This window comes from Profundibacterium mesophilum KAUST100406-0324, assembly GCF_009835145.1.
In the GTDB taxonomy this organism is placed as follows: Bacteria; Pseudomonadota; Alphaproteobacteria; order Rhodobacterales; family Rhodobacteraceae; genus Profundibacterium; species Profundibacterium mesophilum.
The window spans coordinates 1-56792 of record NZ_APKE01000016.1; the positions used below are offsets into that span (position 1 = coordinate 1).

General features: G+C 67.3%; 46 protein-coding genes, 1 tRNA gene, 3 pseudogenes and 1 riboswitch (1 of these 51 running past the window's edge). Of the genes and pseudogenes, 16 read left to right on the forward strand and 34 right to left on the reverse strand.

Going from position 1 to position 56792, the window contains the following annotated elements:
- Together PMES_RS16675 and metZ are read right to left on the reverse strand one after the other, a co-directional pair.
- Positions 1-181 (reverse strand): annotated as a pseudogene (locus PMES_RS16675) (GTP cyclohydrolase FolE2); the annotation flags it as partial.
- Between the two features lie 149 nt (positions 182-330).
- Positions 331-1521 carry an O-succinylhomoserine sulfhydrylase gene (gene metZ / locus PMES_RS07130; RefSeq protein ID WP_159964896.1) on the reverse strand — a complete coding sequence of 397 codons (1191 nt, stop codon included), beginning with the start codon at positions 1519-1521 and terminating at the stop codon, positions 331-333.
- A 47-nt stretch (positions 1522-1568) separates the two neighbouring features.
- A riboswitch (SAM riboswitch) is annotated at positions 1569-1647 on the reverse strand.
- Between the two features lie 105 nt (positions 1648-1752).
- On the opposite strand from metZ, the gene PMES_RS07135 reads away from it, so the two are divergent.
- The gene (locus PMES_RS07135) at positions 1753-2745 is read left to right on the forward strand and encodes a hypothetical protein (RefSeq protein ID WP_159964898.1); all 993 of its coding nucleotides are present in this window, start codon (positions 1753-1755) and stop codon (positions 2743-2745) included.
- Positions 2657-3364 carry a glutathione S-transferase family protein gene (locus PMES_RS07140; protein ID WP_159964900.1) on the forward strand — a complete coding sequence of 236 codons (708 nt, stop codon included), beginning with the start codon at positions 2657-2659 and terminating at the stop codon, positions 3362-3364. The genes PMES_RS07135 and PMES_RS07140 overlap by 89 nt, the downstream gene beginning before the upstream one ends.
- A gap of 3 nt (positions 3365-3367) precedes the next feature.
- Here the strand turns inward: PMES_RS07140 and PMES_RS07145 are convergent, their stop codons facing one another.
- Entirely contained in the window at positions 3368-3964 is a 597-nt protein-coding gene (locus tag PMES_RS07145; RefSeq protein ID WP_159964901.1) for an inner membrane-spanning protein YciB, read from the reverse strand.
- 205 nt (positions 3965-4169) lie between these two features.
- On the opposite strand from PMES_RS07145, the gene PMES_RS07150 reads away from it, so the two are divergent.
- A complete protein-coding gene (locus PMES_RS07150) occupies positions 4170-4667 on the forward strand; it encodes an MgtC/SapB family protein (RefSeq protein WP_159964903.1) in 498 nt (165 codons plus the stop codon).
- 137 nt (positions 4668-4804) lie between these two features.
- Here PMES_RS07150 and ftsY read toward each other — a convergent pair whose 3' ends face one another.
- A complete protein-coding gene (gene ftsY, locus PMES_RS07155) occupies positions 4805-6223 on the reverse strand; it encodes a signal recognition particle-docking protein FtsY (protein WP_159964905.1) in 1419 nt (472 codons plus the stop codon).
- 97 nt (positions 6224-6320) lie between these two features.
- On the opposite strand from ftsY, the gene PMES_RS07160 reads away from it, so the two are divergent.
- Positions 6321-7055 (forward strand): BUD32 family EKC/KEOPS complex subunit, encoded by a 735-nt coding sequence (locus tag PMES_RS07160; protein WP_159964906.1) that lies wholly within the window; start codon positions 6321-6323, stop codon positions 7053-7055.
- A gap of 98 nt (positions 7056-7153) precedes the next feature.
- On the opposite strand, the gene PMES_RS07165 is transcribed toward PMES_RS07160, so the two are convergent.
- Positions 7154-8914 (reverse strand): NAD(P)H-dependent oxidoreductase subunit E, encoded by a 1761-nt coding sequence (locus PMES_RS07165; RefSeq protein WP_159964908.1) that lies wholly within the window; start codon positions 8912-8914, stop codon positions 7154-7156.
- Positions 8915-9164: 250 nt separating this feature from the next.
- Here PMES_RS07165 and PMES_RS07170 point away from each other — a divergent pair, with 250 nt between their 5' ends.
- Positions 9165-10253 carry an alkane 1-monooxygenase gene (locus tag PMES_RS07170; protein WP_236549729.1) on the forward strand — a complete coding sequence of 363 codons (1089 nt, stop codon included), beginning with the start codon at positions 9165-9167 and terminating at the stop codon, positions 10251-10253.
- Positions 10254-10277: 24 nt separating this feature from the next.
- Here the strand turns inward: PMES_RS07170 and xseA are convergent, their stop codons facing one another.
- Positions 10278-11897, reverse strand: coding sequence for an exodeoxyribonuclease VII large subunit (gene xseA / locus PMES_RS07175; RefSeq protein WP_159964909.1), 1620 nt, complete (start codon positions 11895-11897; stop codon positions 10278-10280).
- Positions 11898-12169: 272 nt separating this feature from the next.
- Here xseA and purD point away from each other — a divergent pair, with 272 nt between their 5' ends.
- The gene (gene purD, locus PMES_RS07180) at positions 12170-13468 is read left to right on the forward strand and encodes a phosphoribosylamine--glycine ligase (RefSeq protein WP_159964911.1); all 1299 of its coding nucleotides are present in this window, start codon (positions 12170-12172) and stop codon (positions 13466-13468) included.
- A gap of 71 nt (positions 13469-13539) precedes the next feature.
- On the opposite strand, the gene PMES_RS07185 is transcribed toward purD, so the two are convergent.
- Positions 13540-14247 (reverse strand): FG-GAP repeat domain-containing protein, encoded by a 708-nt coding sequence (locus tag PMES_RS07185; RefSeq protein WP_236549730.1) that lies wholly within the window; start codon positions 14245-14247, stop codon positions 13540-13542.
- Positions 14244-14567: a 2Fe-2S iron-sulfur cluster-binding protein gene (locus PMES_RS07190; protein WP_159964912.1), complete on the reverse strand. Its 324-nt coding sequence runs from the start codon at positions 14565-14567 to the stop codon at positions 14244-14246. Before PMES_RS07190 ends, PMES_RS07185 begins: the two co-directional genes overlap by 4 nt.
- Positions 14568-14708: 141 nt before the next feature.
- Between PMES_RS07190 and PMES_RS07195 the strand changes: the two genes are divergently transcribed.
- The gene (locus PMES_RS07195) at positions 14709-15098 is read left to right on the forward strand and encodes an OB-fold nucleic acid binding domain-containing protein (protein ID WP_236549731.1); all 390 of its coding nucleotides are present in this window, start codon (positions 14709-14711) and stop codon (positions 15096-15098) included.
- An 82-nt stretch (positions 15099-15180) separates the two neighbouring features.
- Positions 15181-15795 carry a peptidoglycan-binding domain-containing protein gene (locus tag PMES_RS07200; RefSeq protein WP_236549732.1) on the forward strand — a complete coding sequence of 205 codons (615 nt, stop codon included), beginning with the start codon at positions 15181-15183 and terminating at the stop codon, positions 15793-15795.
- 67 nt (positions 15796-15862) lie between these two features.
- Here PMES_RS07200 and PMES_RS07205 read toward each other — a convergent pair whose 3' ends face one another.
- The 6 genes from PMES_RS07205 to rpiA all read right to left on the reverse strand — a co-directional run bounded on the left by PMES_RS07205 (position 15863) and on the right by rpiA (position 22443).
- Positions 15863-17398 carry a DegQ family serine endoprotease gene (locus PMES_RS07205; protein ID WP_159964915.1) on the reverse strand — a complete coding sequence of 512 codons (1536 nt, stop codon included), beginning with the start codon at positions 17396-17398 and terminating at the stop codon, positions 15863-15865.
- Between the two features lie 151 nt (positions 17399-17549).
- Positions 17550-17747: a DUF2065 domain-containing protein gene (locus PMES_RS07210; protein WP_159964916.1), complete on the reverse strand. Its 198-nt coding sequence runs from the start codon at positions 17745-17747 to the stop codon at positions 17550-17552.
- Complete coding sequence (gene hflC, locus PMES_RS07215) at positions 17747-18925, reverse strand: protease modulator HflC (protein ID WP_159964918.1); 1179 nt, start codon at positions 18923-18925, stop codon at positions 17747-17749. The genes PMES_RS07210 and hflC overlap by 1 nt, the downstream gene beginning before the upstream one ends.
- Positions 18925-20082, reverse strand: coding sequence for an FtsH protease activity modulator HflK (hflK, locus tag PMES_RS07220; protein ID WP_159964920.1), 1158 nt, complete (start codon positions 20080-20082; stop codon positions 18925-18927). The genes hflC and hflK overlap by 1 nt, the downstream gene beginning before the upstream one ends.
- An 83-nt stretch (positions 20083-20165) precedes the next feature.
- On the reverse strand, positions 20166-21650 hold the full coding sequence (locus tag PMES_RS07225; RefSeq protein WP_159964922.1) for an FAD-dependent oxidoreductase: 1485 nt from the start codon (positions 21648-21650) through the stop codon (positions 20166-20168).
- 4 nt (positions 21651-21654) lie between these two features.
- Positions 21655-22443: a ribose-5-phosphate isomerase RpiA gene (rpiA, locus tag PMES_RS07230; protein ID WP_159964923.1), complete on the reverse strand. Its 789-nt coding sequence runs from the start codon at positions 22441-22443 to the stop codon at positions 21655-21657.
- Positions 22444-22738: 295 nt separating this feature from the next.
- Between rpiA and PMES_RS07235 the strand changes: the two genes are divergently transcribed.
- The 3 genes from PMES_RS07235 (at position 22739) to PMES_RS07245 (ending at position 25840) form a co-directional block, all read left to right on the forward strand.
- Entirely contained in the window at positions 22739-23878 is a 1140-nt protein-coding gene (locus tag PMES_RS07235) for a type III polyketide synthase (RefSeq protein ID WP_159964925.1), read from the forward strand.
- Positions 23878-24369, forward strand: a complete 492-nt coding sequence (locus tag PMES_RS07240; protein WP_159965054.1) for an isoprenylcysteine carboxyl methyltransferase family protein — start codon at positions 23878-23880, stop codon at positions 24367-24369. The genes PMES_RS07235 and PMES_RS07240 overlap by 1 nt, the downstream gene beginning before the upstream one ends.
- Positions 24370-24466: 97 nt before the next feature.
- Positions 24467-25840 (forward strand): L-serine ammonia-lyase, encoded by a 1374-nt coding sequence (locus PMES_RS07245; protein WP_159964926.1) that lies wholly within the window; start codon positions 24467-24469, stop codon positions 25838-25840.
- Here the strand turns inward: PMES_RS07245 and PMES_RS07250 are convergent.
- Positions 25821-26489, reverse strand: a complete 669-nt coding sequence (locus tag PMES_RS07250) for a thiamine diphosphokinase (RefSeq protein ID WP_159964928.1) — start codon at positions 26487-26489, stop codon at positions 25821-25823. The genes PMES_RS07245 and PMES_RS07250 overlap by 20 nt on opposite strands.
- A 227-nt stretch (positions 26490-26716) precedes the next feature.
- Here PMES_RS07250 and PMES_RS07255 point away from each other — a divergent pair, with 227 nt between their 5' ends.
- Positions 26717-28948: a hypothetical protein gene (locus PMES_RS07255; RefSeq protein ID WP_159964930.1), complete on the forward strand. Its 2232-nt coding sequence runs from the start codon at positions 26717-26719 to the stop codon at positions 28946-28948.
- 102 nt (positions 28949-29050) lie between these two features.
- On the opposite strand, the gene PMES_RS07260 is transcribed toward PMES_RS07255, so the two are convergent.
- From PMES_RS07260 to PMES_RS07285, 6 genes are all read right to left on the reverse strand, one after another.
- Entirely contained in the window at positions 29051-29278 is a 228-nt protein-coding gene (locus tag PMES_RS07260; protein WP_159964932.1) for a DUF2842 domain-containing protein, read from the reverse strand.
- Positions 29279-29287: 9 nt separating this feature from the next.
- Positions 29288-30580 (reverse strand): adenylosuccinate synthase, encoded by a 1293-nt coding sequence (locus PMES_RS07265; protein ID WP_159964933.1) that lies wholly within the window; start codon positions 30578-30580, stop codon positions 29288-29290.
- Positions 30581-30685: 105 nt separating this feature from the next.
- Positions 30686-36496: a DUF11 domain-containing protein gene (locus tag PMES_RS07270; protein ID WP_159964935.1), complete on the reverse strand. Its 5811-nt coding sequence runs from the start codon at positions 36494-36496 to the stop codon at positions 30686-30688.
- Positions 36497-36585: 89 nt separating this feature from the next.
- Positions 36586-39264, reverse strand: coding sequence for an NEW3 domain-containing protein (locus tag PMES_RS07275; RefSeq protein ID WP_159964936.1), 2679 nt, complete (start codon positions 39262-39264; stop codon positions 36586-36588).
- Between the two features lie 69 nt (positions 39265-39333).
- Entirely contained in the window at positions 39334-39843 is a 510-nt protein-coding gene (locus PMES_RS07280) for a DUF11 domain-containing protein (protein WP_159964938.1), read from the reverse strand.
- Positions 39844-40120: 277 nt separating this feature from the next.
- Positions 40121-40735 carry a response regulator transcription factor gene (locus PMES_RS07285; protein WP_201288971.1) on the reverse strand — a complete coding sequence of 205 codons (615 nt, stop codon included), beginning with the start codon at positions 40733-40735 and terminating at the stop codon, positions 40121-40123.
- A gap of 218 nt (positions 40736-40953) precedes the next feature.
- Here PMES_RS07285 and PMES_RS07290 point away from each other — a divergent pair, with 218 nt between their 5' ends.
- Positions 40954-41451, forward strand: a complete 498-nt coding sequence (locus PMES_RS07290) for a putative pterin-binding protein (protein WP_159964942.1) — start codon at positions 40954-40956, stop codon at positions 41449-41451.
- 26 nt (positions 41452-41477) lie between these two features.
- Complete coding sequence (locus PMES_RS07295) at positions 41478-44114, forward strand: hybrid sensor histidine kinase/response regulator (protein ID WP_159964944.1); 2637 nt, start codon at positions 41478-41480, stop codon at positions 44112-44114.
- A gap of 90 nt (positions 44115-44204) precedes the next feature.
- Here PMES_RS07295 and PMES_RS07300 read toward each other — a convergent pair whose 3' ends face one another.
- From PMES_RS07300 to PMES_RS07345, 11 genes and pseudogenes are all read right to left on the reverse strand, one after another.
- The gene (locus PMES_RS07300; protein WP_159964946.1) at positions 44205-44549 is read right to left on the reverse strand and encodes a Na+/H+ antiporter subunit G; all 345 of its coding nucleotides are present in this window, start codon (positions 44547-44549) and stop codon (positions 44205-44207) included.
- 7 nt (positions 44550-44556) lie between these two features.
- Complete coding sequence (locus tag PMES_RS07305) at positions 44557-44826, reverse strand: K+/H+ antiporter subunit F (RefSeq protein WP_159964948.1); 270 nt, start codon at positions 44824-44826, stop codon at positions 44557-44559.
- Positions 44823-45314 (reverse strand): Na+/H+ antiporter subunit E, encoded by a 492-nt coding sequence (locus PMES_RS07310; protein WP_159964949.1) that lies wholly within the window; start codon positions 45312-45314, stop codon positions 44823-44825. Before PMES_RS07310 ends, PMES_RS07305 begins: the two co-directional genes overlap by 4 nt.
- 1 nt (position 45315) lies before the next feature.
- Positions 45316-46953, reverse strand: coding sequence for a monovalent cation/H+ antiporter subunit D (locus PMES_RS07315; protein ID WP_159964951.1), 1638 nt, complete (start codon positions 46951-46953; stop codon positions 45316-45318).
- Positions 46953-47324, reverse strand: a complete 372-nt coding sequence (locus PMES_RS07320) for a Na+/H+ antiporter subunit C (RefSeq protein WP_159964953.1) — start codon at positions 47322-47324, stop codon at positions 46953-46955. Before PMES_RS07320 ends, PMES_RS07315 begins: the two co-directional genes overlap by 1 nt.
- A 2-nt stretch (positions 47325-47326) precedes the next feature.
- Positions 47327-50257 (reverse strand): monovalent cation/H+ antiporter subunit A, encoded by a 2931-nt coding sequence (locus PMES_RS07325; protein WP_159964954.1) that lies wholly within the window; start codon positions 50255-50257, stop codon positions 47327-47329.
- 93 nt (positions 50258-50350) lie between these two features.
- Positions 50351-51118: a spermidine synthase gene (locus tag PMES_RS07330; RefSeq protein WP_159964956.1), complete on the reverse strand. Its 768-nt coding sequence runs from the start codon at positions 51116-51118 to the stop codon at positions 50351-50353.
- 822 nt (positions 51119-51940) lie between these two features.
- Positions 51941-52123, reverse strand: a pseudogene (locus PMES_RS16680) (glutathione S-transferase family protein); the annotation flags it as partial.
- 12 nt (positions 52124-52135) lie between these two features.
- Entirely contained in the window at positions 52136-52999 is an 864-nt protein-coding gene (locus PMES_RS07335; RefSeq protein WP_159964958.1) for a VOC family protein, read from the reverse strand.
- Positions 53000-53057: 58 nt separating this feature from the next.
- Positions 53058-53480, reverse strand: coding sequence for a DoxX family protein (locus tag PMES_RS07340; protein WP_159964959.1), 423 nt, complete (start codon positions 53478-53480; stop codon positions 53058-53060).
- On the reverse strand, positions 53477-54082 hold the full coding sequence (locus PMES_RS07345) for an NADPH-dependent F420 reductase (RefSeq protein WP_236549733.1): 606 nt from the start codon (positions 54080-54082) through the stop codon (positions 53477-53479). Before PMES_RS07345 ends, PMES_RS07340 begins: the two co-directional genes overlap by 4 nt.
- A gap of 132 nt (positions 54083-54214) precedes the next feature.
- Here PMES_RS07345 and PMES_RS07350 point away from each other — a divergent pair, with 132 nt between their 5' ends.
- Together PMES_RS07350 and PMES_RS07355 are read left to right on the forward strand one after the other, a co-directional pair.
- Entirely contained in the window at positions 54215-55105 is an 891-nt protein-coding gene (locus PMES_RS07350; protein WP_159964961.1) for a LysR family transcriptional regulator, read from the forward strand.
- A gap of 95 nt (positions 55106-55200) precedes the next feature.
- Positions 55201-55939 (forward strand): annotated as a pseudogene (locus PMES_RS07355) (IS5 family transposase); the annotation flags it as partial.
- Between the two features lie 140 nt (positions 55940-56079).
- On the opposite strand, the gene PMES_RS07360 reads toward PMES_RS07355, so the two are convergent.
- Together PMES_RS07360 and PMES_RS07365 are read right to left on the reverse strand one after the other, a co-directional pair.
- Positions 56080-56156, reverse strand: a tRNA-Arg gene (locus PMES_RS07360).
- A gap of 54 nt (positions 56157-56210) precedes the next feature.
- Positions 56211-56792, reverse strand: partial view of a sensor histidine kinase gene (locus PMES_RS07365; RefSeq protein WP_159964962.1) — the final stretch only. The gene runs 819 nt beyond the window's last position; the window shows 582 of its 1401 coding nt (coding positions 820-1401); its start codon lies beyond the right edge, outside the window; its stop codon occupies positions 56211-56213.

Below are 56792 nucleotides of genomic sequence, written 5' to 3' on the forward strand. Positions count from 1 at the left end.
TCGCGCGGTAGACCGCGTCCGCCGAGAAATCCTCAGGGTAGGCCCGCGCCAGAGCGGGATAGGCAGACCCCGAGGACGGCGGGGGCCCCGAAGGAACGGGAGGCGTGGGGGAGGCCGGCGCCGCCTCCCCGCTCCGGGCCGCGGTATCGATCTTGCGCGTCTTTTCGAGCAGTGCGTTCATGGTCCGGGCCTCCTGACTTGGACCCTCCCCAGATAGGCATGGCGCGCGCTTCTTTCAAAGGCGGCGCCCTGCCCCGATGCCCATGTCCCGCCACTTTCGGCCCGGTGCTTGCAACCCCGTGCCCCCGGGCCGGCGCCGCGCCCCGATGCTCAGTCCTGCGCGACCTTGTCCAGGGCCTGGCGCAGGTCCGCCAGCAGGTCGGCGGCATCCTCGAGCCCGACGCTCAGCCGCACCAGGCCCGGCGCGATGCCAAGCTGCTCCTTCGTCTCCGGCGAGAGGCGCTGATGGGTGGTGGTGGCCGGGTGGGTGATGATCGACTTGGCATCCCCCAGGTTGTTGGAGATCAGCACGATCCGCAGCGCATTGAGGAACCTGAAGGCCGCCTCCTGCCCGCCGGCAATCTCGAAGGACACGACCGTGCCCCCCGCCCCGATCTGCTCCATCGCGATGGCGTGCTGCGCATGGGAGGTGAGGCCGGGATAGATCGTCCGCGTCAGCCGCGCATCCGTGCCGAGCGCCTCGGCGATCGTCTGCGCGGTCGCGGCCTGCGCGCGCACCCGCAGATCGAGCGTCTCCATCCCCTTGAGCATGATCCAGGCGTTGAAGGGCGACATCGCCCCGCCGGTATGCTTGAGATAGGGCTCGACGGTCTTGCGGATGAACTCGTGGGTGCCGAGGATCACCCCGCCCAGCGCCCGCCCTTGCCCGTCGATATGCTTGGTGGCCGAGTAGATCACGACATCCGCGCCGAGCGCGATCGCCTTGGAATAGACGGGCGTGGTGAAGACATTGTCGACGACGACGAGGGCGCCGGCCGCATGTGCAAGCTGCGCCACGGCGCGCAGATCCACGACCTCGAGGGTCGGGTTGGAAACCGATTCGAGAAAGACGGCCCGGGTGTCGGGGCGGATCGCCGCACGCCAGGCGTCCAGATCGGTGCCGTCCACGAACGTCACCTCGACGCCGTAGCGCGTGAGGATCTCCTCGAGGATATAGCGGCAGGACCCGAAGAGCGCCCTTGCGCTGACCACGTGATCGCCCGCCTTCAGCATCGCACTCAGCGCGCCATTGACGGCCGCCATCCCGCTGGCGGTGGCAAAGGCGTCCTCCGCCCCCTCGAGCGCGGCGATGCGTGCCTCGAACATGGCCGTGGTCGGATTGCCGTAGCGGGCATAGATGAACTCGTCGGGGCCGGCCTTCTCGAACCTCGCGGCGGCCTGCTCGGCGCTGTCATAGACGAAGCCCTGGGTCAGGAAGATCGCCTCGCTGACCTCGCCATACTGACTGCGGCGCACGCCCGCATGGACCATCTTCGTGCGATCGCCCCAGTTCTCGTCCATTGCCGTAATCCTTCCAGACAGAGAAAACCCCCACCGCTCAGAGGCGCCGGGGGTTGGCCCTGACCTCTTTAGCGGATTGTTTAACGTGGCCCGCAATCGGGTGATCAAATCGCCACAGCGTCCTCCAATAATGGCGTTGCGCGGGGCGGTCAAGCAGCGCGCGCCCCCGATTTACCATCTTTGCACAACAGCCTCATAGCCTCGGGGAGAGTGATGAGCGGAGGCGCCGACATGCCGTTACTGCGATGCGATTACACCGCTTCGGGCGAGATCGCCGGCTGGCCCGAGGCCTGCCGTGTTGCGGCCCGGAGCCTGTCCAGAAGCCCGATCATCGTGATGACCCACGGGCTGCGCTACAGTCCCGGCGCGGGGCCGCGCTGTCCGCATCGTCGGCTGCTTTCGCTGACGCCCGAGCCGGGCTTCGCACGGGCCTTCTCCTGGCCGCGCGCGCTCGGTGTTCCGCGCCGCAGGCCGCGGCCGGGAGAGCCGGTCTGCATCGCGCTGGGATGGCCGGCGCGCGGCCCATTGTGGCAGGTGGCACGCCGCGCCGACGCCGCGGGGGCGGCTCTCGGCCGTCATCTCGGCGCGCTGGCAGAGGCGGCCGGGCGGCCCGTGCATCTCTTTGCCCATTCGCTGGGCGCCAGGCTCGTGCTCGGCGCCGTCGCGGCGGCCCCGAGCGGGGCGGCCGGACGCGCGATTCTGCTTTCCGCGGCGGCGTTGCGCCGATCGGCGCGCGATGCGCTTGCGGCGGGGAGCGGCACCGGCGGGGGGACCGAGATCGTCAATGTCACGAGCCTCGGCAACCGGCTCTTCGACATGGCGCTCGAGATCGCCTTCGCCGCGCCCGGCCAGAGCCTTGGCCGCGGGCTGGGCCGGGACCATCCGCGCTGGCTCGACCTGCCGATCGACATGCCGGGCACCTGCGCCGCGCTCGACCGGCTCGGTTTCCCGCAGCAGCGGATGAGCCGTCTCGTCTCGCATTGGGGATGCTACCTGCAACCGGGGACATTCGCCCTCTACCGGCACCTTCTGGGCCGCGCCGCACCGCCGCTGGAACCCCTTCGCCGCGCCTTGCGGGACTTGCATGCCGAGCGCGCCCGGCCCAGTCTGGAGGCGAACCCGCAGGAGCCCCGGCATGACTTCGCAGATCGATCTCTATTACTGGCCCACCCCGAATGGCTGGAAAATCTCTATCGCCCTCGAGGAGATGGGTCTGCCCTATGAAACGCATCTGATCGACATTTCCGCGGGGGATCAGTTCGCCCCCACCTTCCTCGCCCTCTCGCCCAATGGCAAGATGCCGGCGATCACCGATCCCGAAGGCCCCGGCGGCACGCCGGTCTCGCTCTTCGAATCGGGGGCGATTTTGCAATATCTCGCCCGCAAGACCGGCCGCTTCACCGGCCGCGGCGAGCGCGGCCGGATGGCGGTCGATCAATGGCTGATGTGGCAGATGGGCGGCCTTGGCCCGATGGCCGGGCAGGCGCACCATTTCCTCAAATACGCGCCACGCATGGACCCCCCGAACGACATTCCCTATGCCAAGGACCGCTACCGCCGCGAGGTCGCGCGCCTTTACGGCGTGCTCGATCTGCAGCTCTCGCGCCACGAGTTCGTGGCCGGCCCCGATTACAGCATCGCCGACATGGCGATCTGGCCCTGGGCATCGCTCTGGGAGGGGCAGCAGCAGACGCTCGAGGACAAGCCGCACATGGCCCGCTGGCTCGATACGCTGGCCGCGCGGCCGGGCGTCGCGGCGGGGCGCGCCCTTTTCGCCGAGAAGCGGCAGGAGACCGCGCCGAGCCGCGCCCAGCAGGCCAACCTCTTCGGCAAGCCCAGCTGAGCGCTATTTCTGCGCCGTTCCATGCTCCCGGAAGAGCTTTCCCTGCACGAGGAAGAAGGCGAAGATCGCGATGGTCAGGCCGAATGTCTTGAAGTTCACCCACGCATCGGTGGACATCGTGCGCCAGATCAACTCGTTGAGCACGGCCAGTCCGAAGAAGAACGCACAGAAGCGGCGGGTCAGGATCATCCAGCCCGCCTGGTCGAGCGGGATCATCTCGTCCATCACGAGGCGCAGGTAGCTCTGTCCGCGCAGCAGGCCGATGCCGAGGATCGCCCCGAAGATCGCATAGATCAGCGTCGGCTTCATCTTGAAGAAACGCTCGTCGTTGAACCAGACGGTCAGGCCCCCGAAGATCACCACCAGCACCAGCGTGACCAGCTGCATCTTCGACACGGAGCCCGTCAACCGCCACAGCAGGAACGTGCTCAGCGCGATGACCGGCACGAAGCCCGCCGTGATCAGGACGAAGCCCGAATACTCGGTCCCCCCGATCAGGAAGCTGCGATCGCGCAGCCACAGATAGGCCACGAAGAACAGCACCACCGGCCCCAGCTCAAGGATCGATTTGGTCAGGGGGGAGATCGATTTCTCGCTCATCAGGCACTCCGTTGCGCGGTTTCGCTCGACAGGCCGGCGGCGCGCATGCCGACTGTCCCGCACCGCGCATAGCGCCGGCGCCGCGTCATGTCGAGCCGGCGGGGGCGCACATGCGGGTGATTGCGGGCCCCGGGACGCTTCGGGACGGGCACTTGCCCGCCTTCCCGCTTTGCGGCAGAAGCCTTCTCCGAAGGGACGCGAGGTTATGCTGGAAATTCTGCTCGACGAGATGCGCGGATCGTTCACCAATGTGCCCCCGGCCGTGGCGGCCGCGCGCCTGACGGCGGCGCTCGTTCTGGGCGGGCTGATCGGCATCGAGCGAGAGCGGCGCGGAAAACCGGCCGGTCTGCGCACCCATATGCTGATTTCGGTGGCCGCGGCCCTCTTCATCATCGTCAGCCAGCAACTCGGCAGCCTGCCCTTCGGCAGCGATGGCGAGATCAGGATCGATCCGCTGCGCCTGATCGAGGCGGTCACCGCCGGCGTCGCCTTCCTGGCGGCGGGGATCATCTTCACCTCCGGCGGCCAGGTGCGCAACATCACGACCGGCGCTTCGATGTGGCTTTCGGGCGCGGTCGGACTGGCCTGCGGCTCGGGGCAGATCCCGCTCGCCTTCATGGCAAGCGTCATCACCGTGGCGATCGTCGGCCTCGTCGGCGCGGCGGAGCGCCGGATGAGCAAGGGCGATCCCGAGGAGGACTGAGCGGGGATGCAGGGCCCCGTGCCCGCGCGGCCGAGATGCGGCGCGCGCTCAGGCGCGAGCGGCTGATCCGGCGCCCGCGCCTGTCCGGTGCCCGTGCCTGTATCCGTGCTCGTGTCCGTGCCCCGGCCGGTGCCCGGTCAACGCGGCACCGAGCCGGTCAGGGCCGCCGCGAATTCCTCCGGCTCGAAGGGTGCGAGATCGTCGATCTGCTCGCCCACCCCGATCGCATGGATCGGCAGGGCGAAACGGTCGGCCAGCGCCACCAGCACGCCGCCACGGGCGGTTCCGTCGAGCTTGGTCATCACGAGCCCCGAGACATCCGCGAGCTTCTGGAAGGTCTCGACCTGGTTCAGGGCGTTCTGTCCGGTCGTCGCATCGAGGACAAGCAGCGTGTTATGCGGCGCGGAGGGATCCTTCTTGCGGATCACGCGCACGATCTTGGCCAGCTCCTCCATCAGGTCGGCACGGTTCTGAAGGCGCCCGGCTGTGTCGATCATCAGCAAGTCCGCACCGTCGGCCTCCGCCCGGCTCATCGCGTCGAAAGCGAGGCTGGCGGGATCGGAGCCCTGCGGCGCGGTCATCACCGGCACCCCGGCCCGATCGCCCCAGACCTGAAGCTGCTCCACCGCGGCCGCGCGGAACGTGTCGCCCGCCGCGATCACCACCGATTTCCCGGCGGCGCGGAACTGGCTGGCCAGCTTGCCGATCGTCGTGGTCTTGCCCGAGCCGTTCACCCCGACGACCAGTACCACCTGCGGGCGCTTGGCATAGAGCGGCATCGGCCGGGCGACGGGCTCCATGATGCGGGCGATCTCCTGCGACAGGAGGCGCTTGATCTCGTCGCTCGAGAGCCGCTTTCCGAACCGTCCCTCGGCCATGTTCGCGGTCACCCGGAGGGCCGTCTCGACGCCCATGTCCGAAGCGATGAGCAACTCCTCGAGCTGTTCGAGCATCTCGTCGTCGAGGATACGGCGCGGCGCGGCGCTTCGCCGGCCGAACATGCGCCCCAGGAGGCCGGGCTCGCCGCGCGCCTCCACATCCGCCTCCTGCCCGCCGCCGGAGGCGGGCGGTTCCGGCAGCTCGATCGGCGCGGGCGCCTGGGACGGGGCATCTGGCCGCGGCACTTCGAGCGGGGGCGAGCCGGCGGGCAATTCCTGCGGCGCGGGAGGCGCGGGGGGCGCCGCGGGATCGGCGAGGGGTCCGGGGGCGCCTGCCGGCCCGGCCGGCTGCGGGTCGTGCGGCTGCGGCGCCTCGGGCGGTGGAGAGGCGGGGGCGGGATCGCGCGGGCCGGGTTGCGGCGCGGGATCGTCGGGCCGTGCCGGGCTGGGCGCGGGCGACGGGAATGGCTCTGGCGCATCGGGCCGTGGTGCATCGGGCTTGGGTGCATCCGGCTCGGGCACATCCGGCTCGGGCGCACCCGAACGGGAAGAGGCCGGCTCCCGGGCCTCCTGCGTGCCTTCCTCCTCCGCGCCATCGGCGACGATCGCGTCCAGCCCATCCTCCAGCTTGGAGGAGGATTTGAAGAGCTTGGTCTTGAGCTTGTTGAAGAATGACATGGCCGGCCCCCTGCTTCACTCCCACCTAGGACAGTTGGAGCGCGGATGGAAGGGAGGCGGGGATTGCGGCAGCGCGCGCGCAACTTATAGTCTCGCCATGACCGATCCCGCCCTGTCCGCCGCGATCCGCGCCGCCCTCGCCGCCAATCCCGCCCGCGTGCAGCGCCTCGAGCACGAGGGGCGCGTGATCTGGATCAAGCGGCCGGAGCGCCTTGCCGGCCTGCGACGCCTTCAAAAGGGCGATCCCGCGCGCGCCTTCGCCGCGGAGATGGCCGGTTTGCGGGCCCTTGCCGCCGCGGGCTGCCCCGTTCCGGATATCCTCGACGCGGGTCCCGCGCATCTCGCGGTGGAGGATGCGGGCCTGTCGCTCGCCGCGATCCTGCGCGAGGGAGAAGGCAGCGCCGCGCGGCGGATCACCGTCCTTGCCGAGGCCGGGCACGCGCTTGCCCGCCTTCACCTCTCGGGTCACAGCCATGGCCGTCCCGCGCCGCGCGATCTGTGCTGGGATGGCAGGCGCATCGTCTTCATCGACCCCGAGCGCTACGCGGCCGCGCGCAACACCCCGGCGGGACATGCCGACGATCTGCTGCTTTTCGCGCTCGGCGCCCATGCGGTCAGCCAGGAGCCACGTCCCGAGATCGACGCCGCGCTCGGCGCCTATCGGCGCGCCGCCGGCCCCGAGCTGTGGTCGGCGGCCTTGGCGCGCGCCGGGCGGCTGCGATGGTTCGACTGGCTCAGTCGCCCGCTGCAGATGCGTCGCCCCGGCAAGGCCAAGGAGTTCAAGGCGATCCCGCTCACCCGTGCCGCCCTCGCGCGCGCCGCGTCCGGTTGAGCCGAGGCACGCGGGACGAGGGCCAGGGCGCGGCGGCCCGAGACGGGCCAGGACGAGACGAGGCGGGGCGAGACGGGGCGGGGCGAGACGGGGCGGCGTCAGCCGTCCTGACCGCGCCGCTCGAGACTTTGGTCGCTGTCATAGCCCGCATCGTCCGGCACATCGCCGCCCGTGCCGACCTCCTGCGCGAAATGCTCCATCACCAGCTTGATGGGATTGGGCGCCGCCTGCCCCAGACCGCAGATCGAGGCATCGGTCATCGCCACGCACAAGTCCTCGAGCAGGTCGCTGTCCCAGCGCTCGGCCTGCATCAGCTTGACCGCCTTCTCGCAGCCCACCCGGCAGGGCGTGCATTGTCCGCAGCTTTCATCCTCGAAGAAGCGCAGCATGTTGAGCGCGGCATCGCGGGCGCTGTCCTGCTCCGACAGGACCACCACGGCCGCCGACCCGATGAAGCTGCCGAGGGGCTGCAGCGTGTCGAAATCGAGCGGCACGTCGTCGATGCTGGCCGGGAGCAGCCCCGAGGACGGTCCGCCCGGCTGGTAGGCCTTGAAGACATGGCCCACGGCCATGCCGCCCGCCGCCTCGATGATATCGGTGATCGTCGAGCCCGCCGGCAAAAGGTAGACGCCCGGCGCCGCCACCCGGCCCGAAACCGAATAACTGCGCAGCCCCTTGCGCCCGTTCTTCTCGGTCGCCGACAGCACCTGCGGCCCCTCGCGGCAGACCCGCGCGACCCAATGCAGCGTCTCGACATTGTGCACCAGCGTGGGACGGTCAAAGATGCCGACCTGTGCCACGTAGGGCGGGCGGTGGCGCGGTATGCCGCGCTTTCCCTCGATGCTCTCGATCATGGCGCTTTCCTCGCCGCAGATATAAGCACCCGCTCCGCGCCGCAGATCGATGTAGCCGGGCGCCACGATGCCGGCCGTCTCCAGGGCGGCGATCTCGCGGCGCAGGATTTCCAGAACGGCGGGATATTCGTCGCGCATGTAGATGAAGCAGGTCTCGGCCTCCACCGCCCATGCGGCGATCAGCATGCCCTCGAGAAAGAGATGCGGCCTGCGTTCGAGGCAGTAGCGGTCCTTGAAGGTGCCCGGCTCGCCCTCGTCGCCGTTCACCGCGAGGTAGCGGGGCCCGGGATTGGCGCGCACGAAGCCCCATTTCTTGCCCGACGGGAAGCCGGCCCCGCCCAGCCCGCGCAGCCCGCTCTCCAGCACCTGCTGCTGCACCGCCTCCCAGTCGCCGCCGCTCCGCAGTTTCCCGAGCGTCTCGTAGCCGCCCCCGGCGGCATAATCGGCATGGGTCTCGTAGCCTGGTAGATGCGCATGGGTGTCGCCCGCGGCGATCGCGGCCTCGACCTTCTGCACCGTCGCATGGTCGATATGGTTATGCCCGATCTCGAGCACCGGCGCGGTGTCGCAGCGCCCCATGCAGGGCGCGCGCAGCACCCGCACCTGCGCCGGGTCGAGCCCGTCCTCGAGCGCGGCCTTCAGCGTCTGCGCCCCGGCCAGCTCGCAGCTGAGCGAATCGCAGACCCGGATGGTCAGGGCGGGCGGCGGCGTCTCGCCCTCGCGCACCACGTCGAAATGCGCGTAGAAGCTGGCAACCTCGTAGACTTCGGCCTGGCTCAGCGACAGCTCGTGGGCCAGCGCCCGAAGATGCGCCGCCGAAAGGTGGCCGAACCTGTCCTGGACCAGGTGCAGATACTCGATCAGCAGGTCCTTGCGGCGCGGACGATCGGCGAGAAGATCGCGGATCCGTGCCCAGGCCTCGTCGTCGAGCTGGCGTCCCTTGGGAGTCGCACGCCCCTTGCCCTTGCCCGATTTCCAGACCTCCTTGCCATCGTCGAGCGCCATCTACGTCTCCTCCTGCCGCGATCATGTGCCTGTCTGGAACCAGACTAGAGGCTGCGGCGCGCCGGGCCACGCGGAAAACGGACCGGCACGACTTATGTATCGGTCCCATCATCGCGCGGCGGCGCGGATGCCTGTCGTACCGGCGCGACCTCCGGTGGCATGATGGCGACGTATGGGCGCTCTTTGGCTTCCACCCGGCGTCCATCCGTCTATGATCGGCACGCCAGATTGCGCAACATGGAGGACGCCGATGCCGGGCCAGATGATTCTCCATGCCGCCGCCCCGCTCCTGCCCGCCGCGCTGATCGCCGTGGGCACGCAGCTTGGTGGGCCGTGGATCGCCGCGGCGCTCGCGGCGATGACCCTCGGGGCGGCAATCCTCGACCGGCAGCTCCCCGCCGCGCCGGCCGCACCGCCCGGCGCGGCAGTTCCCTCCTTGCGCTGGACCGCCCTGCCCGTGGCGATCGCCATTGCCCATTTCGCGCTTCTCGCCCTGGTGCTGCGCGCCCTTGCGGGGCATCCGGGCACCGGCGGCGCGGCCCTGGGCGGGCTCGAGCGGGCCGGCCTGTTGCTGGCGATGGGGCTGTGGGCGGGCCAGGTTGCCAATGCCGATGCGCATGAGCTCATCCACCGTCCGGCGCGCGGACTGCACCGCTTGGGCGCGGCGATCTATGTCACTCTGCTCTTCGGACATCATTGCGCGGCGCATATGCTGGTGCATCACCCGCTCGTCGGCACGCCCGACGATCCCGCCACGGCGCCGCGGGGCATGTCGCTCTACCGCTATCTGCCGCGTGCGTGGATCGGCGGGTTCCGGGCCGGCGCGGCGGCACAGACGCGAAGGCTCAGGAAGCGTCACGGCGCGGCATGGTGGCGGCATCACCCCTACCTGGTCTATGTCGGCGGCGCGGCCGGCTGCCTTGCCGCCAGCGGGCTCGCCTTCGGCTGGCACGTCCTGCCTTGGTATCTGTCGCTTGCCGGTCTCGCGCAGAGCCAGCTCCTGATGACCGATTACGTGCAGCATTACGGCCTCGTCCGGCCGCGCGGCGCCGACGGACGCCTGCCGCCGGTCGGCGCGGGGCACAGCTGGAACGCCCCGCACCGTTATTCGGCGGCGATGCTGCTGAACGCACCGCATCATTCGCGCCACCACCAGTCGCCGGGCCTGCCCTACGGTGCCCTGGGCATCGCCGACGGCGCGCCCCGCCTGCCCGCCCCCCTTCCGATGATGGCGACGCTCGCGCTGTGGCCGCGCGGCTGGCGGCGCCTGATGGACAGGCGCGTCGCGGCCATCCGAAACGCGGCGGCAACAGACGGGGCCACGGCATCCCCGCGGTGACGGCGCAATGACCGCGCCGGGGCCTCAGAGCAAACTGCCCTGCTCCGGGGGGGGTGACTTGGGAGTGGATTTGCGCCGGGGCGTGCCGATCTGGAGCCGCCCGTCGGCGAACTCGATCTCCAGCCCTTTCGCGCCCTCCGCCTCGGCCCGGCGCGTGACAAGCGCGCCATCCGCGCGCACCACGGCATAGCCCCGGCGCAATGTCGCGCGGTAGCCCAGCGTCTCGCGCAGGCGGTCGAGCGCGGCGAGCCGCGCGCGGCGCTCCTCGAGCCGGGACATGCCGATCCGCGACAAACGCCGCGACAGCGTCTCGAGACGATCCTGCCCGACCCGCAGCCTCCGCTCGGCCAGGGACGGCACCAGCCGCTTGGCGAGGGGGGTGAAACTGCCGCTCCTGGCGGCCAGTCCGCGGCGCAGCCCGCCGGCGAGGCGAACCTGCCATTGCGCCAGGCGCTCCCGGCGCATCGCGACCCCCCGGCCAAGCGCCGGCTGCAGGCGCGTCTCGAGCGCCGCGAGCTGGCGCGCGGTGCCGGCAAGCTGCCGCGAGAGGGTCTGCGGACGCAGCACGGCGGCCGCCTCGGCGAGGCGCGAACGGCGGGCCGCGACCGTTCCCTTCAAGGCCGCGGGAAGGCGCATTTCAGCGTGATCGAGCCTCTGGCGCGCCTGCCCGGTCAGGCTTTGCGGACGCGGCAGCGCACGGCCGAGATCACGCAGCCTCTGATCGCGCAGTGCGATCGCCTGGGCGGCGGCACGCGCGAGCCGCGCGCCCTGGCCATCGGTCCATGCCAACAGGTCGAGCCGCACCGGAACCGCGCGCTCGGCCGCCGCGCTCGGGGTTGGCGCGCGGTGATCGGAGACGTAATCGATCAGGGTCGTGTCCGTCTCGTGGCCCACCGCCGAGATCAGGGGAATGTCGCTGGCCGCGGCGGCGCGGGCGACGATCTCCTCGTTGAACCCCCACAGATCCTCGATCGAGCCCCCGCCGCGCGCCACGATGATCAGGTCCGGGCGCGGGATCGCCCCATCCGGCGTCAGCGCGTTGAACCCCTCGATGGCGCGCGCCACCTGCGGCGCGCTCGCCTGCCCCTGCACGGCCACCGGCCAGACCAGCACCTTGCGCGGGAAACGGTCGGCCAGACGGTGCAGGATGTCACGGATCACCGCGCCCGAGGGCGATGTGACCACCCCGATCACCTTCGGCAGGAACGGCAGCGGCTTCTTGCGGGCCGCGTCGAAGAGACCCTCCGCCTCGAGCTGGCGCTTGCGCTTCTCGAGCATCGCCATCAGCGCGCCCACCCCGGCGGGGCGCAGGTCATCCACCGTCAGCTGGTATTTCGACTGCGAGCCGAAGGTGGTCAGCCGCCCCGTGGCGATCACCTCCATCCCCTCCTCGGGCCGCGCCGCGAGCCCGGCCACCTGCCCCTTCCAGGCAACCGAGGCGAGCACGTTGCGCTCGTCCTTGATGTCGAAATAGAGATGCCCCGAGCGTGCCGCGAAGACCCGTCCGACCTCTCCGCGCACCCGCACCCGGCCGAATTCTCCCTCGATCACCCGCTTGAGCGCGCCGGAAATCTCGCTGACGGTGAATTCGGGCGTGTTCGGCCCCGGCCCGCCTTCGTCCAGAAGATCGTCGAGTCCGCTCATCGCGCCGTCTCCGGGCCCGGCGCGATCGGCATGGCGGGACAGAGCGCGCGCGCGGTGGCGCGAGGACGAGTGGGCTGTCCTTGGCATCGGGTCATGGCGGGAACCTTTCGCATGGGGCACGAGTGGGACGGGATATCGGGCGGTGGGCGGTGGGCGGGCCGCATCCCGCCCGGCAATTCCGAGCGACAGGCGAACACCTAAGCCGCGCTGGCCAGCCCCGTCAATCCTTGCTACCAGAGCCCAGCTTTTGACAGGCAGGGCGGAGTTCCGACATGAATATCCTCATTCTCGGCGGCGGTGGCCGCGAACACGCGCTCGCCTGGGCGGTGATGCAGAACCCCAAATGCGACCGCCTGATCGTGGCGCCGGGCAATGCCGGCATCGCGCAGATCGCCGAATGCGCGTCGCTCGACACGGAAGATGCCGGCGCGGTGGTCGAGCTGGCCGAGGCAGAGGCGATCGACTTCGTCATCATCGGGCCGGAGGCGCCGCTGGCCGCCGGGGTTGCCGACGAACTGCGCGACGCCGGCCTGCTGGTCTTCGGGCCCAGCCGGGAGGCGGCGCAACTCGAGGCGTCCAAGCGCTTCACCAAGGAGATCTGCGACGCGGCCGGCGCCCCGACCGCAGGCTGGGCCCGGTTCGACAGCGCCGCTCCCGCCCATGCCCATATCGCCAGGATAGGGGCGCCGATCGTGGTCAAGGCCGACGGGCTGGCCGCCGGCAAGGGCGTCGTCGTCGCCGAGACCGAGGCCGATGCCATCGCGGCTGTCGACGACATGCTGGGCGGCGCGTTCGGAGGGGCCGGCGCCGAGGTGGTGATCGAGGAATTCATGACCGGCGAGGAAGCGAGCTTCTTCGTGCTGTGCGATGGCGAGACCGTCCTGCCGATCGGCACGGCGCAGGATCACAAGCGCATCGGCGAGGGCGATACCGGGCCCAATACCGGCGGCATGGGAGCCTATTCCCCCGCGCCGGTGATGACGGATGCGGTGACGCAGGCGGCGCTGGAGCGGATCGTGCGTCCCTGCATGGCCGAGATGGCGCGGCGGGGCACGCCCTACCAAGGGGTTCTCTATGTCGGGCTGATGATCGAGGAAGGCGCGCCGCGGCTCGTGGAGTTCAACGCCCGTTTCGGCGATCCCGAGGCGCAGGTGCTGATGATGCGGCTCGGCGCGCAGGCGCTCGACCTGATGCAGGCCTGCGCCGAGGGGCGTCTTGCCGAGATGCGGGTGAACTGGGCCGAGGATCACGCCGTCTGCGTGGTGATGGCGGCGCAGGGCTATCCCGGCGCCTATGGCAAGGGCGACGTCATCGGCGGCCTCGAGACCCTGCCCGAAAGCAGCGTGCAGATGCTCTTTCACGCCGGAACGGCCGCGCGGGACGGCAAGATCGTCTCGGCGGGTGGCCGGGTGCTCGGTGCGACGGCGCGTGCCGATACACTCGAGCGGGCCTGCGAAATGGCCTATGCGCTCTGCGACGCGGTGGACTGGCCGCAAGCGGTGTTCCGCCGCGACATCGCCTGGCGCGCCCTCGGCCGCGAGGATAACCGGCGCGCCCCCTGCACGACTTGAGACAGCGCGCTTTCAGCGTGACCCGAAGGCCCCCCGGCATGGCCCGCATCGAGGCGCCCGGACGCCGCGCCTCAGCAGGCCGCGGCGAGATCGAGCGAGCCGGCTTCCTTGTAAAGACCGGCCGGACGCGACCGCAGCACGCCGCCGGCAAAGGTGACATGCATCACCTCGCGCCAGTCCCCGTCGGCCAGAACCATCACCGGGCCCGTGTCGCATTGCGCGATCCCGCCCTCGATCACCGGCGATCCGATCCGGTGATTGGTCAGGCCGGGCGCCCTGGCCGCAAGCTCCAGCGCGCCGTCGACGAACCGCCAGATCATCAGCTCCTTGGCCAGATGCGGACGGTCGACATAGGCAATCTCGATCACCCCGTCGCCATCGAGATCGATCGCGCCGATCGGCGCGAGCCAGCGGTTGGGCGTGCCGATGAACGGGGTCGCGCCGATCAGGCCCTCGATCCCGTAGACCGACAGCCGCGCGCCGCGTGAGAGGTCCGTCTCCACCACGAGGACCTCCGGCTTGCCGTCGCCATCGACATCGGCCAGACGCGGCTCGGTATCCTCGAAGACCCGGCTCTCGGGCAGGGTCAGGCGCAACTCGCGCCCTTCATGGGTCTTCATCACGAGCGTGCCCCATTCGATCTCGTCCCCCAGAATTCCGTGGGCATAGCGATCGGTCGGCGTGTCGTAGAAGGCCTCGGTGATTTCAGCGCGCGCGGTGCCGGACCACAGGGCCGTGCAGGTCGCGGCGGTGAGAAGAGAGCGGATGACAGGTTTCAAATCTGTTTCTCGGGCATCTGCACCACCAGTCCGTCGAGCGCGTCGCTCACCGTGAGCTGGCAAGTCAGGCGCGAGCGGGCGGGATCGGGCTTGTAGGCGAAATCGAGCATGTCCTCCTCCATCGCGTCCTTGGCGGGAAGCTTCTCGGACCAGTCCTCGGCGACGTAGACATGGCAGGTCGAGCAGGCGCAGGCACCGCCGCAATCGGCCTCGATGCCGGGAATGCCGTTGTCGCGCGCGCCCTCCATGACCGTCATGCCGTTGGCCACTTCGACGACATGCTCCTTGCCGCCATGTTCGATATAGGTAATTTTCGCCATTTCGTCCCTCTTATATTCCTGAAACCGTTATGTAAGGCGGTGCCGGTGGCCCGGCCAGTGCGATCACCCGGATCGGACGAGATTTGCGCCATGCCAAGGCGCTCCCTTGGCCGCACGGCGCCGATGTTCTATATATGTTCCATGAGCGATTTCGACCCCCCTCCCCCCGGCTGGCCGCGCCCCCCCGCCTGCCTGCCTGCCGGGCAACTCGACATTCCCCCGAACGGGGCGCGCGTCCGGGTGGCCGGGCTCGTGCTGATCCGGCAGCGGCCCGGCACGGCCCACGGGGTGATCTTCCTCACGCTCGAGGACGAGACGGGAACCTGCAACGTGATCGTGTGGAAATCGCTCTACGAGCGGTTCCGGCGGGCGGTGATCGCCGGGCGCTGCCTGCGGGTTCTGGGCCGGGTCCAGCGCGAGGGCGGCGTCATCCATGTCATCGCCGAGGAGATCGAGGATATCAGCTGGATGCTCGACGATCTGTTGCGCGCCGATCCCGAGCAAGGCGAAATCGACCGGCCCGAAGGCTGACGCCTTGCCGCCCGGCCCCATGCCCCTAGACTGTGCCGGCGGCGCACCATGGCGCGCCGTGCCTCGCGAAAGGGTCGAGCCCGTGGCATTCACGAAGACGCGACAGCCCGAAGACCGGGACACGGCACGCGGTCATGCCGCGAAAGCGCTTCTTCTGGCCGCGCTTCTTCTGGCCGCGCTCCTCCTGGCCAGCTGCGCCCCGAGCCCGCCGCCCGTGTCGCGCTTCGCCGAGCCCGAACTCGTCGTGCGCCGCAGCGCCCCGCCGAGCGATGCGCCGAAGAGCGGCGAATGCCGGGCACGCGACGACACGCCGGCGCGGGTCGAGACGGTGACCGAGCACCTGCGCGTGCCCGAGCGCCGCGATGCCGATGGCACCGTCCTGAGCCCCGCCGGCTACCGCACCGTCACCCACCAGCGCATCGTCGAGGACCGCGCGAGCATCTGGTTCGAAACCCCTTGCCCGGAGGTGATGACCCGCGCCTTCATCATAAGCCTGCAACGGGCCCTCAAGGTGCGCGGTCTCTACGCGCAGGCCCCCAGCGGCACGCTCGATGCGCCCACCCGTGCCGCCATCCGCAGGTTCCAGGCCGAGCAGGGCCTCGATAGCGGGGTGCTGAGCATTGCCGCGGCCAAGCGGCTCGGGCTTGTCCGCTACAGCCGCGCGGAGGCGCTGCGAACGGGCGGGAGCGGGACATGAGAAAGGGCGCCCTCCCACCGGAGAGCGCCCCTGTCCATCCGCGGCCAAGACGGTGCCGCGCTGCCGATCAGCTCAGCGGCAGGGCCACGAAGCGCGGCTCGCCATTGCGCCGCACCAGCAGCAGGAGCGACTTGCGGCCGGCCTCGCGGGCCTGCTCGATGCGGGTGGTGAGCTCGGCGGTCGAGGCGACCTTCTCCTGGCCCGCCTCGGTGATCACATCACCCGCGCGGATGCCCTTCTCGTAGGCTTCGCTGTCCTCCTGGACATCGGCGACCGCGATGCCGTCATCGCTCTCGTCGAGGCCGAGCTGTTCGCGGATCTCCGCGTTCAGCGGGGTCAGGGTCAGGCCCAGCAGCTCTTCGGAGCTCTGCGGCAGGTCTTCCTCGGCGTCGATCGATGCCGGGATCGCCTGGGCATCCTCACGGCGGCCAAGGGTGATCTTCAGTGTCTCGGTCTTGCCCTCGCGGAAGACGACGACCCTGACGGCCTTGCCAACCTCGGTATTGCCGACCTGGCGCACCAATCCGCGCGTATCCTCGACCTCGACACCGTCGAAGCTGGTGATGACGTCACCGGACTGGATCCCGGCCTCGGCCGCGGGTCCCTCGGGAACATCGGTGACGAGTGCGCCGGCGGCCGTTTCGAGGCCGATCGATTCGGCGATGTCATCGCTGACATCCTGGATACGCACGCCAAGCCAGCCACGGCGCGTCTCGCCGAATTCCTGAAGCTGGTCGATGACGCGCTTGACGACATTGGCCGACATCGCGAAACCGATGCCGATCGAGCCGCCATTGGGTGACAGGATGGCCGTGTTCACCCCGACCACTTCGCCGTCCATGTTGAAGAGCGGGCCGCCGGAATTGCCCCGGTTGATCGCCGCGTCGGTCTGGATGTAGTCGTCATAGGTGCCCGAAAGCGCCCGGTTGCGCGCCGACACGATGCCCGAGGAAACCGAGAAACCCTGTCCGAGCGGGTTGCCCATGGCCATCACCCAGTCACCCACGCGCGACGTGTCGCTGTCGGCGAAGGGAACCGGCACCAGCGGCGCCTCGCTCGAGACCTTCAGCAGGGCGATGTCGGTGTTGGGATCGGTGCCGATCACCTCGGCAATCAGCTCCTCGCCGTTGAAGAACTCGATCGTGATCTCGTCCGCGCCGTCGATGACGTGGTTGTTGGTGACGATGAAACCATCCTCGGAGATCACGAAACCCGATCCGAGCGCCTGGCTGCGGCGCGCGCCGCGATCGGGGGCGCCCGGTGCGCCGGGACCGTTACGGTCCATGAAATCGCGGAAGAAATCCTCGAAGGGCGAGCCTTCGGGCACCACCGGCGCCGGACCGCCGCGGGCCGCGACAGTGGTCGACGTGGTAATGTTGACGACGGAAGGGCTGACCTGCTCGGCAAGGTCGGCGAAGCTCTCCGGCGCGGCGCGGGCCTCGGTGGCGACGGCCGGGGCGAGCGCCAGGGCCGCGGCGATGGCGAAGGCCGAGACGAGGCGCTGCGGGCGCTGGATGATGGGGGCTGCGGTTTGGACTTGAGAGATCACACTCTTCTCCTCTGAATAGCGTGCTGAGTTCCTGTTCCGGGGGCCCGCCGCCATGGCACGGGGACATGGCGCATCGGGTTTCCCGCTGATCGCATCCTATAAATAGGAACGTGCCGCAGCATCTCAAAGGCCTGTTGCACGCTCTCAACGGAGCGTGAAAACCCGTAACATTGCGCCGCCGGTCCCGCTTCGTGCCCGCCGCGCCCTATTCCGCGCCCAGTCCCCGCGCGAGCCAGACAAGTGCGACGCCCGATGCCAGTGCCGCAAGCCCGATCACGCGCCGGGTTTCGGGCGGCATCCGGCGCAGCAGATCGAAGAGGTCCTCGATACGCGAAGGGGCCAGTGCAAGCACCAGCCCCTCGATCACGAGCACAAGTCCCGCTCCGTAAAGGAGCTGAAGCATCAGTTCGCCGGCGCGGCGCGGTCCGGATCGACCGCCGCATCGCCCTCGGCCGCGGGGGCCGTGCCCTCGTCGCTGCCGGCCTCCCCTTCGGGCCCGAAGAGGGCATCGTCGAGGGACGTGTCGGCGGCGCCGTCCGGCGCCTCCTGGCCAGCGGGCCGCTCATCGCCCGTGCCGGAACCGGTCTGCGCGCCGGTCTGCGTCTCGGCGGGCGGGGTCTCATCTCCGCTGGCGGCGGCGGGTGCGGAAGCGCCGGTTTGGGTGCCCCCGGCATTCGCGCTCGCCGCGGGCGCAGGCTGCACGCGCCCGCGCGGCTGGTCGGACTTGAGATAGTCGAAGAAGGAACTGTCGGGCGACAGGATCAGGGTCGAGTTCCCCTCGTTCAGCGAGCGCTGATAAGCCGTCAGCGAGCGATAGAATTCGAAGAATTCCTGATCCGCGCTGAAGGCCTCGGCGAAGATCCCGCTGCGGCGGGCATCAGCTTCACCGCGCACGATCTCGCTCTCCTTCTGCGCCTCGGAGACCAGCTCGACGACCGTCCGGTCGGCAAGGGCACGCACGCGCTGCGCCGCTTCCTCGCCGCGGGCCCGCTCGTCCGTCGCCTCGCGTTCGCGCTCGGCGCGCATCCGCTCGAAGGTCGCGGCGAGGTTCTGCTCGGGCAGAGCGGTCTGCTTGAGGCGCACGTCGATCACCTCGAGGCCCAGCGCGGCGGAGCGCCGGCGCGCCTCGTCACGGATGCGCGTCATCAGCGCGGCCCGGTCCGACGACAGGATGGTGTTCGACGTCACGCCGTCGGAGCCCAGGACCGCCCGCGTCTGGGTGGTCAGGATCGAGGCGAGGCGGCTCTCGGCGGCACGGATGCCGCCCACGCCCACGGCGCGGCGGAACTGCTCGACATCCGCGATGCGGTAGCGCGCGAAGGCATCGACCACAAGGCGGCGGTCATCGCTGGGCGTGACCTCGATCGGATCGGTGTCGAGCGACAGGATGCGGTCGTCGTAGCGCACGACCTCCTGGATCAGCGGAACCTTGAACGCGAGGCCCGGCTCTTCCTTGACGTCGCGGATCTGCCCGAATTGCAGTACCAGCGCCTTCTGGCGCTCGTCCACGATGAAGACCGAGCTGAGCAGCAGAACGATCACCGCGACCGCGGCGACCAGGATGATTGTGGTTCGGCGCATCAGTTGCTCCCTCTGCCGGAATTACGGCCCAGTTCGTTCAGCGGAAGATACGGCACGACGCCCTGCGCGCCGGAGCCCTCGTCATCGAGGATGACCTTGTCGACACGGCCGAGAACCTCTTCCATGGTTTCCAGATAGAGCCGCCGGCGCGTCACTTCCGGCGCCTTGCGATACTCGCCCAGCACGGCGGAGAAGCGGCTCGCCTCACCCTGTGCCTCGTTGACGACGCGCGCCCGGTAGCCCTCGGCCTGCTCGAGCACCTGCGCCGCCTCGCCCCGCGCTCCGGCGAGCACCTGGTTCGCATAGGCGTCGGCCTGCCGCTCGAGACGGTCACGCTCCTGTTCGGCGGCCTGCACGTCGCGGAAGGCGTCGATCACCTCGGTGGGCGGGTCGGCCTTGTCGAGGTTGAGGCGGACGATGTTCACGCCGCTGTCATAGGCGTCGAGCGTATCCTGGATGAGCTGCTGCACGGTGGCCGCGATGAGGTCGCGGTCCCGGTTCAGGATCGGCGCCAGTTCGGATTGCGCGATGACCTCGCGCATGGCCGATTCGGAGACGGCGCGGATGGTTTCCTGGGGCTCGGCGAGGTTGAAGAGATAGAGCGCCGGATCGGAAATGTTCCAGACCACCTGGAAATCGATATCGACGATGTTCTCGTCGGTGGTCAGCATCAGGCCGTCATCGCGTCCCTGCCCGCGTCCGACACCGATATCCTCGGTCTGCTCTCGCGTGACCGGGATCACCTCGGCGGTGACGAAGGGCCACGGCGCGAAGTTCAGGCCCGGATTGCCGGTGGAGCTGTATTCGCCGAGAAAGAGTTCGACCGACTGCTCTTCCGGGCGCACGGTGTAGAAGCTGGCGAAGAGCCACAGCACGACCGCCGCGAGCCCGGCGATGATGAAGGTGCCGCGCGAGAAGCCCGGCCCGCCGCTGCCCGTGCCGTTGCCGCCGCGATTGCCGCCGCGTCCGCCCATCAGGACGCGAAGCTGCTCCTGGCCCTTCTTCATGATCTCGTCGATATCGGGCACCTGCGGCCCCTCGCCGGGACGGCGCGATCCGGGACGGCGATCGGGGCCGTTTCCACCGCTGCCGCCACCATCGCCACCCATGCCGCCGCGAGGGCCGCTGCCCCAGGGTCCGCCGTTATTGCTCGCCATCTTAGGTGCAATCCCTTCTGTCGGTCTGAACTTCGTGTAGGAATTCGGGTTCGACTGTTAATTGTATACTGCGGCCCACAGGTTCAAGCGCGCCGCACGGGGGTTTTCATGGTGACCAGTTCCTCGGCCATGGTCGGATGCACCGCGCAGGTCTGATCGAACTGCTCCTTGGTCGCACCCATCTTGATCGCGATCCCGGCAAGCTGGATCATTTCGCCGGCCATCTCCGCGACGATATGACAGCCCAGAACCGTGCGGCTCTCGGCATCCACGATCAATTTCATCAGGACACGGTCGGTCCGGCCTGCGAAAGCCTGCTGCATCGCCTTGAAGGATGTCGAGTAGATCTCGACCCCGCCGCGCTCCATCGCCTCCTCCTCGGTCATGCCGACCGTGCCCATTTCGGGCTGGGTGAAGATCGCCGAGGGAACGAGATCGTGATCGGGCTTGGTCGGATTGCCCGAGAAGACGGTGTTCGTGAAGGCCACCCCCTCGCGGATCGCGACAGGCGTCAGCGCCAGGCGGTTGGTGACGTCGCCGATCGCGTAGATCGAGGGCACCGAGCTTTGCGAGTAGTCGTCCACCTCGATCTCGCCCTTGCGACCCAGGCGCACGCCGGTATCCTCGAGGCCCAGCTCGCGGGTGTTGGGGGCCCGTCCCGTCGCAAAGAGCACCGTGTCGAAGACCCGCTCGGAGCCGTTGGTCGCCTTGACGCGCAAGGGGCCGTGATCCTCGAAAGGCGCGTCGACCTCGAGATTGCGCGTCTCGCCGCCGCCATGCCCGACCGATTGGCCCACCGGCGCACTGTCTGCCGCGTCGGATGCGGTGCCGCCGCCGCTTTCGGGATGCGCTTCGGAGGCGGGCGCCATCTCGACGATGTTGGTGCCGACATGAAGATCGACGCCCTGTGCGCGCATCATCTCGGCCACCAGCCCGCGCGCCTCGTCATCGAAGCCGCGCAGCACCTGGGCGCCGCGATAATATTGCGTCACCTTGACGCCCAGCCCCGTCAGGATGCAGGCGAATTCGCAGGCGATATACCCGCCCCCCACGATCAGCATGCTCTCGGGCAGGGTTTCCATCTGGAAGATGTCGTTGGAGACCATGCCCATCTGCGCGTTCGGCAGATCGGGCCGGATCGGATGCCCGCCGGTCGCGATCAGGATATGGCGCGCGCTCATGGTGCTGCCATCGGCCAGCGTGACGGTATGCGCGTCGACCAGCCTGGCACGGCTGTCGAATATCTCGACATCCGAATTGCCCAGGGTCTTGCGGTAGACCGTCTCCAGGCGGTCGAGCTCGGCATGCAGCGTGCCGCGAAAATGGCGCCAGTCGAACGCCCCGATCTGCGTTTTCCAGCCATAGGCCGCGGCATCCTCGACACTGCGCGGGTAGCTCGAGGCATAGACCATCAGCTTCTTGGGCACGCAGCCCCGGATGACGCAGGTCCCGCCCATGCGGTATTCCTCGGCCAGCGCCACGGATGCGCCGGTCGCCGCGGCGGTGCGCGCCGCCCGGACCCCGCCGGAGCCACCGCCGATGACGAAGAGATCATAATCGAATGCCATGCTGTCAGTCTCCAAGATCCGAAAAGAGGTTGTCGCTGTCGACGAATTCGATCCGGTCCTCCTGGGTAGTGCCGGTGTTGATGTCCTTCACCTCGACCTTGCCATTGCCGTGGCCAATCACAACGATATCGCAGATGTCGATGAAAAGGCCATTCTCGACCACGCCGGGGATCTGGTTGATCACCAGGGCAAGCTGCCGCGCATTGCCGATGCGCTTGAGATGCAGATCGAGGATGTGGTTGCCCTCGTCTGTCACGAAGGGCATGTCGCCGTTCAGCCGCAGGCTCGTGCTGTCGCCGAGCACATCGAGCGATGACAGGCTTTCCTCGACCAGCGCCTTGGTCGTCTGCCAGCCGAAGGGCACGACCTCGATGGGCAGCGGGAAGGCGCCCAGCGTCTCGACCTGCTTGGACTTGTCGGCGATCACGATCATCCGGTCGCTTGCCGTGGCCACGATCTTCTCCTGCAACAGCGCGCCGCCGCCACCCTTCACCAGGTTCAGCTCGGCGTCGAACTCGTCCGCCCCGTCGATCGTCAGGTCGAGCCAGCGCGCCTCGTCGAGGCTGGTCACGGTGATCCCCACTTGCCGCGCAAGCTCGGCGGTCCGGGTCGAGGTCGGCACGCCGGTGATGCGCAGCCCGTCCTTCTGGATCATCTCCCCCAGGCAGCGGACCAGCCACGCGGCGGTCGAACCGGTTCCAAGACCCACGCGCATGCCGTCCTCGACATAGTCGCAGGCCCGTTTCGCGGCGACGAACTTGGCGGTATCGATGGGCGAAAGGTGGCCTGACATAATGCGATCTCCGTTGAACTGCGAGGGTTATAGGCAAATCATCCCGCCGGTGCGAGGAGGTTTTGTCCCGATCTCCCGCGGGCCTCGTTCGGACGGTGCGGGGACGGGCCGCGGGCCGCCGGTTGCGCGCCGAGACGTCCCGAAGCCGCGCGTGCTTGCCTTCCGACGCTGCGGCGCGGGGGCGGGGCACGGGGGCGGGGCGGGGGCACGGGGGCGGGAAACTTTATCGCCGCTCCCCTGTTGGTCCGGGCGCATGCGCAAGGCGCCCGATGGCCGCTGCACGAGGAGACCCGCCATGAACAATCCCCTTCCCCTGACCCGGACGGGCGCCGCGCCGGCCGGCACCGGCATCGCGGCCGGCCCCACGGTCAGGTTGCGCGGATTGGGCACCGCGCTGCCGCCCCATGCCCTGCCCCAGTCGCAGGTGCTCGAGGCCGCGCGCGCGCTTCTGGCGCCGCAATTCCCGCATTTCGAACGTCTCGTGCCGGCATTCGATGCCGCCGGGGTAGAAATGCGTCACTCGGTCGTGCCCATGGACTGGTTCCACGTGCCCCATGGGTGGGAGGAACGCAACGCGGCCTACATGAAAGGCGCGACCGAACTCTTCATCCGGGCAGCAAAGGCCGCGCTCGCCGATGCAAGGATCGCGGCCGCCGAGGTCGATATCGTGGTGACGGTCAGCTCGACCGGCATCGCCACGCCCACACTTGATGCGCAGGCCGCCGGCGCGCTGGGCCTGCGCCCCGACACGCGCCGGGTGCCGCTTTTCGGGCTGGGCTGCGCGGGCGGGGTGACTGGTCTTGCGACCGCACGCGCTCTCGCTGCGGCGAGCCCCGGCGCCACGGTCCTGCTGGTGGCGGTCGAAACCTGTTCGCTGGCCTTCCGCTCGGAGCGCCCGCGCAAGGCCGACATCATCGCGACCGTGCTCTTCGGGGACGGCGCCGCGGCGGCGGTGGTGACATCCGGGGGCGGGCCTCCGGACCCTGCAGCGGAGCCCGGGGGCCGGGGCACGCCGATCGTGCACGAGGGGCATGAACATCGCTGGCCGGACACGCTCGGGATCATGGGCTGGGACGTCAAGGATGACGGTCTGGGCGTCGTCTTCGACCGCTCGATCCCGCAATTCGCGCGCGACGAGTTCCGCGCGGCGGCGATGGCCGCCCTCTCGCGCATGGGGCGCGATGTCGAGGATGTCGAGCGTTTCGTGTGCCACCCCGGCGGCACCAAGGTGATGCTCGCGCTCGAGGAGGCGCTGGACATGCCGCAAGGCCGGCTCGATCACGAGCGCGAGGTGCTGCGCGGTGCGGGCAACATGTCGGCGCCGACAGTGCTTTTCGTGCTCAAGCGTTGCCTCGAGGCAGGGGAGCGCGGAGACCTCGTGATGGCGGCGCTCGGGCCGGGCTTCACCGCCTCGTTCCTGCCGATCACCGCGTGATGGAGACGGCCGCGCCTTGGCTTCTGGGCTTCCTGATCGTCCAGCGCCTCGCCGAGCTGATCTTGGCCAGGCGCAACACCGCACGTCTCCTGGAGCGCGGCGCGCGCGAGGTCGCGCCGGGGCATTACCCGCTCATCGTCCTGCTGCACAGCGCCTGGATCGCCACGCTTTTGTGGTTCGGGCATGACCAGCCGGTCCATCCCGGATGGCTGGCCGTCTTCGCCGCGCTGCAGGGGCTGCGGGTGTGGATCCTCGCCACCCTCGGCGAGCGCTGGACCACCCGCATCATCGTGCTCGACGCGCCCCTCGTCGCCGCCGGCCCGTTCCGCTACCTGCGCCATCCCAACTACACGCTCGTTGTGGCCGAGATCGCGGTGGTGCCGCTCGCCCTCGGGCTGCCACTCATCGCGCTTCTCTTCACCCTGCTCAACGCCGCCGTTCTCGCAATCAGGATCAGGGCCGAGGACCGGGCCCTGCGCGGGTCCACCTGATTTCCCTGGCGCGCCGGGCCCGCGGGGCGTCGGTTTCGCGCTATGGCCTCCAAGCGCGATCGACTACACCTGTCCTGCGGCAAGCGGAGGCACTCGCATGTTCCTTTCGGTATTCGACATGTTCAAGATCGGCATCGGCCCCTCGTCCTCGCACACGATGGGCCCGATGGTCGCTGCCGGACGGTTCCTCGAGACGCTGCGCGGCAGACCGTTCACGGCGGCCGGATTGCGGGTCTCGCTGCACGGCTCGCTCGCCTTCACGGGGGTCGGCCATGCGACCGACAGGGCGGTAATCCTCGGGCTCGCGGGTATCACCCCCGAAAGCTACGACGCCAGTGACGCGCAGGACACGCTGCGCCGGATCGCCGCCGAACGCCGCGTCGAGCCCGGGGCCCTGGGCCGTTTGCGCTTCGATCCCAAGACCGATCTCGTCTTCGACCGCAAGCAGGCCCTGCCCGGCCATGCCAACGGGATGCGCCTGATGGCCACGGACGCGCAGGGCGACGTGATCGCGCAGGAGACCTACTACTCGGTCGGCGGCGGCTTCGTGCTGACCGAGGCCGAGCTTGCCGAGGGACGCGACACCGATGACGGCCCGCCCGTGCCCAACCCCTTCAAGAGCGCGCGGGAAATGCTGGCCATGTGCGCGGCGAAGGGAACGAGCATCGCCGCGCTGAAGCGCGAGAACGAGCTTACGCGACATTCGGCACGAACGCTCGATGCCGGCATGGCCCGGATCTGGGAGGTGATGTCCGACTGCATCGCGCGCGGGCTCGCCGCCGAGGGCACCCTGCCCGGCGGGCTCGATGTGCCGCGCCGTGCCGCGCGGATCCATGGCGCGCTCCTGGCCGAGCGGGGCATGAACCAGCCCGCGCCGCATACGATCAACGACTGGATGTGCGCCTACGCGATGGCGGTCAACGAGGAGAACGCCGCCGGCGGACAGGTCGTCACCGCGCCCACCAACGGCGCCGCCGGGGTGATCCCCGCCGTGATCCGATACTGGCTCGATCACGTCCCCGGCGCGCATCCGTCCCGCCTTCCCGAGTTCCTGTTGACCGCCGCCGCCATCGGCGGGCTCGTCAAGCACAATGCCAGCATCTCAGGCGCCGAATGCGGCTGCCAGGCGGAGGTCGGCAGCGCGAGCGCGATGGGGGCCGCCGGGCTCTGTGCCGTGCTGGGCGGCACGCCGGAGCAGATCGAGAACGCCGCCGAGATCGCGCTCGAGCATCATCTGGGCATGACCTGCGATCCGGTGCGCGGCCTAGTCCAGGTCCCCTGCATCGAGCGCAACGGGCTCGGGGCGATCAAGGCCGTCTCGGCCGCCAGCCTGTCGATGCGCGGCGACGGAACCCATCTCGTGCCGCTCGACGCCGCGATCGAGACGATGCGCCAGACGGGGCGCGACATGAGCGACAAGTACAAGGAAACCGCGCTTGGCGGGCTTGCGGTCAACGTCCCGAACTGCTGAACGCGACAGCGGCGATGGCCGCATCGAGGGCACTGCGCTCCAGAAGGATGATCGTGCCGGGCGCGTCGAAGGCGAGCCTGACGGGTCCGGTGACCCGGTTCGATGTCCCGATCCGCCCCGCGGGAGAAAGCCGCAGCCCGTCGAGGGGCCATTCGATACCCTCCGAACGTCCCATGACCGGCGCCATGGGAAAGACCGAGAGCCGCGCGCCCACCGGCAGATCGAGCGCGATCCCCGCCCCGGCATGCATGGCGACATCCTGCGCCCCGAGCAGCAGGCACGGGACGGGCGCATGTATCAGGGCCACGAGCGCCGCGAGGCTGTGATCGAGGCGACCGCCGCTGAACCCCACGCCGATCACCAGGGGCGCGGCGATCCGGGACAGGCATTTCTGGAAATCCGTGCTGTCCTGCTCGGCGATGTGGTGAAGGCGGCCAGCCGGGAGCCGGGCCGCGTCTCCCGGGGCGAGGGAATCGAGATCGCCGATCACCGCCTCCGGCATCAGGTCCGCGGCAAGCACATGCCCCGCGCCCCCATCGGCCGCCGCGATGCAGGGCGCGCGGGCGACAGAATCGCGAAGCTCCGGCGCGTCGAGCGGGCCGCCCCCGACCAGGGTGACGGGACGCTCGCTCGTCAAGATTTTCGCCATTTCGTCCAAACTCCTTTATAAAACTTCAGAAGCCACAATCTGGCCGCGAAAAGATACCGCTGAATTCCAAGTTCTGTTGAATTCTAGGAACCAATGAGTGGTACACCGTTCCCTGCTGGATCAGGGGAGAAAGCGAGAAACCGATGGTTGGGTCGAACAAGATATTAACGGTATCCTACGGTACGTTTTCGTGCACGCTGGAGGGCTTTGACCAGCCCTTCAACACCATGAAATCAATTGCGGAATACTTCCGTGACCTTGCCGCGGATGATCGATATTTCGGTGCAGAGCCGCCGGTGCCAGATGCCGACATGCTGCACCGGATCGCCGAGCGCGAAATCCAGCGCCGCGTCGAGGCGAAGGTGGAGAAGAACGGCGTGGTGTTGAGGCAGATGGCTCCGCCGGAGCCCGAAGATGCCGATACCGCCCCATTGGACGCCGCGCCTGCCGACGCGGTCCCGGCCGCACGGCCCGCCCCCGGGCAAGCCGTCACGCCCGAGACGGGCGAGGCCGCGGAGGCCGGCAGCGTGGCCGACAAGCTGAGCCGGATCCGCGCCGTCGTTGCCAAGGCCCGTGCCAGCCGCGAGGCCGATGCCTCGGGTGATGCGCCCATCGAGCTTCCCGGCACCCATGCCCGTATTGGCGCCGCCTTCCCGCAAGATGACAGCCCGGTGCCCTTCGCGCCGGTCGAACTCGACGCCGCGCCCGAAACCGGGGATGACGAGGCCGAGCCTGCCGAGACATCCTCCGACGCCCTGAGCAAGCCCACCGGCACCGAAACGGCCGCCGGGCGCCACGCCGCGGAGGAAGCCGAGCGGTCCAAGGCCGAGCGCTTTGCTGCGGAGGACGCCGAACGGGCCGAGGCCGAGCGCCTTGCCGCGGAGGAAGCCGAACGAGCCGAGGCCGAGCGCCTCGCCGCGGAGGAAGCCGAGCGGGCCGAGGCCCAGCGCCTTGCCTCGGAGGAAGCCGAACGGGCCGAGGCCCAGCGCCTCGCCGCGGAGGACGCTGAGCGGGCCGAGGCCGAGCGCCTCGCCGCGGAGGAAGCCGAACGAGCCGAGGCCGAGCGCCTCGCCGCGGAGGACGCCGAACGGGCCGAGGCCGAGCCGTTCGACGACGAAGCGGCAATCGATGCCAAGTTGCTTGCAGCGCGCGAACATGCCGAGGCAAAAGCCGCGCGTATTGCGGCAAGCCTGAAACTGGGCGGGCACGAGCAGGATATCCAGGGAGTGCGGGCCGATGACTCCTCCGGCTCGCCCTTCGATGCGATCGAGAGCGACATGGTCGCGCAGGACGGCACGCCCGCAGAGGCGGAGACGGAGCAGGTGCCCGTGGCCGCGACCGGCCATGACACTCCTCCCGCGCCCCACGACGACGCGGCCGAAACCCCGGCGGCGCCTGCGCGTCCCCATGCCAGGGTGATCAAGCTCAAGCGTCGGGAATTCGAAACCGCGCTGGCCGCCGGTGAGATCGAGGAATACGAGGACGACGCCTCCGATGACGACCAGTTCGTCGAGATCGAGGATGACGGCGACGCGGCGGAGCTCGATGATGCGAACCCCGACGCGGCACGCCGGGAAAGCGGCACGGCGCCTGAGGATGCGCAGGACCCGCTGGCCGTCGATGTGCATTCGCTGGTGCGCGGCAGCTCGCTCGATCCGGAAGATGAAGAGGAGCTGGCCCGCGAGCTGACGGAAGTCGAGCGGGCCGCCGCAAGCCGGCAGCCGCAAGAGGATGCGCGCCCCCGCGACGGGGAACCCGCGCTCGAACGGCTCCTCGACGTGACCAATGCCCGCCTTGGCGACAACGAGGGAAATCGCCGCCGCTCCGCGATTGCCCATCTCAAGGCGGCGGTGGCCGCGACGAAGGCCGACAAGCTGTTGCGGGGCAACCGCGAACGCGACGATGCGGAGGCCCTGAACCGTTTCCGCGACGATCTGGCGAAGGTGGTGCGCCCGCGCCGTCCCGATGCGGAGGGGCCGGTCGACGCGCCCGCACGCCCGCGCCGGCCGGCCGACACGCTGGCGAGCCGTCCCGCTCCGCTGGTCTTGGTCTCGGAGCTGCGCGTCGAGGATGCGGGAACGAGCGCCCCGGTCCGCCCGCGCCGTATCCGCAATCCCGAGGAGGCCCCCGGAGCCCCGCAGGACGCGAGCCGCCAGGACGCGCGCGGCGAAAGCTTTTCCGACTACGTGGCGAAGCTGGGTGCGACGGAGCTGCCGGACATCCTCGAGGCAGCCGCGGCCTATTGCACCTATGTCGAGGGACAGGAGCACCTGTCGCGCCCGCAACTGCTGCGCCGCGCGGCCAGCCTTCATCCCGGCGGTGAGATTACCCGCGAGCAGGGCCTCAAGAGCTTCGGCCACCTGCTGCGTTCAGGCCGCATCCGCAAGCTCGGCCATGGCCGCTTCGCCCTTGCGGAGGAGGCGAAGTATCGCGACGCGAAGCGCAAGTCGGTCAGCTAGGACCGCGGGAGCGCGACACAAGAAAGGGGGCGGCGCCGGTTACCGGACGCCGCCCCCTTCTTTTTCAGGCCAGGCCGCAAAGCGACCAATGGCCCCCGCTTCTCAGTCGCGGCCCTGCGCTTCCGGATCTTCGCGGCCCACGCCGCGAAACACCGCCTTGAACGGCAAGGCCCAGATCACGCCCAGCGCGACATAGACCAGAAGCTCGATCAGGATGCCCGGCCGCCCGAGCCAGGTCATGATGCTGCTGGCCAGCAGGATGTAGATCGGCAGACCCACGAGCAGGATCACCAGGGACCATCGCCGGCGTGCCTTGTAGCTCAATGCCATCGCATGTCCTCAGTCAGAAAAGGGATCGGTGACGAGGATCGTGTCCTCCCGCTCCGGCGAGGTCGAGAGCAATGCCACGGGGCAGTCGATCAATTCCTCGACACGGCGCACATACTTGATCGCATTGGCCGGAAGATCGGCCCAGCTCCGGGCCCCTTCGGTCGATTCCTGCCAGCCCGGCATCGTCTCGTAGACCGGCTTGCAGCGCGCCTGCTGATCGGCAGCGGTCGGCAAATGGTCGAGCGCGGTGCCATCAAGCTCGTAACCAACGCAGATCTTCAGCTCGTCGAACCCGTCGAGCACGTCGAGCTTCGTCAATGCGATGCCCGAAACGCCGGATGTTGCGCAGGTCTGGCGCACCAGGACGGCGTCGAACCAGCCGCAACGCCGTTTGCGTCCCGTAACGGTGCCGAATTCATGGCCCCGCTCGCCGAGACGCTGACCGGTCTCGTCCTTGAGTTCGGCGGGAAATGGCCCCTCGCCCACGCGGGTGGTATAGGCCTTCACGATTCCGAGCACGAAATCGATCGCCCCCGGCCCGATGCCCGTCCCCGTGGCGGCCTGCCCCGCGATGACATTCGAGGAGGTGACGAATGGATAGGTACCGAAGTCGATGTCGAGCAGGGCACCCTGCGCACCTTCGAAGAGGATGCGCTTGCCGGCGCGGCGCTTCTCGTTCAGCACCTTCCAGACCGGCGCGGCATAGGGCAGTACCTGCCGGGCAATCTCGTGCAGGGCGGCGAGCAAGGCGTCGCGGTCCACCGGATCGAGGCCGAGGCCGCGGCGCAGGGCATCGTGATGCACCAATGCGCGGTCGACCCGGAGCTCGAGCGTCGTCTCATCCGCCAGATCGGCCACCCGAACCGAGCGCCTGCCAACCTTGTCCTCGTAGGCGGGACCGATCCCGCGCCCCGTGGTGCCGATTTTCGCGACCGTGCTCTGGTTCTCCCGTGCCCGGTCGAGCTCGCCATGGATCGGCAGGATCAGCGGGGTGTTCTCCGCGATCATCAGGTTGCCCGGGGAAATCTCCACCCCCTGCCCGCGCAGCTTCTCGATCTCTTCCACGAGATGCCACGGATCGAGGACGACCCCGTTGCCGATCACGCTGAGCTTGCCACCGCGCACGATCCCGGAGGGCAGAAGGCTCAGCTTGTAGACCTTGCCATCGATGACCAGCGTATGGCCGGCATTGTGCCCGCCCTGGAAGCGCGCGATCACGTCGGCACGCTCGCTGAGCCAATCGACGATCTTGCCTTTACCTTCGTCGCCCCATTGGGCGCCCACCACCACGACATTGGCCATGCGCTGATCTCCTCGCTGCAACCGCAGCCCTCTTATCGGCCCGGAGCCAGTCGTGAAACCTAAAAACGTGCCATGCGGGCCATCGTCCGGCCCGCGGCCGCGCCGTCAGTCATCCAGGAAGCGATCGAGCCGGTCCCAAAGACCCTCGTCGAGCTTCAACCGCAGGCGCAGGTAAAGGCCGTCGCGGTAATGCTCGAACGCGTTCGGCGCACGGTCACGGCCCTTGTTGTAACCCAACGACAGAAGCGCACCATCACTGACGACGAGCCCGCCTTCGATCCCGACGGCGCTGTCGGAATATCCCTGGTCGTCCCACATGTGATAAGCGTTCACCCCGGCCTCGAACCTGTTCGGGATCGCCTCGAACTTGGCCCCCGCCTGGACCAGCTGCATCAAGCCATCGACGCGGAAATCGGCGCCGGTGTCGAAACGGTTGGTCTGACCGGCGTATTTCGCATTCAGATGCAGACGGTCGCTGGCGCGCCAGGTTCCGGCGAGCGACCACAGATGCTGCTCGTCGAGACGGTCCTTGCGGTCATAGCGGTGTTCGTACCACGCAAGCGCGTTGAAGCGGTCATCCTCGATCGGGCGCCAGGCCGCACCCAGGCGCATGCGGTGGCGCAGCCGGTCCTCGCCCTCGCCGCGCTTGTCCTGCGCGAAACGGCTGCGGGCCAGGAGGCTGAGCTCGGGCGTGATCTGCGCACCGACCCCGAGATTGGCGTAAAGCGTGCGCCCGTCCTCCTCGAAGGTCTGGTCGAGGTCGGCATCCGCGATCCAGCGCCCATCGCGCGAGGCCCATTTCGCCCCTAGGGCCACGCTGGTCAGATCGCCGCCCTCGCCGCTGATCTTGCGGGCATGCTCCACGGCAAGGCGCATCGACAACTGCCGGGTGACGTTGAACTCGCTGGCCAGACCCTGCACGAGCTCCCGGTTCGGATCCCGATGACTGTCCTCGGCAAATTCCGTGCGCCCTGTCAGCCATTCGGTCAGGCGGTATTCGACACCGAAGCGCGAACGGTCCGTCCCGGCCGCGCGCCCGAACTCGGGGTAGTTCAGCTCGGTCCTGGCAAAGATCTTGAGGCCGGGACGCAATTCGTACTGGGCCCCGAAAGTCAGGCCGATCTCGCCATCGCCCAGCAGGGGAAGGCGCCCGTCGATCGTCATCTTCAATCCGGGCCGGTCCGCCGGCCGCCATTCCGCGCCTAGCAGCAGGTTCCCTTCGGTGCCCCTCGTGCCCGGCTCGATATCGCGGCGCAGTTCAATCCCTCCGCTCACCTGCATGGCTTCGGAGAGGTGATGGACATACTGCCCGCTGAGGGAAACGGCCTGAGTGCCGTTGATGCGGTCGGCGATATAATCGGCCCCGAGGACAAGGCGGTTCTTTTCGCCAAGGCGCCGCTCGTAATCTATGCCGAAGTTCAGGGTTCCGGCCTGCACGCTGGTGCCCATCGGCGCAAAGCCCGTTTCGGCATAGGCGGCCTCGATCTTCAGGGCACTGTCCTCCTCGCGCAGCGCATAGCTCAGCCGGACGGCATTGCCCGCCTGGTCCGCACCATCGTCGGAATGCGCAGCCTCGATCTCGAGCGTGCCGGTTTCGCCGATCTTGCGCGTGAGGAAAGCCGCCGCGAGGCTGCGGCGCTCGGGCGTTCCACGCGCCCCGTCGGCGCGCAGGATACGCAGACCGGCACGGGTATGCTCGGACAGATCGTAGATGGCCTCTGCCCCGTAATACCAGTACTTGTCGGTAGCGTTGCCATCGACTTGGTAGGTGAAGCGGACCGAGATCGGATTGCCATCCTCGTCGAACTGGCGAACCGGGCTGTCGAAGACGACCGTGTTGCGGAAGTAGTCGAGCACGTAGTCACGAAGCCCCTGCATCCGCGTCTGCGACAGAACGATCCCGGTCTCGCGGTCTCTCACCAGGATATCCACCTGATCCGATCCGGACCGGAAGTCGGTCAGATCAACATCGTAGGGACCGGAGACGCCGCGTCCCTCGAATTCGATGACCCGATTCTCCTGGTCGGTCCGTGCGGCGAAAAGCGTGACACCGACCTTTTCTTTTTCCCAATGCGCCTTCACGCCCGTCGTCAGGTCACGGTAGCCGCCGAGCCGGAAAGCGGGATCCGACGGTTCGATGGCGAAATCCCCGTAAAGCACATAGGAGGCGCCGCGCTCGACCTTGACGAAGAGCTTCGTCGACGATTGCGCGTCGAACCCGCGTTCCGATTTGTCGCCGTAGACGGGGTAGTACTCATCCGTCGCGATGTCGCGGAAGAGCCGGTCTTCGGTATCGCGATCACTGCTGTAGCGCAGGGTAAGCAGACGGTCGCCGCGAATGCGCCCCTTCAGGTAGACCTCCCCGCGCAGGCCCGTCGCCGTATCCTCGAAGGGCGACAGATCGTCGGGGTTGGAGGGATCATAAGCGCCGCCCAGCGCGACGGCTCCCTCGATCACGCCCACCAGAACACGCTGCTCCAGATCCGGGGTGAAGAGGATATCGGCGCTGGCCTGGCCGAACGCGCTGCGCACGGAAATCCGCTGCGAGCCAGACACCTGAGGAGCGTTCAGACCGAAACTCGCCTCACCATTGTCTATGAAGGCCTGGATGCCGGGGCGATCGCTGCGGATATCGGTCACGTCCCAAGAGGCCGCTCCCGCATCGAGCGTGACGATCCCGGAGGCGCGCACCGGTTTGCCCCGGGCGTCGAGCACGCGCACGACGACCGGCACGACGGTGCCCGGAACGGCAGGAGCACTCGGCGGCGCGACGACTTCCAGGCGTTCGGGATCGCCCGGCGCGCTGAGCGTCAGCTCGGCCGACTGGCGCTCGTTGCCGAACGGGTCGAGCCCGGCCAGACGAAGCGTGTTCTCGCCTGCACCGAGGCCCACGGCGACATACTCGACCGCCTGCACATTGCCCCCTTCCCAGACCGTGCGCTCACCGATCCGCGAAGCCGGCACTGACTTGCCGTTCACATAAAGCATCAGGCGCAGATCGGCCGGGCCCTTCACCCGCAAGGTCACGTTGCGACCGAGCGAATGGGCGCCGTCCTCGGCATCCATGAAGGACAGCTTGCCGCTCAGCGTCTTGATGATCCGCTCGAGACTCGGCCGGGCGCTGTCGCTGCCTTGCATGCCGGACGCGCCGGACGCATCGAGCTGGTCGCCGGCGCCGGCCGCGGGCATGGACATGTTGGCCGCCTTCGTGGCCGGCACGGCAGCCTGCATCTGGGCCGCGAGATCGGCAGGAGCGCCGATGATCTGGCTCGTGGTGGCAAGCCCCGCCTCGCTGCGCACGCTGCGCGTCTGGGCGCGGGCCGCCTCGATCGGGAGGTCGGATTGCAGGTTGCCCCCCGATGCCGGCCGGTCATCGAACGTGGCGCGGCGCTGCTCGATCTGTTCGAGCTGATCGGCGCTGCAGCCAATGAGGGGGAAATCCTCTGCCCGCAGCTCGCCGCGCGTCAGGGCGACCAGCCGCGATCCGGGACGGTTCATCTCGCCCACACGTCCGGGTCTCGGGGTCGTGCCGGCGGGCAGGGTCTGCTGGCGCAGCGACAGGACATGGGAAACCGGGCGCATGCCGAAGAGGGAGTAGCGGCCCTCGCGATCCGTCACCACCGCGAGCCCCTCCTGGGTCACGATCCGCACGCCAGGAACCCCCGGCTCGCGCGCATCGCGCCGGCCATCCGCGTCGCAATCGAGATAGACGGTGCCCAGAATGGTTGCCTGGCGGGAGAAGACACCGCTGTCGGTATCGAGCTTGACGGTGGCGCGGGCCACGGCCGATCCGCGCGGCTGCCCCGTTCCCGCCTGGATGCCGGAGAGTTCCGCGTCATTGTGCTTTCGTCCCGCCCGGGCCTGCGGTACGAACCGCAGGACATAGGACAGCTCGCGCGAGGAAAGAGGTCCGATCGTGTCCAACTCGAAGACATGCTGCCCGCCCGCCCCGATTTGCGGATCACCCACCGAAACGCCGTCGAGCATCGTGGTTCCGGGAACCATCACCGCCCCCTCCGGCAAGGTGTCGCTGATTCGCGCACGAAGCAGCGCCTGGTTCATCAAGTTCTTCGCCGACAGGGTGTAGGTGACGTATTCGCCAGTGTTCACCCGCCGCTTGCTGGCATTCTTATCGAGCGTCACGGGCAGTGTGTAGAATGGATCGAGCGGCAGATCGACCATCCTGACCGGACCGCCCGTGTGATCGAACGCCTCTCCGAAGGATGCCCCGGGACGCACATGCCTCGCAAATCCGGCGAAAGCGGTGCGCACGGAGGGGAAGACATAGCGTTCGGGCGGCTGCACATCGAAGCGGTAGCGGCCCGCGGGCAGCACGCCGAGGCTGACGAAGCCACGCGCGTTCGAGTCCGTCTCGGCCGCGACGCGTCCCGCCATGTCAAGAACCCGGACCCGGGCCCCCTCGACCGGGGCGTCGGTCACGCTGTCGAAGACGAACAGGCCGGGATCGATCATCAGTTCGGCCGTCACCGGCAGCGGACCGCAGAAGACCAGGGCCGTTAGGGTATCACCTTCGCTCGAGGCGATTACTCCGTCGAAAGGAACGCTCTGCTCCATGCGGCTGATCGGCAGGCCCGGGGTCACAAAGACGCCGGTATTCGCCCCCGTCTCGATCCCGCGCGTGGTCTCGATATCACCGGTCAGGGCGCTCATCACCTCGATGGTAACCCGGTCGATCTCGGTCGTGGCATTGCATGCTCCCGATGAGAGCGCGAGCCGCGCATCCGTGCCAAGCTGGCCGTAGGCGATGGGAACGGATGTCTGGGGGTCGATGAAATCCATGACCGGCGGTGCGCCTACGCCGCGTACCATCGTCACCTCGTTGGACGGGATGGTGATGAACCCTTCGTCCGAGCTGATATAGGTCTCGGCGCGGTTCCGGACGGTGACCGCCCCCATGGCCGCCGGAACCAGCACAGTGAAATCGATCGTGTCGGTCCGGCTGACCGGATAATCGCCGGGCGCGAGAAAGCCGAGCGCGTCGATATCCCGCAGATCATCGGGCAGTTGGGAGACATAGCTATGGCGTGGAGCGCCGCGCAGATGGAACAGGGGCACGTTGCGTCCGGTATCGCCGACGGAAAGCAGCACCGTGTTGAGCGGCAGCGAATCGCGCAGGATGACCCCCCAGCGCGCCTGGCCGTCGACGGTGATGGCCTGCCCGTCGACATTGTCATAGGCAATGGCGTCGGTCTCGGCATTGTTGCGCAGCTCGAGCCAGTAGGTCAGCTCCTCGCCGGCCTGGGTGTCGCGCCGGCTCATCCACTTGCGCAACTGCAATGTCTGATCGGTGATCGTCACCGTTCCGACCGCCTGACCGGCGACGGCGGCCTGCATGCCGGACCACATCGAGACGGCACGCACGTCGAGACGGGTCTCCGCGGTATCGTCGATCTGCGCGCCGGCCTCGAGGCCGAAGGCGTAGATCAGGTGCACGATCTCATCGATCTCGACGATGATCGCATCATCGGGTGAAATTTCGGGGTCACCCGGATCGATCCGGCCGTTGCCGTCCACATCGTGGATCAGACGGGTACGCGACAGAAGCGTTCCCTCGTTCCCGGTCAAAAGCCGAGGCGTGGCGGCGAGCGGCACATTGCCGGTATTGACCAACTGGAAATGATGTTCAGCAAAGACACCGCGCGAGAGGAGCAGGTTCGACGCTCCGATCACCTCGATCGCCGGCACCTCGTCCATCACCGCTTCGACCCGGTTCGACACCAGAACCTCGGTGAAGCCGAGACGGCCGTTCCAGTAGCTTGCGCTGGCCGTGCTCTGGATCGCGGACCCGGCGGGAAGTGTCTGGGCCTGCGTATCGACCACGGTGCCCAGGATGGCGGCGGCGGCAACGGCAGCGGCAAGGCATGCCCGCCTGAAAAGAGATGATTGCAATGACATTGGAGCTCCGCTCTTTGTGCGACATGCACAGGTTCTTCGCAGTGCAGAGAACGGCGCGCCGGGGGGTCCCGGCGCGCCGCGAACCGAGCTTACTGGTTGACCTTCACGGTGAACTCGATGCGGGCAAAGGCGCCCGGAACGACCGTGTTGTGCTGGCTGTCGATGCTCGTGCCGGTCATCGTGACCGAGCTCGACGGCTCAGCGGGGAACACCTCGTAGTCGCAGGCTCCGCTGCAGGTGTGCATGACCGTGTATGCCGGTGCGACGTCCCGGATGCGCACATTGCCGGCATTCGCCGTCCCGGTATTTTCCGCCTCGATGAGGTAGCGGATGCACTGACCCGGCTCGACGTCCTGGCGCACCTTGGTGAAGGTTCCTCCGGTCCCGGCATTGTCGTTGCAGGTCGCGTCGACATACTGGAACTTCTGCAAGGTCACGTCGCCCGAGACGATTACGATCCGGTCCTCGACGGACTGGTTGGTGTCGTTCGTATCGGTCTTCGTGTTCGCGTTGAGCGTCTGGCCAAGCGAGAGGGTCGCGACCTCGGTGACGCCGGCCGTCGCGGTGGAGGGCGTCTGTACCCGGTAGATCAGCGAGATGCTGTCGCCGGCCGCGATCCCGTTGGAGCCGGGTGCGACGCCGTCGGTGAGGTCGTTGAAATTGTCGATCACGCCTTCCGTCGCGTCGATGACCCCGTTGTCATTCGCATCCCAGTAGATCGCGCCGGAGAAGTTCGACAGGCCGGATTGAAGGATGTCGCCCTCGTTGATCGCGATGTTCGAGAAGTTGGTGACGGTGTGGATCATGTCCACGACGCCGCCGGGCCCGGCCTGGGTCGATTGGTCGGCGACGATGCCGATATCGATGACCTCGTTGATGGTCACCTGGTTGACGATGCGATCGGCTTGGCCGGAAACGGACGAGGCGACCTTGATGTCGACGTCATGGTTGCTCGGGGGCGTGCCCTCGGGCGGCGTGACGACGACGTTGAAGGTCTTGGACGCACCCGCCGAGATCGTTCCGGTATTGCTGACCAGCGTACCGTCATCGAGCTTGAATTCGACGGTCCAGCCCAGAGGCAGGGGGGTGTTGAGGGACAGGTTGTAGCTGTCGGAGGTCGGGCCGTTATTCTCGACTTTCATCGGGAAGGTGACAGGCGCGCCTGGATCGGTGCTGTAGGTGAGCCAGGGCGAGTTATCCGGTTGGCGCGGATTGGCGAGATCGCCCGCCGCCGTCGGATCCTGGTTCTCGAGATCGACCGCCGCCGGAAGGACCTGACCGGTGAATTCGGCGTTCGAGTTGTCGAAGGCCCCGTTGCTGTCGGAGATCGTGCGCACCGTCGCGGTGTACTCGGAGGTGGTCACCGGCGGCACGTCGGTCGGCAGGGTCGCAAGCAGGGTGACCTTGATCGAATCACCCGAGGCGAGCGGCCCGACGGAGCCCACGATCGGCGTGGCGCCATCGGCTCCGACCATGCGGAACGTGGTGCCGGCCGGAAAGTCGACATTGTTGACGTCGAGCGTGTAGCTGTCGGTCTGGTTGGAGGTGTTCGAGATCACGAACTCGAAGGGGATGGTCGCACCCTGGAAGACGTCCACATTGTCGGCGACGATGTCGTTATAGGGAACGGTCGGGTGATTGTCCGTATCGGTCGCGGAAACGACGGCGGTGTTGCGCGTGCCATCGGGATTGATCGCGGTATCGTCGATCTCGACGGTGAACTTCTCGTCGACCGCGACGGTGGCGGTGTTGGAGTCGGGGAACGCGGTTCCGTCGACGGACTGCTTGGCGGTGTTGGGAATGATCCCCGCATCGGCGGTGTCGTTGATCACCGCGCGGAAGGTCACCTTGCCCGACCGGCCGGAAGGCACATCGGAAACCCGGAACTGGACGTTCTGCCCGTCATCCCAGTCCCAGAAGATCTGCTTGCCACCGCCATTCGTGGCGTCGGGATCGATCGCCGGATCGTTGTTGTCGTTCAGCTGGGTCGCCGGACCGCTATCGGACCAGCGCGCGGAGCCCGGAACGTAGTCGAGGCGTCCATCGAGGGCGTCGGTGACAAGGTAGTTGTCCGCCGCCGCGAGGCCGGTGCTCGAATATGTCAGGGTGATCGTCACCTCGTCGCCGATATCAACCAGCGTACTGCTGGCACCGCCCGAGGCATCGACGGTCATGGATTTCACCACCTCGACGATCGCGCCGGTCGAGATGGTCAGCGTGTCGGTGTTGGTCGCGACGATGGTGCCGTCGAGCACGCTCGTCGCGGTCACGGCAATGGTGTCGTTCCCGGTCTGCGTGGAATCGGCCGTCGCCTCGATGATGAAGCCGAACTGCTCGCCCGGCGCCAGGACCGGCGTGCTGGTGATAGGCGTCGCGCTGTCGGCGACACCGTCAAGATTGGCATCGGGATAGAAGACCAGCGTGGTGTTGAGCGTTCCGGTCCCTTGTTCGGCCGCGACAAGATCGAAGGAATCGGGCCCGTTGCCGTCATTGGTGACGACATGCGGCAGGAATGCCTTGCCGCCCGGCGCGATCGCTTCGTTGTTGTCCGACGTCATGGAGACACCGGCGATCTGCTGGACGACCGTCTCGACCTTGTTGGAGGTGACGGTGATCTGATCGCCGGAGCTGTTGGTATAGGTGGCGACGGCCTGGTTGCCGATCACCGATCCTGCCTCGGGACCCGCGGCGTAGACCGCGGTGCCCAGAACCGACACGAATGCCAGCGCGCTGCAGCAGTTGCGCTTGGAAAGAGCGTTGTATCTCACTTGACTTCACCTCTGTTATCATTGGTATTTTCAGGAAAGAACACGAAATGGAGCACGTCCCCGCGGGGATCAGTTGACCACCACGCGATACGTGTTGACGGCATCACCACCACCGGGCAGCGCTGCACCCAGGCTCCACCGCACGGCCGTCACGGCCTCGGCCGGCAGCGGCTCCAGCCGCTCCTTGCCATCCTCGTCGATGACCTTGCGAAAGGCCGGGAGGACGGACCATTCAAGGCCCGGGGTCTCCGGCTCCATCTCGGCCTGAATCTCGAAACGGGCGTCGACGGAGCTGGATTGCGAACCGAAGGTGATCGTGACGCCTTCGGGCACCGGCGCCTGCACGACCAATCCGGTCAGGGCGTCTTCGGTACTGTTTGAATGAACGATGGAATATTCGATCGTCTCGCCGGGACGGACCTTCTTGCGTTCGACGAGCGCCTCCGTGCCGTCTTCGTTCAACTCGACGATGCGGTAGTCGAACAGGCTTCTGAGGGCGTCCGCCGAGGCCGCCTGGGTGCCGGCGACGAGCGCCAAGGCGACGCTGGCCGCGAGATGGGAAGCATGGGGAAACGGCATCTGGTCTATCCTCCGATTCAACGAAACGGACACTTGGAAACGTGTCCCGTCCGTGTGGTTTTCACTTCGTCCGGCATGTTCCGGATCGATGCCCACTTGTCGCTTAAGGAGGTAAATTATCTAATACCCTCAGAGGGATGAGGGTCGGCGCAGAGTGGTAGAAATGGGACCAAATGGATGGGTATTGTCTCTTTGGGATAGGAGCCCCGCGGGAGCGAACGCGAAAGGGGCCGCTCCTTGGGAGGCGGCCCCTTGCAATTCGTCCTTTCCGGCGGTTTCAGACGTAACCGGCATCCTTCGCGATCATCGCGGCATGGGTGCGGTTGCGCGCGCTGAGCTTTCGGCAGAGCGTCTTGACATGCAGCTTGACCGTCACTTCGCGCAAGGAAAGCTTGCGCGCGATCTCCTTGTTCGCCCAGCCGTTGGTAAGGCCGACGAGGACCTGCCGCTCGCGCGGCGAGAGCGTCTCGTCGAAGGCATGCGCGGTATCCGCCTCGCTCTGTGCCATGAGCGCGACGGGTGCGAAGACCTCGCCGGCGGCCATGAAGCGGATCGCGTTGAGCAACGAGCGTGCCGAGAGCGTCTTGGGCAGGAAGCCCGAAGCCCCGCCAGCCAGGGCGGCATCCGCGGCACGGCGCGTGGTCGTGCCGGAGATGATCCCGACGGGCTGCATCTTGTTCGCCGCCCGCGCGCGCTCGAGTCCTTCGAGACCGTTCATGCCCGGCATCTCCAGATCGAGCAGGACGACATCGAAGGGCCCATGCTTGGCGATCGTGCTCAACGCTTTCTCGAGATCGGGCGCGACGCTGACCTCGCTGCGGCCCTGATCGACGAGATAGGCGGCCAATGTCTCGCGCACCAGATCATGATCGTCGGCGATTAGAATCTGCATCATCATTACTTCCTTGTCATCGATCCGAACGACCCTGCGCGCACGATCGCGGCGGCTCCGACTGTTCCGCCATGACCCCGGTCAAACGAAGGAACGCCCTATCCAGAGGGATAGGAGCCGTATCCTTCTGTCTCGACCCTTATCCCGCCGGGCGGCTTAAAATGACGTAAAAGACCCCGGATGATCGGCCCGGCGAGACAGAACGAAAGGTCGCGGGAATGGATCAGGACAGAAGACGGTGCCTGCGCGGGATGTCGGCCGCGATCGCCGGCACGGTCGTGACATGGCCCGCATCCAAAGCGCGGGCCGCGAAGGCGAGCCTGCTGATCCTCGAGCACCGGGCGAGCTCGGTCGCCCTCGGCCTCGACGACCTCACGCTCATGCCGAGCACCCAGTTCGTGACCAACACGATCTGGACCAGGGGACCGCAGACCTTCCGCGGCGTCCAGCTTTGCGATCTCGTCGCATGGGCCGGGGCGCAAAACATGCGCAACATCGACGCCCATGCCGCCAACGAGTTCGTGAGCCGCATCCCGATGAGCGATGCCGTTCCGGGCGGGCCTCTGATCGCCTATCTGCGCAACGGCAAGCCGATGCACCGCCGCGATATGGGGCCTTTATGGCTGGTTTACCCTTATGACAGCAATTCCAGGTATCGAGACGCGGAGACCTACGCGCGCAGCGTCTGGCAGCTCGTGCGCCTGCGCCTGCATTGAACCCCGATTCGACGGAGCCTCGATCCATGACCGCATCGCGCAACCCGACGCCCCGGCGGCGCCTCAAGCGCTTCGAGGCGTTGCTCCTGATCGGTGTCGCTCTGGTGATCTATATCACGCTCAGCCTGTCACTGACGCTATCGGCGCGGCTCGGCGTCATGCGCGAGGCGCGCGACAACATACAATGGAACATCTCGCAGCTCGAAGTGGATTACCTCAAGCTCGAGGATGCCGCCGAAACCCTCCGTGAGGCGCCAAACACCGAAAACCTCGAGACGCTGCGTCGCCGGTTCGACCTTTTTTATAGCCGCGTCCATTTCATGAATAACAGCACGGCACTCGCCGACCTGCATGCCGATCCCGACCTGCACCGCCATCATGCAATCCTGATGGCCTTTCTCGACGACGTGGCCCCCCTGATCGACGGGACGGACGCGGCCGCCATCGCGGCCATCGAACCGATCACCGGGGCCATCAAGGACATCGCCCGCCTGCCCCGCAAACTCGTGATCAGCGAGGTGCGCCGCGCCGCGAGCCTGACCAGCTTGGAGCGCGAGGAGATCATGCGCCTGTTCCGCACCGTCGGCCTGGTCTCCGTGCTCGTCGCCGGGTCCCTGGTGGTGGGCTTCGTGATCCTCGTGCTTCAGAACCGCGCCCTCATCGCGCGCAAGGCCCTTGTCGCGACATTAGGGGATCGGACCCTGTCGATCCTGCGCGCATCGCTCGACGCGGTCGTGGTGATCGACGAGGATGGCGCGGTCACGGAGTTCAATGGCTCGGCCGAGAAGATTTTCGGCTATTCGCGCTCGGCGGTCTTCGGGACCCGCGCCGAGACGCTGATCATCTCGCCCGATTTCCTGACAGCGCATCGCGACAGCATGCGGCTCTTTCGCGAGGAGCCCGATGGCGAGACGCTGCATACGGGACGCCTGGAATTCATCGCCCGCCACGCCAATGGCAGCGAATTCCCCGTCGAGATGTCGATGTCGACGATCGGGACCGAGGAAGGACTGCTCTTCGTTGCCTATGTCAGGGACATCACCGAGGAGTTGCAACGCCGCGAGGCCCTTCAGGCCGCCCGCGACCAGGCGCTCTGTGCCTATGAGCAGAAGTCGAACTTCTTCGCCGTGATGAGCCATGAGATGCGCACCCCGCTCAACGGCATCATCTCGTCGCTCGAATTGCTCCGCGATTCGCCCCTGTCACGCGAGCAGGACCGCCTGATCAAGATCGTCGAGACCTCGAGCGAGATTCTCCTGCGTCATGCCGACGACGTGCTCGACATCGAGCGCATCGAGGCGGGAAGTCAGCCCGTAGCGCTCGAGCATATCGACATCATGTCGCTGGTCGAGCCGCTCGTGGCGGGGCTGCAGCCCCATGCCGGCAAGCAATGTACGGACCTGTCGACCGAATACGAGGGCGATGTTGGCTGCATGCTCGAGATCGACCGGCGCAGCCTCCAGCAAGTCCTGCTGAATCTTCTGGGAAATGCGATCAAGTTCACCGCGAACGGTGTGGTGATGACCCGGATTTCCGTCGCCGCTCTCAATCCCGGGCAGGCAGTGCTCTCCTGCGAGGTTTCCGACACGGGCATCGGCATCAGCGCGGCGGACCAGAAACGCATCTTCGAGGACTTCGTCACGCTCGGCGCTGCCTACGAGCGCAATTTCACCGGGACGGGGCTCGGTCTCGGCATTGCCCGAAGGCTCATCGACCGGCTCGGCGGTACCCTTTCCTGCGAGAGCGTCCCTGGCGAGGGCAGCAGCTTCACCTTCGAACTGGACGTGCCGATCATCGCCAGAAGCGCACCGCGCCATGTCCCCGATATCGAGCCTTCGCAGCCGGCCAGGAGCCTCGACATCCTCGTCGTCGAGGATAACGAGATCAACCGCGAGCTTATCGAGGAAATACTCGAACGCGCCGGGCACAGGCCGCATCTGGCCACCTGTGCGCGCGAGGGAATCGCGGCGGCGGAGGCAGATCTCTACGATGTCATCCTCATGGATATCAGCATGCCCGACATGAACGGGATCCGCGCCACAGAGACCATTCGCGCCGGGGAGGGCCTGTCACGCCGCACACCGATCATCGCGATCACGGCCCATGCCCTTCCGGAGGAACGTGCCCGCTTCGAAGCTGCCGGCATGGAGGGATGCCTGATCAAGCCGGTCCGGCGCGCCGCTCTCGCCGAATGCTTTGAGCGGGTCATTCGCGAACGCCCGGAAAGCGAGGCGCGGGCCGCGGCCGAGCTGCCCGAACTGGCCCGCCCCGAAGGGCCGCGGGACAGTGAAGGCGTTTCCCCCGACGACATGGCCTTCGGGGCCCCTCTCGTCGATCGCGATCAGCTCGACTGTCTCGTCAGCGCCCTGTCCCAGCACCGGCTCAGCGAGATGATCGGCACCTTCACCACCGAATCGGAACGTCTCATCGCCTCCTTCGCGGAAACCGGAAAGAGCGAGATGCCCCGACTGCAAAAGCAGGTGCACAACCTTTCGGGCTCCTCGGCCGTCTTCGGAGCCTCCGCCCTGCACCATCAACTGATCCGGATGGAAGATGCCTGCAAGGCGGGCGAGTCCGAGCGTCTCGCGGCGCTTGCCGCCGACCTTGCCCCGCTCTGGTCGCGCACCGCGGCGGCGATCGGGACGGTCACGCTCGGGGAGTGATCCATCGCGGCGCGCAGGAGGGCGCCGTACCGGCCCCGCATCCCGGCCGGCGCGGCCGTCCCGCCGGATCGGCGGACGCGGCCCCGAGCGTCACTCGCGCGAGGTGCTCGCCCAGCTATCGCCTTGCGGCAGGACCGCGAGATCGGGTTTGCCGCGCAGCTTGTGCAGGTGGACCTTGGCGATGAAATTGCCGGAAATGGGCGCCGTTACGAAGAGGAAGGCCATGACCAGAACCTCGTGAAGCGAGCCGTCATCATGGGCGAACGCGCGCACCATTGACGCCATGAGCAGCGATCCGACCCCCAGCGTGGATGCCTTGGTCGGGCCGTGCAGGCGGGACATCGGACTGTTCAGCTTCAACAGGCCGATCGAGCCGACCAGGGTGAAGAAGGCGCCGCTGAGCAAAAGCGCCGCGATGAGAGCGTCGATCAGCATGATGTCCTCATTCGATGATGTCGCCGCGCAGAACGAACCGTGCCAGCGCCACCGTGGAGACGAAACCGAGCATGGCGATGATCATCGCGCTTTCGAAGTAGATTTGCGTGCCCCACAGGATCCCCATGAGGATGATCAGGCCGATGGCGTTGATCACCATCGTGTCGAGCGCGAGGATCCGGTCACCGACATGCGGGCCGATCACCAGCCGCGCCATGGCGAGAAGCTGTGCCAGCCCGACCGCGCCGAGCGCGATGTAGAGTGCGATGTCGATCATTCGAAAATCTCCAGCAATCTGCGCTCGTAGCGTTGCTTGATCTCGTCGCGCACGGCGTCGGGATCGGGTGCGTCGAGCGCATGAACCAGAAGCGCGAGACCGTCGGCGGACAGATCGGCGCTCACGGTTCCGGGTGTCAGGGTGATCGTTCCGGCCAGCATGGTGATCGCCTCCGGTGTCCGCAGGTCGAGCGGCACCACCACCCATGCGGGCGACATGTCGCTGTTGCGCTTGAACAGGACGATGAACGCGACATGGATGTTGGCCACGATGATGTCCCAGATCACGATGGCCACGTAGACCGCCAGCCGCCAGGGGCGCGGAACACGGGGCCGGTCGGGCCAGTAGGCATGCGTCGCGATCGGGATCAGCACGCCCAGAATGGTGCCGAAGACGAGCGTGCCGAGGCGGAACTCGTTCACCAGAAGGCACCAGATGAGGATCAGCAGCGCGGTGAGCAGCGGGTGGGGAAAGAGTTTGCCGGCCATTTCAGTGCGCCTCCCCTGCATCGGATGCCGCAGGCGTGTCATGGGTCGATTTGTCGATCTTCTTGCCAGGCGTCTGGAGCACCGTCGTGATATATGGACCGGGATCGAAAAGCTGTGCCGCCGTGTCCCGCATCACCCGGTGGAGCGGGCCCGCAGCGACGGTCATGACGATCAAGAGTGCGAGCAGACCGCCGATCGCGACAAGCGGCAGCGCCGCGACCTGCCGGGGACCGGGGGGAAGGTTGTGCTCGCCATCCTCGAGCCCGGGATTGCCGTCGGGATCGGCGCTGCGCTCGGGAAGCTCGGCAGCCGCCTCATGCGCCTTCCAGAAGATTTGCGATCCGGCGCGCGAGAAGCCGACCACCGCGATGAGCGAGCCGACCAGGACCGCGCCCCAGACCCACCACACGAGCGGGCTCGTGGTCGCGGCGGTCATGATCAGAAGCTTGCCGACATATCCCGACAGCGGCGGCAGCCCGGTCATCCCGATGGCCGCCACGAAGAACATGCCCGCCACGAGCGCCCCGCCCGCCATCGGCGCGGCCCGTTCCAGGCGGCCGCCGATGCCGCCGCGCCGGCTCTCGATCACGTCGACGAGCAGGAACAGGGCCGCGGTCGCGAATGTCGAATGGACTGCATAATAGAGGGCAGCGGCGATGCCGGTGGGAGTGAAGACCGCCACAGCGCTCAGCAGCATGCCCATCGAACCTATGACCGAGAATGCCACGAGACGGTCGATCCGGCGGGCGCCGAGCACCCCGATCATCCCGACCAGCAGCGTCAGCAGCGCGGCCGGTAGCAGCCATGTCCCGAAGAGACCCTGCATGATGCCCAGCTCGGGCGGGAAGACGAGGGTATAGACACGGATGATCCCGTAGGCCCCGACCTTGGTCATGATCGCGAAGAGCGCGGCGACCGGTGCGGGTGCGAGCGCGTAGCTGGCCGGAAGCCAGAAATGCAGCGGCAGAAGCGCCGCCTTGATCGCGAAGACCAGCAAGAGCAGGACCGCCGCGACCCTTATGCCGCCATTGCCCTCCTGCGTCAGCGCCCCCACACGCACCGCCAGATCGGCCATGTTGAGCGTTCCCGTCTGCGCGTAGATCGTGCCGAGCGCAAAGAGGAAGAGGGTCGAGCCGAGGAGGTTGTAGAGGACGTATTGCGTGCCTGCGCGCAGCCGCTCGGCCCCGCCGCCATGGATCATCAACCCGTAGGACGCGATCAGCAGGACCTCGAAGAACACGAAGAGGTTGAACACGTCACCGGTCAGGAATGCCCCCGCGATTCCCATCAGCTGAAACTGGAACAAGGGGTGGAAATGCTGCCCGCGCGCATCCCAGTTCGAGCCGATCGCGTAGAGCAGCACGAGCGGCGCCATCAGCATGGTGACGAGGACCATCAAGGTCGACAGACGGTCCGCCACGAGCACGATGCCGAAGGGCGCGGGCCAGCTGCCAAGTTGGTAGAGGGTGATGGTGCCGTCCGCAGCCTGCCAGAAGAGGCCGAGGGCGATCGCCAGCATCGCGGCGCTTCCCGCCACCGAGATCACCCGTTGCAGCCGCAGGTGAAACCGGGATGACAGGACGAGGAAGGCGGCAAGCATCGCCGGCAAGACAACCGGCGCGACAATCCAGTGATCCATCAGGCGTCTCCCCGCGGCATCGGCTCCGGCGGACGCGCCTCGGCGTTGATGCGGGGCGTGTCGACCATGTCGTCATCGCAGCTGAGCCACGCGCCCAGCGCGATGATCACGACCACGGCCGTCATCCCGAAGGAAATGACGATTGCCGTCAGCACGAGCGCCTGCGGCAAGGGGTCGGTATAGCGCTCGACGCCCTCGCGAAGCACCGGCGGCGCGTTCACCGCGAGCCTGCCGGAGGCAAAGAGGAAGACGTTGACGGCATAGCTCAGCAAAGAGGTGCCGATGATCACGGGAAAGGTGCGCAGCCGCAGGATCATGTATATCCCCGCGGCGGTCAGCACGCCGATGGCGGAGGCGATCAGCAGTTCCATTGTCAGCTCTCCTCTGCCTGGTTCGAAGCGGCACGGTCGGCCGAATGTCCCGGACCGGCCGGCGCGTCGAGCTGTCCCATGGGATCGGTGCGCCGGGCGCTGCGGGACGGGTCGATATCCATCGGGTGGTCGTTCACCTCGGTTCCGGCGCGCCGCCCGAGGCGCGAGAAGCTCTCGAGCGACAGCATGACGGCGCCGACCACTGCGAGGAAGACCCCTAGGTCGAAGCCCATCGCCGTGGCCAGCTCGAATTTCTCGAGCGGCGGCAGGGTCACGTAGCCGAAGGCCGATGTCAGGAAGGGTGCGCCGACGAACCAGGCGCCGATCCCGGTCAATCCCGCCACCAGGACACCGGCTCCGATGATCCCGTGATAGGGATAACGCTGCCGTTTGGCGGCCCATTCGAAGCCACTGGCCATGTATTGCATGACCACCGCGATCGCGACGACGAGCCCCGCCACGAAGCCGCCGCCCGGCTCGTTATGGCCGCGCATGAAGATATAGACCCCGACCATCAGGATGATCGGCATCATCACCCGCGTCAGCACCACCATCATCAGGGGATGCGCGTCGCCGGCGCGGTCCTCCTCGTAGCCGCGATTGAGCAGGCGCGCGCGCACCGGCCCCGAGAGCAGCGTCTCGGTCAGCGCGTAGATGACGAGTGCCGCGATCCCGAGGACGATGATCTCGCCGAACGTGTCGAAGCCGCGGAAATCGACGAGAATCACGTTCACCACGTTATCGCCGCCGCCACCCTTGTAGGAGTTGGCCAGGTGGTAATCGGAGATCGACGCCGCGGGGAAATCCGACAGGAGGATCACGTAGATCAGCGCCGCCGCCGCGCCGCCACCCGCAAGGGCGATGAGCCCGTCGCGCAGGCGCCGCGCGGCACCCGATTCGGCGGGGCTCCGGTTGGGCAGGAAGTTCAGCGCCAGCAGCAGGAGGATGATCGTGACCACCTCCACCGAGATCTGCGTCAGGGCAAGGTCGGGCGCCGAGAAGTAGTTGAAGCCGACCGACACCATCAGGCCGATGATGCCCATGAGGACCAGCACGGCGAGACGGTTGCGGTGGATCACGACGAGCGAGGCACTGGCCACCACCAGCATGGCCCAGGCCGCCAAGGCTGCGGGGGTGACCGGCAGCATCTCGCGCCCCGGCGTCCAGCCGCTCCCGGTGAACCAGGCATGCAGACCCGCGGCCAGGACGGCCGCGACCATGATCGCCGCGTAGCGGGTGAAGGCGCCGTCATGCAGGCGCGAGGTCAGCAGGCGCGCGGCGGCGACGATCGCGCCGATGAGCGCATCGAAGATGGCCTTGGCCTCGGGGCGGGGCGCCGCGTCCCACAGGCGGGCGAGCGGGCGTTGCACCGACAGGATGAGAAGACCGCCAAGCACGGCCGCTGCCGAGATGCCCAGCGCGGGGGTCAGGCCATGCCACAGCGCCAGATGCTCCTTGGGCAGCTGCGCACCGGGTCCGATGACCGCGCCCGTGACCAGCTTGACGAAGGGTTCGGCGAGGAAAGGCGCGACGCCCAGCACGATCACCGGGATCATCAGGAGGATCGGCGGCAGCCACAGGCCCGGCTCGGGGTCATGCGGATGGGCGGGGTAATCCGTGCGCTCGGGGCCGAGGAAGGTATGGGCGATCAGGCGGAAGGAATAGGCCGCCGAGAGCAGCGCGCCGATCCCTGCCACCACCGCCACCAGAAGCGGCGTTCCGAACAGGGTCGTGTGCAGCGCCTCCTCGAGCATCATCTCCTTGGAAATGAAGCCGTTCAGGAGCGGGATTCCCGCCATTGACAGGCCGGCCAGCGTTGCGATCGCGAAGGTGATCGGCATCAGGCGGCGCAGCCCGCCCAGCCGCGTCATGTCGCGGCTGTGAACCGCGTGATCGACGATCCCGGCGGTCATGAAGAGCGCGGCCTTGAAGCTGGCATGATTGAGAATGTGAAAGACCGCGGCCATCGCCCCGAAGGGCGTGCCGGTGCCCAGCAGGAAGGTGATGAGGCCGAGCTGCGAGACGGTGGAGAAGGCGAGGAGCGCCTTGAGGTCGTTCTTGAAGATCGCGATCAGCGCGCCGATGACCATCGTGGCGAGGCCCGCGCTGCTGACGATGACGGTCCAGGCCTCCGTGCCCGCGAGCACTGGCCACAGGCGGGCCATCAGGAAGAGCCCCGCCTTCACCATGGTTGCGCTGTGCAGGTAGGCCGAGACCGGTGTCGGCGCCGCCATGGCATGGGGCAGCCAGAAATGGAACGGGAACTGGGCCGATTTGGTGAAGCAGCCGAGCAGGATGAGAATCAGCGCAGGCAGGTAGAGCGGCGATTGACGGATCATCTCGCCCTTGGTCAGGATGACCGACAAATCGTAGCTGCCGGCGATCTGCCCGAGGATCAGCATCCCGCCGATCATCGCAAGCCCGCCCATGCCGGTCACGGTCAGGGCCATGCGCGCGCCCTGCCGCCCTTCGGGAAGGTGTTTCCAGAACCCGATGAGCAGGAAGGAGGACAGCGATGTCAGCTCCCAGAAGACCAGCAGCATCAGGATGTTGTCCGACAGGACGATGCCCACCATCGCACCCTGGAAGAGCAGCAGGTAGCTGTAGAACTCGCCCATGTTATCGTCGCGCGAGAGGTAATAGCGCGCATAGGTGATGATCAGCAGCCCGATCCCGAGTATCAGCCCCGCGAACATGAAGCCGAGCGGATCGAGGAAGAGGTTCACGTCGAGTCCGAGCTCCGGAAGCCATGGCAGGCGCGCCATGACCGTCTCGCCGCGCAGGATCGCGGGAGCATGGCTCGCCAACCCGATCGCGGCGGCGGCGGTTGTCAGCAGCGTGGTGAGGAAACAGGTCCTGCGACCGGCCTGGATCATCAGACCCGGCAGCACTGCTCCAAGGAACGGGAGGGCGACGATGAGAAATAGCGACATGGCGGGACTATCGCCGAGCATGCGGGCGGCGACCAGCCCCGCCGGCACCGTTCACGGGGTCGAATGCGCGTTTTTTGCGAAATATCCACATTTTCATGCCACCCTCCCCGGTATCCGCGCCGCGCTGGCGCCTTTGCGCGTGGCCCGGGCCCGCGCCTTGTCACCCGCTCCGCCCTCGCCCCACGCGGGCCGGAGGGCGCGCCAGATCATGTGTCTCGACCCACGCCCCCGGCGGGCGGCCCGCACCGCGATGGCCTCGGCGGCGAAGCCGCAGCCCTCGAGCCGCCGGGTGAAGGCGGGATCGGGCGCGGCGGACCACACGTTCAGCACCCCGCCCGGCGCAAGGGCACGGTAGGCGGCACGCAGGCCGGCCTCGCCGTAGCAACTGTCATTGCCCGGACGGGTCAGCCCGTCGGGGCCGTTGTCGACATCGAGCAGGATGGCGTCATGCGCGCCTGGCGCGGCATCGCGGATCATCTTGCCGACATCTCCGATTCGCATGGAGACACGCGGATCGGACAGGCAGTCACCGAAGACCTCCGACATGTGCGTGCCGGCCCAGCCGACCAGTTGGGGAACGATCTCGGCCACCTCGATCCGGGCCTCGGGACCGGTGAGCGCGCGGGCCGCGCGCAAGGTGAAGCCCATGCCGAGCCCCCCGATCAGGATGCGCGGTGCGGCACATGGCGCGATGGCCTCGATGGCGAGCCGGGCCAGCGCCTCCTCGGAGCCGCCGAGGCGGCTGTTCATCAGCTCGTTGCCCCCCGCGATGCGGATCGAGAACTCCTCGCCCCTGCGCAGCAGCCTCAGCATGTCGCCATCCGGCGCCCGCGCTGTTTCCAGAAGCACCCAAGGCACCATGTCCGCTCTCCCGCCACGTCCGTCGCGCAGCAGGTAGCGCAAGCGCCGCCGGCGGGCAAAGGCGAATTGTGCGGGAATGCATCCTCCGCGATCACGGACGCAAGACGGCATGTCTCGCGATCCGGTGCCGTGCCGTGCCGATTGGCCGTCATATTCGGGAGGTAGTGGCGCGCTGGGAAGGACCTTCCTATCTTAGCATTTTCGATGCCCTACGGGGACTAGACAAAATTTCGGCCCTATACTTTCTATGGCTTGTTTCAGCCAATGTCCAAGGAGCTGATCAGAGAACACCGTCAATTCCCGACCTTTTCGGTCCGCTATTTTCCTGTCGACCATCAAAAGACCCCGGCACCTCCGGCTCCAAGCATGGAAAGTCGCAAAATTCTCACCCGAGCGCAGACAACGACGAGAGCGCCGCCTTGTGGCCAATTGAGGCACTGCCGCGATCGGCCCGCACCTGCCGCCGATGGGTCGGCCCGTCGCTGCGGTGCAGCTACCCCGAACCGGTCGTCGGTGGCATTGTGCAGCATGGTCTGGCAGGTAAAATTCCGCAATACGGACCTTGCCGCCGTTCGCTGCACTTGCTCGATCGCCGCTGCGTCTGCGAAGTCCCCCGTCAAGAAGGGCGGACTGCTGACATTCCCTGCAAGTGCGATGCGGCGAGGTCGGTGATCTAAAAGCGGACATCCCTGGACTGCCGTCACCGGCGTCGTGGCGGCTCTTGGGTTCCGAGCAAGCAGTGGCTGGTGGTGCTGGCGCGCATCGCGCCAGCCAGGGTCTTGATCCGGACGGATGATTGCAGCTTCGGACCGGGGCGCGCGCCAACGCGACAAAGAGGTGGTAGCGGCCCAGCTCGGCCTGGAAGCCACCGTCGCCGGTCGGCCCGGCGCGGCCGTCAGGCGTGACCCAGTTGCGGAAGCTGGAGGTCTGCCGGACAAAGCCGCCCTCTTCGTCCTTGGCCTGAACCGGCTGCCAATCGGCAACCCATTTTCCGTTTCTCAGCATGGTCGTCTCTCCTCAGGTCCCGAGCGTGATGGCGGTGCCCCAAGGGTCGTGCAGGATCAGGCCGTCCGTGTTTGTGATGCTGGCAATGCCGAGGCTTTCGGCCCGTGCGGCAATGGCCTTGAGGTCGTGCGGGTTCCGGACAAGAATCTCGACGGAATCGAGACCTGCCATACCCTCGGGACGTTTACCGGCCCGGTGGCTGTTCCAGGTATTGCCGGCAAGCTGGTGGTGGTAGCCACCGCTGCCATAGAAGCTGGCGCCCGGATAGCGCGCTGCGATATCCAGGCCCAGCACGTCGCGGTAGAAGCCATCGGCCTCGCCCGTATCGCCCACCTGAAGGTGGACATGGCCGATGCTGCCATTGTCGGGGAAGCCTGACCATTCAGTGCCTTCTGCGCTTTGCAGCAGGTCTGACAAATCCAGGGGGGCAGTGCTCATCCGGATTTCGCCGTTCTCCCCATGCCAGGCCGAGACCGGACGGTCCGCATAGACCTCGATGCCGTTGCCCTCTGGATCAGAGAGATAGAGCGCTTCGCTAACGACATGATCCGAGGCTCCCTGAAGAGGCACACGCGCCTCGGCGACATGGGCGACCCAGCGGGCCAGATCGGATCGAGTCGGCATCAGGAAGGCGGTATGAAAGAGTCCGGCCTGCCGGGGGTCGAGCGGGGAGAGGCTCGGGGGCGCCGCGAGTTCCAGGAGTGGGGTGCTGCCGACGCCAAGAGTGACGCGATGGCCGCTGGTTGCGATCAGGCTGAGCCCGAGCACACTCTGGTAGAAGGTGGAGACCGCATCGAGGTCGCGCACCTTGAGCCGGACCGCCCCGACACGCAGCGGCGCGGCAGTCATGTCGAAGAAGTCGTTGCCAATGGTCATGTCGGATCTCCTTGGGAAAGAGTGCGGCCGCGGGAGGTCCCCGCAGCCGACAAGGGAATCAGGCGAACCGGCCGAGGCGACGGTCGAGTTCCGGCACGCGCAGCGCGAAGGCTCCGCGCCCCAGAACGGCGACGACGCCTTGCACCACGGTCCAGAACAGCGGGTATTCCCAGCCGCCGCCTTCGTTCGAGAAGCTCCAGCCGGAGCCGGAATGCGCCCAGGTCGCGCCCAGGAGGACGGGGATCAACGCGACTGAGACGAGGCGGGTGCCAAGACCGAGGATCAGTGCTACGCCGCCCACCAGCTCTGCGAAGATCGTGTAGTAGGCGAGCACGCCGGGCAGGCCGAGGCTTTCGAAGAAGGCGACGGTGCCGGGGATCGTGAAGGCGCTAACTTTCATCCAGCCATGGGCGAGGAAGAGGACGCCGGTCGAGATGCGAAGGGCGGCGGCGGCGTAATCGGTATTGGTTTGCGTGTTCATATCAGATGCTCCGTGGGGTTGGGGGTGTCAGGAAAATTGCCGGCGCGGTGCGATCCCGGTGCCGTGACCGAAGACGTATCCGAACCGAATATTGAGGCGCCAATAGGCTCGAGGAAGCGAGCGTTGGCGAGCGGGTCGGCATCGACCGGCTCGAGGCCGATCTCGGCGGCCAGGGACTTGACCGTCTCGCGTGTGGCCTCGTCATTCGCGGCAACGAAGGTATGAACCGGTTGTCCGTTTACCTTGAGGCCCGTCTCGTAATGCTGCACGAAGATCGTGTTGAACGCCTTCACCACAGTCGCGCCGGACCGCTGGGATCTGATCTCCTCGGCGGCCGAGGTCTTGTGCCCGAGCTGGAGACCCGAGAAGTCCTCGGTCACCGGGTTCGAGACAGCGATGAGGGTTTTGCCGGCGAAATCGGCTTTGCCGGCAAGATCTGCCACGGCGCCATAAGGCGTGGCCAGGACCACCGGCTCCACCTGGGAGACGGCGGCGGAGAGGTATTCGTTGCGGCCGATGGCGTAGACCTCGTGGCCGGCCTGGCCCAGCGCCCAGGTGAGGCCGGAGCCGACGCTTTCTCTTCCGATAACCGCGATACGCATTGCATTCTCCTTCGCTTCACCACCCTCGGGGCGGACAGCTGATCACTGAAGCGAAAGTAAGGCCTTCGAATCTTCTATGAAATGACGATGTTATGGAATGACTATCGCCTTTCTGTTCCCAATAGGCTGCCCATGGATATCGTCGACGAACTCAAGGCCTTCGTGGCCACCGCGCGGACCGGCTCCTTCACCGCAGGCGCCGAGCAACTGGGGGTTTCGAACCGCCTGACCTCGAAATACGTGGCCGAACTGGAGGCGCGCCTCGGCACGCGGTTGCTCCAGCGGACGACCCGCAAGGTCGGGTTGACGCCGGCTGGCGAGGATCTCCTCGCGCGGGCGCCAGCCGTCCTCGACGAGCTCGATGCTCTCTTGGGGTCCGTGTCGGAGGGGTCGCGCGGCCTGAGCGGGATCATCCGGGTCTCGGCGCCCGTGACCTTCGGCGAAGTCTACGTGGCCGGCATGCTGGCCCGGTTCGCCGAAGCGCACCCGGATCTTGCGTTCGACCTGAGGCTGGATGATCGCTACGTCGATCTGGCGGCCGACGGCATCGATCTGGCGTTCCGGATGGGGGTGTCGGAGACGATGTCACTCAAGACACGCAAGCTCGGCACATTTCACAACTCGCTGGTGGCGCATCCAGACTATGTGAAAGAGCACGGGGCACCGCGAACACCTGATGATCTTTCCCGGCACGCCTGCATCGTTGATACGAACCGGCGTCAGCCGCATCGATGGACGTTTAGAAAAAACGGCGAGGAGGTCTTCGCCCAGGTGCGGGGCCGGTTCCACGTTAACTCGGCCCGGGCAGCGATCGAGCTGGCCGCGGCCGGGATGGGGGTCGCCTATACGCCGCGGTTCGCTATCTCGGACTTGCTGGAGACAGGACGCCTCGTTCCTTTGCTGGAGAATTTCGAGATGGACGAGGGGCCGATTGCCGCCGTTTACCTCGAGGTTCGGACCTTACCTCGAAAGATACGAACCCTCATCGATTTCGCTGCCGAGGATATGCACGCCTTGCCTTGATGGGGCGCGAAAAGTCAATCCAGGTGGGGTTAGGGTCAGAATGCATTGTTTTCTCTGGCGCTGCGTGATTCACGGCTCTGAAAAGATGCGGTGACATGAGCGATCTCTCCTGGCTGACAGACGCGCAGATGGCACGTTTGGCCCCCTTCTTTCCCAAGTCACATGGGAAGCCCCGGGTTGACGACAAGCGGGTGCTGAGCGGGATTATCCCCATCAACCGCAATGGCTTGCGTTGGCGCGATGCGCCGAAAGAGTATGGCCTTCACAAAACGCTTCATAGTCGATGGAAGCGTTGGAGCGAAAAGGGCATCTTTGCGCGGATGATGGCCGGGCTGGCGGCGGAACACGGCGAAGAGAAGACCGTGATGATCGACGCGAGATACCTCAAGCCCCATCGAACGGCGACCAGCATGGCCGCCAAAAAGGGGGCGTGGTCGTCTGATGGGTCGAACCGAAGACGGCATGAACACCAAGCTGCACGCCCTCTGCAACAGTCAGGGGCGGCCGATCGATCTGTTCGTTACCGCCGGACAGGTGAGCGATCACATCGGTGCACGAGCCCTGCCAAACGTCAAATGGCTGCTCGGCGACCGCCATGATGCTGACTGGTTCAGAGAAGCGTTGCGGGGCAAGGGGATACGCGCCTGTATCCCAGGCCGAGAAAAGCGCAAGACACCGGTCAAATACGACAAGCGCAGATTCAAGCGGCGCAACCGCATCGAGATCATGTTCGGCAGGCTCAAGGACTGAAGGCGCGTCGCGACCCGTTACGACCGCTGCTCTAAAGTGTTCCTCTCAGCCATCGCCCTCGCAGCTCTCGTCATCTGTTGGTTACGAATCCTGACCCTAGCCACGACACAAGAGAGCTACGATAAGACTGAAACGGACGGCGAGCGTCAAATTGTCCAAGACTCGATCGCCCTTAGACAAGACAGAAAAATACTCGTCGCCTTACAGACATTCGAGGGAGGTAGTGGCGCGCTGGGGAGGATTCGAACCCCCGACCCCTTGATTCGTAGTCAAGTACTCTATCCAACTGAGCTACCAGCGCCTTGGATGTGGGCGGGATACCCCTAGCGGTTATGGAGCGCAAGCAGGTTTTTCGTCATTCCTGCGATGTTTCGAGCGAGATGACCGTTTTGGGCAGGCGCAGTTCGAATGTCGTGCCCTCGGGGCCCGTCCGCTCGAGCGTCAGCGCGCCGCCGTGACCGCGCGCCAGCTCGGCCGCGATCGCGAGGCCGAGCCCGGTGCCGCCCTTGCGCGCGCCGCCCTGGAAGGGCGTGAAGAGATGCTCGCGCGCCTTCTCCGGCAGACCCGGTCCGGTATCGGCGACGCTCACGTACCAATGGCTGTCATCTTCCCGCGCGCGGATGCGGATCACCTTCTCTCCGCCTGCCCCCGCGATGGCCTGCCGCGCATTGCGCACGAGGTTCGAGAGAATCCGGTAGAGCTGCTCGCGATCGGCCCGCATGGTGAAGCCCGGGGGGATGTCCTGAAGCAAGGCGATATCTGCGGCGTCCGGGGCAAGGCCCTCGCTCTCGAAAACCTCCTGCACCGTTTCGGCGAGCGCGATGCGCGCAAGCGCGGGGGGCGGCTCCTCGGCCTTGCCGAAGGCGAGCGTGCCCTCGCAGATATTCACGGCCCGCCCGATGGAGGCCACGAGCTTGGGCGCCATCCGCCGCACCGC

Excerpts from the sequence above, each read along its gene's own strand:
- metZ (WP_159964896.1), bottom strand. The coding sequence starts at position 1,521 with ATGGACGAGAACTGGGGCGATCGCACGAAGATGGTCCATGCGGGCGTG.
- PMES_RS07135 (WP_159964898.1), top strand. The coding sequence starts at position 1,753 with ATGCCGTTACTGCGATGCGATTACACCGCTTCGGGCGAGATCGCCGGC.
- PMES_RS07140 (WP_159964900.1), top strand. The coding sequence starts at position 2,657 with ATGACTTCGCAGATCGATCTCTATTACTGGCCCACCCCGAATGGCTGG.
- PMES_RS07145 (WP_159964901.1), bottom strand. The coding sequence starts at position 3,964 with ATGAGCGAGAAATCGATCTCCCCCCTGACCAAATCGATCCTTGAGCTG.
- PMES_RS07150 (WP_159964903.1), top strand. The coding sequence starts at position 4,170 with ATGCTGGAAATTCTGCTCGACGAGATGCGCGGATCGTTCACCAATGTG.
- ftsY (WP_159964905.1), bottom strand. The coding sequence starts at position 6,223 with ATGTCATTCTTCAACAAGCTCAAGACCAAGCTCTTCAAATCCTCCTCC.
- PMES_RS07160 (WP_159964906.1), top strand. The coding sequence starts at position 6,321 with ATGACCGATCCCGCCCTGTCCGCCGCGATCCGCGCCGCCCTCGCCGCC.
- PMES_RS07165 (WP_159964908.1), bottom strand. The coding sequence starts at position 8,914 with ATGGCGCTCGACGATGGCAAGGAGGTCTGGAAATCGGGCAAGGGCAAG.
- PMES_RS07170 (WP_236549729.1), top strand. The coding sequence starts at position 9,165 with ATGCCGGGCCAGATGATTCTCCATGCCGCCGCCCCGCTCCTGCCCGCC.
- xseA (WP_159964909.1), bottom strand. The coding sequence starts at position 11,897 with ATGAGCGGACTCGACGATCTTCTGGACGAAGGCGGGCCGGGGCCGAAC.
- purD (WP_159964911.1), top strand. The coding sequence starts at position 12,170 with ATGAATATCCTCATTCTCGGCGGCGGTGGCCGCGAACACGCGCTCGCC.
- PMES_RS07190 (WP_159964912.1), bottom strand. The coding sequence starts at position 14,567 with ATGGCGAAAATTACCTATATCGAACATGGCGGCAAGGAGCATGTCGTC.
- PMES_RS07195 (WP_236549731.1), top strand. The coding sequence starts at position 14,709 with ATGAGCGATTTCGACCCCCCTCCCCCCGGCTGGCCGCGCCCCCCCGCC.
- PMES_RS07205 (WP_159964915.1), bottom strand. The coding sequence starts at position 17,398 with ATGGCGGCGGGCCCCCGGAACAGGAACTCAGCACGCTATTCAGAGGAG.
- PMES_RS07210 (WP_159964916.1), bottom strand. The coding sequence starts at position 17,747 with ATGCTTCAGCTCCTTTACGGAGCGGGACTTGTGCTCGTGATCGAGGGG.
- hflC (WP_159964918.1), bottom strand. The coding sequence starts at position 18,925 with ATGCGCCGAACCACAATCATCCTGGTCGCCGCGGTCGCGGTGATCGTT.
- hflK (WP_159964920.1), bottom strand. The coding sequence starts at position 20,082 with ATGGCGAGCAATAACGGCGGACCCTGGGGCAGCGGCCCTCGCGGCGGC.
- PMES_RS07225 (WP_159964922.1), bottom strand. The coding sequence starts at position 21,650 with ATGGCATTCGATTATGATCTCTTCGTCATCGGCGGTGGCTCCGGCGGG.
- rpiA (WP_159964923.1), bottom strand. The coding sequence starts at position 22,443 with ATGTCAGGCCACCTTTCGCCCATCGATACCGCCAAGTTCGTCGCCGCG.
- PMES_RS07235 (WP_159964925.1), top strand. The coding sequence starts at position 22,739 with ATGAACAATCCCCTTCCCCTGACCCGGACGGGCGCCGCGCCGGCCGGC.
- PMES_RS07240 (WP_159965054.1), top strand. The coding sequence starts at position 23,878 with ATGGAGACGGCCGCGCCTTGGCTTCTGGGCTTCCTGATCGTCCAGCGC.
- PMES_RS07245 (WP_159964926.1), top strand. The coding sequence starts at position 24,467 with ATGTTCCTTTCGGTATTCGACATGTTCAAGATCGGCATCGGCCCCTCG.
- PMES_RS07250 (WP_159964928.1), bottom strand. The coding sequence starts at position 26,489 with ATGGCGAAAATCTTGACGAGCGAGCGTCCCGTCACCCTGGTCGGGGGC.
- PMES_RS07255 (WP_159964930.1), top strand. The coding sequence starts at position 26,717 with ATGAAATCAATTGCGGAATACTTCCGTGACCTTGCCGCGGATGATCGA.
- PMES_RS07260 (WP_159964932.1), bottom strand. The coding sequence starts at position 29,278 with ATGGCATTGAGCTACAAGGCACGCCGGCGATGGTCCCTGGTGATCCTG.
- PMES_RS07265 (WP_159964933.1), bottom strand. The coding sequence starts at position 30,580 with ATGGCCAATGTCGTGGTGGTGGGCGCCCAATGGGGCGACGAAGGTAAA.
- PMES_RS07270 (WP_159964935.1), bottom strand. The coding sequence starts at position 36,496 with ATGTCATTGCAATCATCTCTTTTCAGGCGGGCATGCCTTGCCGCTGCC.
- PMES_RS07280 (WP_159964938.1), bottom strand. The coding sequence starts at position 39,843 with ATGCCGTTTCCCCATGCTTCCCATCTCGCGGCCAGCGTCGCCTTGGCG.
- PMES_RS07285 (WP_201288971.1), bottom strand. The coding sequence starts at position 40,735 with ATGCAGATTCTAATCGCCGACGATCATGATCTGGTGCGCGAGACATTG.
- PMES_RS07290 (WP_159964942.1), top strand. The coding sequence starts at position 40,954 with ATGGATCAGGACAGAAGACGGTGCCTGCGCGGGATGTCGGCCGCGATC.
- PMES_RS07295 (WP_159964944.1), top strand. The coding sequence starts at position 41,478 with ATGACCGCATCGCGCAACCCGACGCCCCGGCGGCGCCTCAAGCGCTTC.
- PMES_RS07300 (WP_159964946.1), bottom strand. The coding sequence starts at position 44,549 with ATGCTGATCGACGCTCTCATCGCGGCGCTTTTGCTCAGCGGCGCCTTC.
- PMES_RS07305 (WP_159964948.1), bottom strand. The coding sequence starts at position 44,826 with ATGATCGACATCGCACTCTACATCGCGCTCGGCGCGGTCGGGCTGGCA.
- PMES_RS07310 (WP_159964949.1), bottom strand. The coding sequence starts at position 45,314 with ATGGCCGGCAAACTCTTTCCCCACCCGCTGCTCACCGCGCTGCTGATC.
- PMES_RS07315 (WP_159964951.1), bottom strand. The coding sequence starts at position 46,953 with ATGGATCACTGGATTGTCGCGCCGGTTGTCTTGCCGGCGATGCTTGCC.
- PMES_RS07320 (WP_159964953.1), bottom strand. The coding sequence starts at position 47,324 with ATGGAACTGCTGATCGCCTCCGCCATCGGCGTGCTGACCGCCGCGGGG.
- PMES_RS07325 (WP_159964954.1), bottom strand. The coding sequence starts at position 50,257 with ATGTCGCTATTTCTCATCGTCGCCCTCCCGTTCCTTGGAGCAGTGCTG.
- PMES_RS07330 (WP_159964956.1), bottom strand. The coding sequence starts at position 51,118 with ATGGTGCCTTGGGTGCTTCTGGAAACAGCGCGGGCGCCGGATGGCGAC.
- PMES_RS07335 (WP_159964958.1), bottom strand. The coding sequence starts at position 52,999 with ATGACCATTGGCAACGACTTCTTCGACATGACTGCCGCGCCGCTGCGT.
- PMES_RS07340 (WP_159964959.1), bottom strand. The coding sequence starts at position 53,480 with ATGAACACGCAAACCAATACCGATTACGCCGCCGCCGCCCTTCGCATC.
- PMES_RS07345 (WP_236549733.1), bottom strand. The coding sequence starts at position 54,082 with ATGCGTATCGCGGTTATCGGAAGAGAAAGCGTCGGCTCCGGCCTCACC.
- PMES_RS07350 (WP_159964961.1), top strand. The coding sequence starts at position 54,215 with ATGGATATCGTCGACGAACTCAAGGCCTTCGTGGCCACCGCGCGGACC.